Source organism: Aeromonas sp. FDAARGOS 1419, assembly GCF_019047045.1.
Lineage (GTDB): Bacteria > Pseudomonadota > Gammaproteobacteria > Enterobacterales > Aeromonadaceae > Aeromonas > Aeromonas veronii.
The window spans coordinates 576162-633832 of record NZ_CP077209.1 but is presented as its reverse complement, the minus strand read 5'-3'; the positions used below and the strand labels follow the sequence as shown (position 1 = coordinate 633832).

Below are 57671 nucleotides of genomic sequence, written 5' to 3'. Positions count from 1 at the left end.
CAGGATGGTGGACTTGCCACGAAAACGCAGGCGGGCAAAGGCGTAAGCACAGGTGGTGGAGAGCGTCACGATCATCAGGGCAGTGATGCCGGCGATCTTGATGGAGTTCCACAACCAGGTCAGCACCGGGAACGGCGGCGGCGTGATGCTGCCGTCAGCGTTGGTGATGGACATGCCCAGCGCCAGCTTCCAGTGATCCAGCGTTGGATTGGAGGGGATGATCTCCCCTACCGCGAAGTTACCGTTACGGAACGAGATGGCGATAACCATGATCAACGGGAAGATGATCAGCGCCAGGAAGCCCCACATGACCAGGTGGGTTGCCCACACCCGGTATTTGACTGATTTGGGTTGTACGATTGCCATGTTGAAGCCTCCTTACAGCTGCTTGTCGGCTTTGGACAATTTCAGGTTGAGCAGCGCCAGCGCACCCACGATGAGGAAGATAGCGGTGGCGATGGCACTGGCCAGACCGTAGTCCTGACCACCCGATCCCTGGAACGCAATCCGGTAGGTATAACTCACCAGCAAGTCGGTGGTACCGGCCGGGGTGCTGGCGCCGATGATGTCGGGCGCACCATTGGTCAACAACTGGATAAGCACGAAGTTGTTGAAGTTGAAGGCGAACGATGCAATCAACAGCGGTGTCAGCGGCTTCATCAGCAGCGGCACGGTGATCTTGAAGAAGTTCTGCACCGGACCGGCACCGTCCATGGCTGACGCTTCATAGAGATCTTCCGGAATGGCTTTGAGCAGGCCCATGCAGAGGATCATCATGTAGGGGTAGCCGAGCCAGGTGTTGACAATCAGGATCATCACCTTGGCCAGGAAGGGGTTGGTATACCAGTCCGGCTTGATGCCAAGCGCCGCTTCCAGGAACATGTTGATCTCACCGAAGTTCTGGTTGAACAACCCCTTGAACACCAGGATGGAGATAAACGCCGGGATCGCATAGGGCAGGATCAACATGACCCGATAGAAACCGCGCCCCTTGAGCTCTTCCCACTGCACCAGACAGGCCAGCACCATGCCGATAGCCAGGGTGAAAGCGACGGAGCAGGTTGAGAAGATCACGGTCCAGATGAAGATCTGCAGGAAGGGTGACTGGATACCCGGATCGGTGACGATGCGCGCGAAGTTCTTCCAACCGACGCTCACCACAAAGCCCGGAGCAATACCCTTGCCGACAAACTGACCCTGATCGTCGATGTACTGATAGAAGCCGGTCTCGCCATTGGGCAGCATCAGCTCGCCATTCTGGGTATCACGCAGCAGGTTGCTGTCTTTGATCACCACGCCGGACTTGAGCACGGCACCATCCATCAGACGGGTGTAGTGCTGCTTCTGGGCGGCAAACTTGCGCAGGCTGCTCAGGGTCAGGTGGGTACCGCCATCCGGCAGCACCAGGTCAAGGTCACTCAGGTGAGTACGATGCTCAACAATGGCGCGGATCGGTGCGGCCTTGCTGGCCGCTTCGCCAGTGAAGGGCTGCAGCTCGACCACTTGCTGGGTGTTCTGCACACGGCCCTCGCGGGACGCCAGCTCACGGGCCTTGTTGGTCATAAGGGAAACAGGTTGGCTGATAAAGGATTGATCATCCTGTGTCAGCAGCAGCTGGAACTGGCCGTTGTCGCCACCCAGCAGGGTAAAATCGAATTCACCGCCCGCCACCTTGTAGGTTTTCTTCAGGTGGTAGTCCCGCGCCTGCTCCACGGAGAGCAAGTTGGACCCCGAATAGTTGGTGAAGGCAATGCCAATGGTGTAGGCAAGAGGGAAGATGATAAACACAACCATGCCCGCAACACCCGGAAAGATGTAGCGATGGGCATAGGTCTTCTTGTTCATGAAGACATACAGACCGACGGAAACCACCACCAGATCCAGCAGCGCGAATACCCACTCGCCACTGGCGTACATCATCACGGCTGCGTAGCCGTTGAGGATGGCAACCAGGGCCGCTATGGTCCACTTAAGCCAGGTGTGCTTATCCTTCGGACCGGCATAGGACTCAACAGAAGGTACTACTTCCATGCCAATTAACCTTTATAACGCCAAGAGAGATTTGAGAGAGTGGGAGGCCATGACGGCCTCCCGGGTAGTGCGTGCTTACTGAACGATACGCTTGGCAGCGGTATCCAGCGCTTCGTCAACACCCTGACGACCGGAGGTCACGTTCTTGAGGGCAGTTTCGAAGGAAGACCAGAAACGGCTCATCTCGGGAACGGATGGCATCGGCTCGCCAGCCTGGGCGTTCAGCATGGTGGCCTTGATGTGCGGATCGGATTCCAGGGTCTTCTGGAAGGATTTCAGCGCAACGGCACCCAGCGGCTTGTCGGCGTTAACCGGCGCCAGACCGGCATCGGTCAGCAGGTAGTTTTCCAGGAACTCGATAGCCAGATCCTTGTTCGGGCTGGCGGCGTTGATGGTGGCTCCCAGTACGCCAACGAAGGCTTTGGCCGGCTTGCCGTTCAGGGTCGGCAGCGGCGCTACGCCGTACTTGATGCCGCTCTTGTCCAGGTTGCTCCAGGCCCAGGGACCGTTGATCATCATGGCCACTTCGCCCTTGTTGAACTTGGCGTCCATCACACCGTAGTCGATGCCTTTTTCCAGGTGACCGGACTTGATCATCTCGGAGATGTAGCCCACGCCCATCTTGGCACCTGCGTTGTTCACGCCGGTATCTTTGACGTCATAACCGGTAGCGGTTTTTTTGAAGGCGTAACCACCGTTGGCGGCCACCAGCGGATAGCTGAAGTACGGGGTGTCATAAGCCCACATGATGGCGCGCTTGCCATTTTTCTTCAGAGTCTCGTCAATCTTGGCGATCTCTTCGAAGGTTTTCGGCGGCTCGGGCAGCAGGTCCTTGTTATAAATCAGGCTGACCGCTTCCATGGCAACCGGGTAGCCATAGGTTTTGCCATCAACAGTCATGGCATCCCATGCCAGCTGTTCAAATTTGCCTTTGGTGGCAGCGTTCGGCGTTACCGGAACCAGCAAACCGGCTTTGACCCACTCACCGTAACGGTCGTGAGCCCAGAAGAAGATGTCCGGGCCGTTGCCAGTGGCGGCGGCTTGCTGGAATTTCACTTCAACCTGATCCGGGTGGGCCACAGTAACCTTGATGCCGGTTTCTGCTTCAAACTTCTTACCCACTTCAGCCAGACCGTTGTATCCCTTGTCACCGTTGATCCAGATGGTCAGCTGGCCTTCATCGATGGCAGCAGTAGCAGAGCAAGCGACGCCAAGAGTGGCCAGACCGATCAGGGATGACAGCAATTTCTTTTTCATGAGCCTTTCCTTGTATTAGTTCCGCGCTGTAAGAGCATTGTGTGCGAGATGAATATTATCCCAAGCGGCAAACGGCTCACATGACGCAACTCGCATTTTTGAAATGCAATTACGTATTTCCTTCCAGAAAGTTTTGAAAACATTTTCTTATTTCAGGGAATTACGGCCATTTATCGGCTTAATTCCAGACAACCACAGAATAATAATTACCAAAATGAAATAAAATTTCATGAATGAAAGGGTTTTCACCTCAATGAAAACCCTTTCAGATGGTTTATTTTGTTTGATTTGTTAACAAAGTACCGCGCCAGTTTCGAGGTCTGCCCGGGCGCAATAAAAAAAGAGACCCCGCCGGGGCGGAGTCTCTTTTTGCCAGAAATGACGACTTGATCACACTCGGGAGCATGACTACGACTGGCGCAGCAGCTGATCCTTGAGATTGGGCGGCACACCCTTGATGGTCAGGGTGTCGGTCTGGGGATCGTAAAAGATCCGGCTGTTCAACAGCTTCTGCTCAAAGCTCAGAGTCAGACCGCCGCCGGAGCCAACAAACTTGGTCAGCCCGCGCAGGGTAGAGCGATCCGCCGGGAAGCGCTCTTCCAGCTCATACTCCTGACCGATAAAGCTGTAAAAATCGAGGTCACCGTCGCCAGGCAATTCTGCAGACAACTCCTTGATTTCGATCTCTTCACCGGCACTCGCCTGTTCGGTGCAATATTTGAAGACCTGCTTTTTATAGTCATTGCGCTCGGTCGGCTCGAGCTGACGACTGTCGCAATAATCTTCGACCGCCTGCAGCAAGCCTTTATTTTGTACCTTGGCATCCATGCCCTCGCGGGCACCCAGCAGATCCATAAAGAAGTCGCCCAGTTTGCGACCAATGCGCCCCTTGCTGAAGGTGATATAGCGGCGCGAATCAGGTTGGGTTTTCCATTCGGTCAAATCAATGCGGGCCACCAGATTGAGTTTGCCGATATCCAGATACTGGATATGGCGCAATTCCAGCGCTTCGCTGACGGTGACGCTCTCCTTGCCCTCCAGCAGAGCAATCAGCAGATAATCGACCCCGACGTAGTTATATTTGGCAAACAGCAGCACCCCCTGCTCATCGAGGGCGTGCTCCACCAGCTGCTTGACCAGCATCTGGGTCACGGTGACCGAGAAGGGAACGAATTCGGTCTGCTCGTCAAGCAGCTGTTCGAGGGCGATACGAAACGCGGGTGAAGGCTGCTTGGGAGCCTCTTCACCGTCGGCCAGCTCGGCGACGGCGGCCTCGGGGTCGGCAAAGAAGCCAAAGCCCTTGCCGCCCTTGCCGTTGTAGATCCGATGCAGTTCCGCCATCAGTCCCTGTACCGCCTCATCAGGGGGCAGGGTCTGGCTGCGGGTATCGGCGTGGGGTTGACCATCGCCGCCCTGGCGCAAGGAGTGAAGAATGATCTTGTCGATATCGAGACTCATGTCACAAAGCCATAGTGTTAGCCGAAAGGGTGAAGTATTATAAGGCGCTTTGAACCGAGATGAACTGAAGATTATGCCTATCGTATCAAAGTACAATAACGAGCAATTTGACGCCCTGATGAACGACCTGATCACCGCGCTGGAAAAGCATAAAGCGCCGGTAGATCTCAGCCTTATGGTGCTTGGCAATCTGACCACCAATATCATCAACGGTATGGCACCGGCCCAGCGCCAGGCCATCACTGAAAAGTTTGTCCAGGCCCTGACCGCATCGGTCGATAATCGCCACGACGCACACTGAGTCCCCGACTCTGTTGATTTGACGTTTCTCAACGCAGATGGATCACTATGGTCGAAACCGGTAACCCCTATCGTGATAATGTCTCTCGCCTGATCACCTGGGGGCATTGGTTCTCCTTCTTCAACATTATTCTGGCCATGCTCATCGCCACCCGTTATCTGGGTGCCATCAGCTGGCCATCGACCACGCTTGGCGTGATCTATCTCGTTGTAAGCTGGATTGGCCACTTCTCGTTTCTGAGTTTTGTCACCTACCTGTTGACGATCTTCCCGCTCAGCTTCGTGCTGCCCAAGGAGAAGTCGTTGCGGTTCATCTCGGCCATCATCGCTACCCTGGCGCTGGTGCTGCTGCTGATCGACACCCAGGTATTCCGGCTGTTCAAGTTCCACCTCAACAGTCAGGTATGGCAGTTGCTGCTGGATCAGGCGCAGACCGAAGAGGGCTCAATCTGGAGCATCATCTTCGTTGCCGTGCCCACCATCTTCCTGCTGCAACTGCTGCTGTCGGCCTATGTCTGGCGCAAGATCAACAAGCGCAAGCGCCGCCAGTACGGCAATCAGGTGGGGCTGGCCCTGCTGATCTGCTTTATTCTGACCCACGTGGTCAACAGCTGGGCCGATGCGACCCTCTATCAGCCGATCACCATGCAGAGAGCCAACTTCCCCCTCTCCTACCCCATGACGGCCCGCTCCTTCCTGGCCAAACATGGCTGGCTGGATCTGGATCAGTACGAGAAGCAGGCGGCCTCCCAGGGTGATAACAGCGACAGCCGGATGCATTACCCACTGCGCCCGCTCAACGTCAACGCCCCCCTGACTCACAACAATCTGCTGATTGTGGTGGTCGACTCATTGCGTTTTGACATGCTCAACAACATCAACATGCCCAATCTGCAGCGCTATGCGGATCAGCATCTGACGTTCCGCAATCACCTGAGTGGCGGCAACGACGACCTGATGGGCATGTTCAGCCTCTTCTACGGGTTGCCCGGTCACTACTACAAGGACATCAGCAGCGACAAGCGTCCGCCGGTGCTGTTCGACGAGATGCTGCGCCAGGATTACCAGTTCGGGCTGTTCGGCGCGATGGAAGATGCCCAGAAGTATCGCAAGAGCATCCTCGCCGGTCTGCGCAAACAGGTGTTTGTCTCCGAGCAGAGTGACGATGGCAAGCTGCTGACCGACTGGCAACAGTGGTTGGAGAAGCGCTCTCCCGAGCGCCCCTGGTTCTCGCTGGTCTATCTCTCGAGCCCCGGCGACTACCAGTTACCCGCCACCATGAAGGGGCCGTTCCAGCCGGAGCTTGCCAACTTCAATCCGGCGACCGCCTATCGGGCGGAGAACCTGCAAAAACTGGAGAACCGCTACAAGAACTCGGTCTTCTATACCGACCAGTTGCTTGAGCAGATGCTGACCAAATTGCAGTCGCAGGGGATGGACAGCAACACCATCGTCGTCATCACCTCCAACCACGGCCAGGAGTTCAACGACACCCGCAGCAACAGCTGGGGCGCAGGCAGCAACTACTCACCCTATCAGGTGCAGGTACCGCTGGTACTGGCCTGGCCAGGGCGCGGCAGTGACGTTCGGGAACAACCAAGCAGCCATTTCGATCTGGCGCCGACCCTGATGCAGGGGATGCTGGGCGTGCGCAATCCGGCGCGCGATTACAGCATTGGCCGCTCGCTGTTTGATACCAGCCCGCGCAACTGGCTGCTGGCCGGGGATCAGAACGACTTCGCCATCTATGAAGGGGACACCATCACCCACTTCAACAAGCAGGGTGACTTTGAACTGCTGGAGCGCAACAGCTATCGTCCGATCAAGCACGGCACCCCGGATATGGGCGCCATGATCCAGGTGATGAACGAGCTGAACCGCTTCTATCGCAACCAGTGAAGCGCCCGTTGATGGCTTGCTACCATAAAAAACGCCCCGAATTCGGGGCGTTTTTCGTTGTATAGCCGGGCCACGTTCACGACTGTTAGCCACCCCACCCTTGCGGGTACTTGTAGCCGACGAAACGCTTGGCTGCATAGGCTTTGAACGCCGCCGAGTTGTAGGCCGCCGCCACATCTTTGGCAAAAGGCTGATCCGCATCTGCGCTTTTCACCACCACCCAGTTGATAAAATCGTAGCTGCGCTCCAGAAACAGTCCTTCACTAAACGGGATACCGCTGGAGGCGGCAAAATTACCGTTGATCACCGAGAAATCCACATCCTCCCGCGAGCGGGGCAACTGCGCGGCTTCCAGCAGTACCAGCTTGAGATTGTGCGGATTGTTCACCACATCAAACTCGCTCGCTTTTAGCGGGTTTATCCCCTCCTTGAGAGTGAGCCAACCAAGATCCTGCAGCATCAACAGCGCCCGCGCCTGATTGGTGGGATCGTTGGGGATGGCCACCGTGCTCCCCTCTTTCACCTTGTCGAGTGCTGCCAGCTTGCCGGAATAGAGCCCCATCGGACCGGTTGGCACCTGGGTAATGGGCGCCAGCGACAAGCCGCGATCTTTGGCAAAACTCTCCAGATAGGGTTTGTGCTGGAAGCAGTTCACATCCAGTGATCCGTCAGCCAGAGCAATATTGGGAGTCACATAGTCGGTGAACTCCACCAGCTTGACCTTATACCCCTTGGCCTCCAGCTGCGGCTTGATGGAGTCGGTCACCATGTCGGCAAAATCCCCCACCGTAGTACCAATCACAATCTCCTGTTTGGTCGGCAAGGACGCATCGGCGGCAACCGCGGAAAAAGAGAGGCTCCCGACCGCCATCGCGGCAATAAAGGTGCTGGCGCCAGCAGTGGCGCGCAAGGAAGCAGTGCAAGAAGAAGGTAAGAAGGAACGAAACGGCATAGGGACTCCCTGTCAGGTACGCATCAAGCTATGGGCCTGCGGCGGGGCCGCCCTCAGAAGTAACGCCCTTCACACCGCAGCAATCTAGCCATCCAAACGGCTACTTCATTTACCATAACAGAGCCATCCACCGCCGCCAAGCAATAAACCGCTGGTTCCACCTCATCACCCTTGCTGTCACCCCCGAATGCATAGCTGCACTCACGTTGGCACACACAACCATGCCGCTCACGTTCAAGAGCGCACGAGCTCCCCTCGGGATTGCCCCGAATCGAGATGGCTGCGGCGAAGGAGAGTCGCGAGAGGAGTGAATTACAGATAAAAAGATCAGTAGCGAGCGGTGAGAACCATTCTCAATAGAACACATAACCAGTGTCATTGGAATACCTACCACAAACTGAATCGGATTTCTTTGAACCTCATTGCGTTTTTTGAAAATGGCTCTTTTTGAACCCCGGTCACCCGTGTATAGATTTCCGTCGCACTCAGGATGAGTGCGATCCAAGATGGAGTTAAAAAAATAATGAAGCAAACATCGTTAGCACTGGCGATCACAGCACTGCTGTCGACCCTGCCCAGTGCGCTCGTTCAGGCAAATGAAGGTTGTGCGCCGCTCACCGGCAAGGAGAGCGGCATGGATATCGGACGCAGCAGCACCGAGCGCTGCCTGCCAGGTGCCAATCCCCTGCAGGATCAGCAGTGGTATCTGCTCAACAGCGGCCAGGATGGATTCAGCGCCCGTGGCGGTATAGCGGGCAATGATCTCAACCTCTGGTGGGCTCATCGCACCGGCGTGCTGGGCCAGGGAGTCAATGTGGCCGTGGTGGATGATGGCTTGGCTATCGCCCACCCGGATCTGGCGGACAACGTGCGTCCGGGCTCAAAAAACGTGGTGACCGGCAGCGATGACCCGACCCCGACCGCTCCGGATACGGCCCACGGCACCTCGGTCTCCGGCATTATTGCGGCGGTAGACAACGCCATCGGAACCAAGGGAATTGCCCCGCGAGCCCAGCTGCAGGGGTTCAACCTGCTGGATGACAACAGCCAGCAGTTGCAGAAAGATTGGCTCTACGCCCTTGGCGACAGCGATGCCAGCCGCGACAACCGGGTGTTCAACCAGAGCTACGGCATGAGTGTGGTGGATCCCCGCTCTGCCAACTCTCTGGATCAATCCCAGCTTGATCGTCTGTTTGAACAGCAGACCCTCAAGGCGCAGGGTGCGGCCTATATCAAGGCTGCCGGCAACGGCTTCAACAAGATAGCGGCGGGCGGCTATGTGCTTAACCGCACCGGCAATGGCCCCAAATTGCCGTTTGAAAACAGCAACCTCGATCCCTCCAACAGCAACTTCTGGAACCTGGTGGTGAGCGCTCTCAACGCCGATGGCGTCAGATCCTCCTACTCCAGCGTCGGCAGCAACATCTTCCTGAGCGCGACCGGCGGCGAATACGGCACCGACTCTCCGGCGATGGTGACCACGGATCTGCCCGGCTGCGACATGGGTTACAACCGCACCGACGATCCCAGTACCAACAGGCTGCACGGCGACCCGCAACTGGATGCCAGCTGCGACTACAACGGCGTGATGAACGGCACCTCCTCCGCCACCCCCAGCACCTCCGGCGCCATGGCGCTGCTGATGTCTGCCTACCCGGATCTGTCGGTACGTGACCTGCGGGATCTGCTGGCGCGCAGCGCAACCCGGGTCGATGCCACACAGAAACCTGTGATGGTCAGCTACACCAGCAGCACCGGCAAGGTGCGCGATGTGAAAGGGCTGGAAGGGTGGGAGCGCAATGCCGCCGGCATGTGGTTCAGCCCGACTTACGGTTTTGGTCTGATCGACGTCAACAAGGCCCTTGAGCTGGCAGCCAATCACCAGCCCCTGCCCCCGCTGGTACAGCTGCCATGGCAGAAGATCAATGTCAGCGGCAGTGCCGCCGCCATTGCGGATGTGGGCAACAGCCCGACCAGCTCGACAACCCGCATTGCCACACCATTGACGGTAGAAGCGGTTCAGGTGATGGTGAGCCTGGATCACCAGCGCCTGCCCGATCTGCTGATCGAACTGGTCTCCCCCGCCGGCACCCGCAGCATCCTGCTGAGCCCCTTCAACAGCCTGGTCGGCCAATCTCTCGACCAGCAGCAACTGGGCTTTGTGCGAACCAAGGGATTGCGCGACATGCGGATGCTATCCAACAAGTTCTACGGCGAATCGGCCGAAGGCCAGTGGCGACTGGAAGTGACCGACGTTGCCAACGGTACCCGTCAGGTCTCTTTGCTCAATCGCGAGACCCGTGAGCGTACCACCCTGACCGAGCGCAACAATCGCCAACCGGGCAAGCTGATCTCATGGTCCCTGCGGGTCCTGGGTCACGATGCCAACCGCAGCTAACACGCTAGGAGTATTACCATGAACAAACCTGTTACCTTGCTTCTGGCAACCCTGCTGGCCCCCCTCTCGGGACAGCTCTGCGCCGAGGAGTCCGTCACCATGGATGGCAAGCAGTACAGCACCATAGAGGTGAACGGCCAGACCTACCTCATTCCTGACAACGGCAGCAAAAAGCGGGTAGCCCGTAGTCTGGATGACAAAGTGCCGCAGCAAAGCCTGCGTCGCGGCGACGTGTTGATGCAAGGGGCGGCCAGCCCCGCGCTCACCGTCAGCGGTACCCTGCTGGTGGAAGCTGACGATACCAGCGCCAAGGCGCTGGCGACTCGCCACGGCTTGAACTTCAAGCAGAGCAGCGGCGGCATTGCCCTGCTTGAGGCCAAGTCGGGCACCGATCTCAATGCCATCGCCACCAAGCTCAAGAGCGAAGGGGTGAAGGTACAGATCGAGCTGTCGGGGGCCGAACAGCAGCCGAAATAGGTCGCGACACACAGATAACAAAGGGGGCCATCATGGCCCCCTTTCTGCTGCTCATTTTGACAGTGACTTACTTGGCGCCATGCTGCTCCGCCAGATAGAGCCAGGTATCGACCACGGTATCGGGGTTGAGCGACACCGAGTCGATCCCCTGCTCCACCAGCCAGGCGGCGAAGTCCGGGTGATCGGATGGGCCTTGGCCGCAGATCCCCACGTACTTGCCCGCCTTGCGCGCAGCCTGGATCGCCATCGCCAGCAGCGCCTTGACCGCCTCGTTGCGCTCGTCGAACAGATGGGCGATGAGCCCGGAATCCCTATCCAGTCCAAGCGTGAGCTGGGTCATGTCGTTGGAACCGATGGAGAAACCGTCCACGTGCTCGAGGAACTTGTCTGCCAACAGGGCATTGCTCGGGATCTCGCACATCATGATCACCTTGAGCCCCCGCTCGCCGCGGCGCAGACCGTTCTCGGCCAGGATGTCGATCACCTGCTCCGCCTCGCCCACGGTGCGCACGAAGGGGATCATCACCTCGACGTTGGTCAGCCCCATCACATCGCGCACCCGCTTGATCGCCTCGCACTCGAGGGCAAAGCAGGGGCGGAAGCTGTCGGCAATGTAGCGGGACGCACCACGAAAACCGATCATCGGGTTCTCCTCGTGGGGCTCGTAGCCACGACCGCCCACCAGATTGGCGTACTCGTTGGACTTGAAGTCCGACATCCGCACGATCACCCGCTCCGGCCAGAACGCGGCCCCCAGAGTGGCGATCCCCTCGGTCAGCTTGGCCACGTAGAACTCCCGCGGGCTGTCGTAACCGGCGATCATCTTGCCGATGGTGGCCTTGAGCTCTGGGGTTTGCTGGTCAAACTCCAGCAGCGCCTTGGGGTGCACCCCGATCATCCGGTTGATGATGAATTCAAGGCGTGCCAGTCCTACCCCGGCATTGGGCAACTGGGCAAAGTCGAAAGCGCGGTCCGGGTTGCCGACGTTCATCATGATCTTGATGGGCAGGCGCGGCATATTGCCCACCTCGGTCACCGCCACGTCGAAGTCCAGCTCGCCGTCATAGATAAAACCGGTATCCCCTTCCGCGCAGGAGACGGTGATCCGCTGGCCCGGCTGAATATGATCGGTAGCGTTGCCACAGCCCACCACTGCCGGAATGCCCAGCTCGCGGGCGATAATGGCGGCGTGACAGGTGCGCCCCCCCCGGTTGGTTACGATGGCGGAGGCCCGCTTCATGATGGGCTCCCAGTCCGGGTCGGTCATGTCGGTCACCAGCACATCGCCGGGCTGCACTTCATCCATCTGGCTGATGGAGGAGATGACCCGCGCCGGGCCCGCGCCAATCTTGTGACCGATAGCCCGCCCCTCGATCAGCACCTTGCCCGCTTGCTTGAGGGCAAAACGCTCGAGGGTGTTGGCCTCCTGACGGCTGCGTACGGTTTCCGGGCGCGCCTGGACGATGTAGAGCTTGCCATCCTGCCCGTCCTTGGCCCACTCGATATCCATCGGGCGGCCATAGTGCTGCTCGATGATGAGGGCCTGTTTCGCCAGCGCCATCACCTCCTCATCGCTGATGCAGAAGCGGCTGCGCTCGGCCTCATTGGTATCGACAATCTTCACCTGGCGGCCGTGACCGACATCGTCCGAGTAGGTCATCTTGATAAGCTTGGAGCCGAGGGTCTTGCGCACCACCGCCGGGCGTCCTGCCTTGAGGGTCGGCTTGTGCACGTAGAACTCGTCGGGGTTGACCGCACCCTGCACCACCATCTCGCCAAGACCATGGGCGCCGGTGATAAAGACCACGTCGTTGAAACCGGACTCGGTATCCAGGGTGAACATGACGCCGGAGGCGGCGAGATCCGAGCGCACCATGCGCTGCACCCCGGCCGAGAGGGCAACGCCCTTGTGGTCATAGCCCTGATGCACCCGATAGGAGATGGCGCGATCGTTGAACAGGGAAGCAAACACATGCTTGACCGCCGTCATGACGGCATCGATGCCACGTACGTTGAGGAAGGTCTCCTGCTGACCGGCAAAGGAGGCGTCCGGCATATCCTCGGCGGTGGCGGAGGAGCGCACCGCAAACGAGGCACTCATGCCATCACCCAAACCGGCACTCAACTTTTCATAGGCAACCCGGATCGCCTGCTCCAGCTCGGGCTGGAACGGGGCTTCGATCACCCAGTCGCGGATCTGCTGACCGGCCCGGTTGAGGGCGGCGATATCGTCCACGTCCAGATTGTCGAGCAGATGGTGGATCTTGCCGTTGAGGCCGCTTGACTCCAGAAACTCGTTAAACGCAAAGGCGGTGGTGGCAAAGCCCCCCGGCACGGATACGCCGGCGCCAGAGAGGTTGCTGATCATCTCGCCAAGGGATGCGTTCTTGCCGCCAACTCGTTCTACGTCCTGCATTCCGAGTTGTTCGTACCAGAGCACGTACTGTTGCACTTGGATGTCTCCAGGTTGGTGGGCACCGATGCCATAGCACCTCGTGCGCCCGATTTAATCGATGAGGTTATGGGTAAGTCAGGTGCGTTATTGTCTGTTTCTTTTGTTGCCAACGACCATGAAAAGTTTTCCAGTGGTCTTCAAAAAAATCCCCGAGCAAGCGTTGGGGATGGTCGAATGACCGGAACATTCTACAATGGCGACACAAAAAGATAACGATTCAGGTTTGCAAGCCACTTCACAACTTGGGCACAGCAGACCGGTTGACAAAACTGGTATGGTTTCGGGAGATACTTCTCACCCCTTACCCCATGCGACCCCACCCGCGGTATCACAGGAGCCCTACGTGCACACCGTATTTTATGTTTCAGACGGCACCGCCATCACCGCCGAAGTGTTCGGTCACGCGGTACTGAGCCAGTTTCCGCTGGCCTTCGAGCAGATCACTATCCCCTTTGTGGAGACACTGGAGAAAGCCCGTCAGGTACGGATGCGGATCGACGAGCAGTTCCGCCAGACCGGTGTACGCCCCATCCTGTTTCACACCATCGTCGACCCGCTGGTACGGGAAGAGGTACTGAAATCGGAGGCGTGCGGCCACGACTTTCTCAATACCTTCGTCAGCCCGCTGGAGCAGGAGCTGGGGGTAAAAGCCGAGCCCCGCCTCCACCGCACCCACGGTATGGAGAATCGCAAGCTCTATGACGATCGCATCGAGGCGGTCAACTTCGCACTGGCCAACGACGATGGCATCACCACCAAAGAGTACGATGAGGCGGACATCATCCTGATCGGGGTCTCCCGCTGCGGTAAGACCCCCACCAGCCTCTATCTGGCGCTGCAGTTCGGCATTCGCGCCGCCAACTACCCCTTTATCGAGCAGGACATGGGGATGCTGGAGCTGCCCGCCCCCCTCAAGGCCAACCGTCACAAGCTGTTTGGCCTCACCATAGCGCCGCAGCGGCTGCACGAGATCCGTAACCAGCGCCGTGCCAACAGCCGCTACTCCTCCATCGAACAGTGCGAGCAGGAGCTGGCCTGCGTGGAGCGGCTGTTTCGCCAGGAGGCGATCCGCTTCCTCGATACCAGCTCCCACTCGGTGGAGGAGATCAGCGCCAAGGTCCTCGAGGCAACCGGTCTGCGCCGCCAGCTCTGTTAAGCCAGCTTGACAGCTATCGGCATCAACAAAAGATAAAAATTACAGTGTCGCGGCGAAAGTCAGCTGTGGCGAACTGCAATTCACATAGATGACAGTGAAAAGCGTGGATAAAAAAGGGATAAGCACCACAAATGCTTATCCCTCTTCTTGTCGACCTTAGCGTTGTGCCCTTGTCACCTGCAGCCAGTTAGCCGCTATTCGATTCCGTTCTGCTGCGCTCGGCAAACAGCCAGCGTTAACTAACGATTGAGCTCCGGGTTGTTCATCAACCGGGCATAGAAGGCCAGCAAACCGTGGCGCAGGCGAACCCGCTCCGCCAGCCAGCCGCCAACGAGCGCCCCCGTTACCCCACCCGCCAGCAACAGCGACTGCCAGTAGTGCAGCAACTCCTGATCACCGAGTAACAGCCAACCCAGCAACATAATCGCGGCCACCAGCAACAACAGCGGACTGGCGGCAATCCCTAACCAGAGCGCCACCTGTACACCCCGGGCAACCCCCTGTTGCAGCACGCTTTCGCACTTTCTGTACTCCAACTCCCTGCACTCTTCCCTGTACTCTCGCTTGTTTGGCATCATTTGCATCCATTTGTGGCTTGGCACCACAAAAGCACACCAACAAGACAAAATGTCAATCAAACAGAATTCGACTGCACAAACATTAACCAAAAACTACCAAGAAGCCTCTTCAGATCATGAAAAAGCTGCCTTTGGTACAAAACACGGCCATTAGAGATGGAAAACAGGTGCATTCATGGCGGATTATCACTATTCTGCTTCGGTTGCCAGCCAACACTAAAAATTGAAAATGGCATGGTGTAACGAAATAAATACAGCTTTCGTCAGGTTTTGGCTACGCACTGCGGCCTGCTCAGGATGAGCCCAACACCGACCAGAGACAACAGAGACGTAAGGACAGACCCATGGATTTGAAACAAGACGGTGAGGAGCTGAAGCGCGGCCTTAAAAACCGCCACATTCAGTTGATTGCTTTGGGCGGCGCCATCGGCACCGGCCTCTTTCTGGGCATTGCCCAAACCATCAAGATGGCAGGTCCCTCGGTCCTGCTGGGGTATGCCATCGGCGGCTTTATCGCCTTCCTGATCATGCGCCAGCTCGGTGAAATGGTGGTGGAAGAGCCGGTAGCCGGTTCATTCAGCCACTTTGCCTACAAATACTGGGGCGAGTTTGCCGGTTTTGCGTCCGGCTGGAACTACTGGGTGCTCTACGTGCTGGTGAGCATGGCCGAGCTGACCGCGGTGGGCATCTATGTCCAGTACTGGTGGCCCGAGATCCCGACCTGGATGTCGGCAGCCTTCTTCTTCGTGCTGATCAACGCCATCAACCTCTCCAACGTCAAAGCGTTTGGCGAGATGGAGTTCTGGTTCGCCATAATCAAGGTGGTCGCCATCATCGGCATGATTGGCTTTGGCGGCTATCTGCTCATCTCCGGTGCCGGCGGCCCCGAGGCGAGCGTGACCAACCTGTGGGCCCAGGGCGGCTTCTTCCCCAACGGCATCAGCGGTCTGGTGATGGCGATGGCGGTGATCATGTTCTCCTTTGGCGGTCTGGAGCTGGTGGGCATTACCGCCGCCGAAGCGGACAACCCCGAGAAGAGCATTCCCAAGGCCACCAATCAGGTGATCTACCGCATCCTCATCTTCTACATCGGCGCCCTGGCTATCCTGATGTCCCTCTATCCCTGGGGTAAAGTGGTGGAAGGCGGCAGCCCGTTCGTGATGATTTTCCACGCTCTGGACAGCAATCTGGTCGCCACCGTACTCAACATCGTGGTACTGACGGCGGCACTGTCGGTCTACAACAGCTGCGTCTACTGCAACAGCCGGATGCTGTTCGGTCTGGCCAAGCAGGGCAACGGCCCGAAAGCCCTGCTCAAGACCAACAAGAGCGGCGTGCCGCTGGTTGCCCTCTCGGTCTCGGCCATCGCCACCCTGCTCTGCGTGCTGATCAACTACCTGATGCCGGGCAAGGCGTTCGGCCTGCTGATGGCGCTGGTGGTCTCCGCACTGGTGATCAACTGGGCGATGATCAGCCTCGCGCACCTCAAGTTCCGCAAGGCCAAGGTCGCAGAAGGCGTCCAGCCCAAGTTCAAGGCGTTCTGGTACCCCTTCGGCAACTACCTCTGCCTCGCGTTTATGGCCGGTATTCTGGTGATCATGTATATGACCCCCGATTTCCGCATCTCGGTCGAACTTATCCCCGCCTGGCTGGTGGTACTGGGCATTGGCTTTGTCATCAAGCGCAAAGGACAGGCCCAAAGCAAGGTTGCAGCCAATCTGGGTTAATACCCGCAGTTGAGAAAAACAATGCAAAACGCCGATCGCATGATCGGCGTTTTTATTGCGCGCAGCACGACTAGCAGCCATAGCCCTCAGGAAGACAGTTCTTGCCTTTGATCTTGCCGATGCTCCGGGCTGTTGACGCAACACTCATCGCGGAAAAAGGCGATGATCTCCTCCAACACCGCGTATTGAGAGACGCAAAGCAGGGTGCGACTCTCCCGGTTTTGCTTCACCAGCCCCACCGAGACCAGCGCCGCGATATGGTGGCTGAGGGTAGAAGCGGGGATCGCCAGCTGCTTTTGCAGCTCCCCCACCGGCAGCCCCTGCTCTCCCGCCTTGACCAGATGCTTGAAGATAAACAGCCGGGTCGGATGACCCAGCTCTTTCAATGCCTTGGCGACCTCTTCCAGTTGCATCTCTGCGCCCTCCACGAATTTGACATTTCGATAATACCAGAAATATCTTGACCGACCATTAATTTCGATTATTTTGGAAATGTAGAAACAAAGTGAGGATACGACAATGAATGAGTGGTTAACCATGCTGACCGATGCAGCCCAGATGTTCCTGTTTCTGGCTGTCGAGCTGTCGGTGCTGTTTCTGGTCATTAGCGCCGGGGTCAGCCTGATCCGTCAGAAGATCCCCGACGAAAAGATCCAGCGGATGCTGGGGGCGAGACATGGCAAAGGCTATCTGCTCTCGGCCCTGCTCGGTGCCGTCACCCCCTTTTGCAGCTGCTCCACCATCCCCATGCTGAGAGGATTGCTCTCGGCCAAGGCTGGCTTTGGCCCCACCCTCACCTTCCTGTTTATCTCGCCACTGCTGAACCCCATCATCGTCGGCTTGATGTGGGCCACCTTTGGCTGGAAAGTGACCCTGCTCTACGCCGTGATCGCTGCCAGCGTCTCCATCATGGCGAGCATGCTGCTCGACAGATTGGGGTTCGAGCGCCATGTCATCGACCCCAAAGAGGCCACCCCCTCTTGCGGTAGCGGCTGTGGCCCGGCGACCCGCGCCACCACTCAAGCACATTGCAGTGACAACCAACGCAGCGCCATTCGTGCAATCAAACCCCTCAACGGGGCAGCGTGCTGCCCGGCACCGCAACCAGAGATGGCAGAGCCGGCCGCCCTCTCCTGCTGCGGCGATGGCACTGCAACCCTAGCCAGTGCGCCACAGCTCCCCACCGCCTGGGTCAAAGCTCGCATCGATGCCTGGCAGCAGTTCAAAGCGGTATTGCCCTTCCTGCTGCTGGGGGTGCTTATCGGCTCATTTATCTACGGCTTTATTCCGGCCGAGTGGATCGCCGCCCATGCTGGTGCCGACAACCCGCTGGCCATTCCATTCAGCGCCATCGTCGGGATCCCGCTCTACATCCGCGCCGAGGCCGTGATCCCGCTGGCGTCGGTACTGCTGGGCAAAGGGATGGGGATGGGCGCCGTCATGGCGCTGATCATCGGCAGTGCCGGTGCCAGTCTAACCGAGGTGATCCTGCTCAAATCCATGTTCAGAACCCCGATGATTGCGGCCTTCCTTACCGTGATCCTCGGCATGGCGATCCTGATGGGCTACCTGACGCAACTGTTGTTTTAAGTCGCCCATCATTAAACAGACAGGGTGTTAAGCCAGCAGAGTGTGAAACCATCAGGCTTCACATAGACAAAACGCCGATCAACTGATCGGCGTTTTGCATGTTCCGTACGACAATCTGCAACCGGCGTTACAGATATTGCCCGATAATGGGGAGCAGATCCTCGACGTCACGGGCGATATGGTCGGGTTGGTGTTCCCAGCGCTCCGGGGTCGCGCGGCTATAGCCGACAGCCACCGATATCACACGGCTCTGCTCGCCAAGCGCCGCTTGCAAATGACGGGCAAACTGCACATCCGCTTCATGGTCACCGATATAGATCAGCGACTGGCACCTGGCTGGGCCGAAGATAGACTCCAGACATTTGAGGCCACCGAAAGGATGAGGTTTTTGCTGCTGTCCGGGCACGTCATCATAGCCGACCACAGCCTTGAACAGGCTGTTCACGCCATGCAGCTCCAGTACCCGGCGAATGTTTTTTTGGGAGTTCTGCGAACAAATTCCGTGGGGAATGGCAGAGAAATGGTCAATCACCGCCTCCAGCCCCGCAAAAAAACGCACCTCGGTCCGGTTCATCTCCTGATGCTTGGCCCACAGACTGCCAGCCAGCACCATCTCGTCCCGCGACAAACCGTAGTAATCCATATAGAGCGCCTGCCAGTTCTTGGCGGCGTGATTGGCATGGTGATACTCCGCTTCACTACGCAGATAGCGCGGCAGATGCTCTCCGGTCAGATGGGGGGCGACCTCAGCCAGGATCTGCTTGGTGATATCGATATTCTTCGGCACCGAATTGACCAAGGTGCCATCATAATCCCATAAAATCGCATCCAACTTCATTGCGTTACCTGTCTCGCTGCACAGCCATAAGTCACGCCATGTTACTTGGCTTGCCTTTCCTCGCCAAACCGCGCTGTAAAAATGTGAGACTCATCCCGTCCCCACGCAGTAGCACAAGAGTTAATGTGCAACAACACAATAAATGAACATCCTCTGCCATACTCAAACGAAGTATTCCGTTACGCCGAAACCGGAGCCTGATCATGGTAACCAGCTCGCTTCACACCACAGATACCGAGGTTGAATTTGCCGACGATATCCAGTTGGTATCGACGACCGACCTCAAAGGGGACATCACCTACGCTAATCCGGCGTTTTGTCAGGTGGCAGGCTATCGCTTGGAAGAGATGTTGGGGCAGCATCACAATCTGGTGCGCCACCCCGACATGCCCAAGGCAGCGTTTGCCGATCTCTGGGCCCACCTGCAGGCAGGCAAACCATGGCGAGGCATGGTAAAAAACCGCTGCAAGGATGGTCGCTATTATTGGGTTGATGCCTATGTCACCCCGATTTATGAAGATGGCAAGATGGTGGGTTACCAATCCGTCCGCTGCCGTCCCGCCGCAGAGCACAAAGCGCGTGCCAGCAAGATGTACAAAACCCTTAAAGCCCGTGAAACCGGCTCTGCCATTCACATGGGCCTGCGTCAACTCACACCGGCCATGATGACCATCCCTCTGCTGCTCGTCAGCGTGATCAGCGCGCTCTGGCTGCTCTCACCGCTGCAGGCGCTTTGGGTCATCATTCCTCTCTTGGCAGCCATCTGGTTCAATCGCCACCCTCTCTTCCTCACACCGCGATTCTTGCAGCAGCTCGAGCAGGATTACGACAGCATCAGCCGCCTTATCTTCTCGGGGGATGCCCCCCACAGCATCGCCGATTTCCATATCAAGCTCGGGCAAGCGAGGATCCGTACCGTGCTCGGCCGGGTGGATGACACCACGGCTTCGCTCAATGCCATGGCCAATGACCTGCGCGGCTCCGCCTCGCTGGCCAGCCAGGATATCTCTTCGCAAGACACGCAGATCCAGCAGATTGCCACCGCCGTCACCCAGATGGCTTCGGCCGCCGAGGAGATCAACCGCAATATTCAAGACAGCAACAGCCAGATTGAAGAGGCCCGCAGCCACTGCATCACCACCAGCACCCAGCTTTCGGAAGCAGGAGAAGAGATGTCGGCGCTTGCCACCCAGGCGGAGCAAGCCTTTCAGTCAGCTGTCGAGCTGGCGAGCGAATCCGAGCGGATCGGCACCATCATGAGCGAAATTCGCGGCATTGCAGATCAAACCAACCTGCTGGCGCTCAATGCCTCCATCGAAGCCGCACGGGCAGGCGATCAGGGGCGCGGCTTTGCAGTGGTGGCGGACGAGGTTCGCAGCCTGTCGACCAGAACCCACAAGGCGACAGAGCAGATCCAGAACAGCATTGGCCATATCCAGCAAACCCTGGGGGGATGGAAAGAGATGATGCATCTCAATGTGACCAGAACCAACGCCTGCCTCGCCACCACCCGGGCAAGTACCGGCAACCTGAATCAGGTTGTGGTCGAGATAGACAAGGTCTCTGATTTTTCCAACCAGATCACCGCCGCGGCCACCGAGCAACAAGCGGTCATCGAGGAGATCAGTCGCAATATCAACCAGATATCCTCGCTCTCTCACGATAACAGTCTCAAAATCGATCAAGTGAGTGAAACCAGTGCCAACTTGCAGAGCAAAGCGAGCCAGCTCAAGGACTTAAGCCGGACGTTCGGATAGCAGCATGCAGATAAAGTCCATGTAAACGAAGGGCCACCCGTCTGGGTGGCCCTGTTGTTTATACGGCTTAACTGTTGCACCTAAACGCCACTTACTTGGCGTAATCCTCGGTCGGAATGCAGGAGCAGAGCAGGTTGCGATCGCCGTAGACGTCGTCGATGCGGTTGACCGAGGGCCACAGTTTGGCGGCGCGCACGGCGTCGGACGGGAAGACCGCCTCGGCACGGCTGTAGCCACGATTCCACTCTGCATCCATCACATCGTCCTGGGTGTGCGGCGCATGGACCAGCGGGTTGTCGGCGAGGCTCCACTGCCCCTCCTGCACCTTGGCAATCTCGGCGCGGATGGAGGTCATCGCTTCGACGAAGCGATCCAGCTCGCGCTTGGATTCCGACTCGGTCGGCTCGACCATCAGGGTGCCCGCTACCGGGAAGCTCATGGTCGGTGCGTGGAAGCCGTAGTCCATCAGCCGCTTGGCCACGTCCATCTCGCTGATGCCGGAAGCCTCCTTGAGCGGACGGATATCCAGAATGCACTCGTGGGCCACCCGACCGTTGCGGCCAGAGTAGAGCACCGGGAAGGAGTCACCCAGCTTCTTGGCCAGATAGTTGGCGTTGAGGATGGCGACCTGAGTGGATCTCTTCAGCCCCTCGTCACCCAACATGGCGATATACATCCAGCTGATGGGCAGGATGCTGGCCGAGCCGAACGGTGCCGCCGACACGGCGCCATTGTCACGGCTCTCCTTGTCGGTCTTGACCACGGCGTGGCCAGCCACGAACGGTGCCAGATGCTTCTTCACGCCGATGGGGCCCATGCCCGGGCCGCCACCACCGTGAGGAATGGCGAAGGTCTTGTGCAGGTTGAGGTGAGAGACGTCCGCCCCGATAAAGCCCGGCGCCGTCAACCCGACTTGCGCGTTCATATTGGCACCGTCCAGATAGACCTGACCACCGTGCTGGTGAACGATGTCGCACACCTCCTTGATGGTCTCCTCATACACCCCGTGGGTGGAGGGGTAGGTCACCATCAGACAGGAGAGCTGAGCCCCCGCCTCGGCCGCCTTGGCCCGCAGGTCGTCGAGATCCACGTTGCCGGACTTGTCACAGGCGGTGACGATCACCTTGAGCCCCGCCATCTGGGCAGAGGCCGGGTTGGTGCCGTGGGCAGAAGCCGGGATCAGGCAGATGTCGCGATGCCCTTCGCCGCGGGACTCGTGGTACTTCTTGATGGCCAAGAGACCAGCGTACTCGCCCTGCGCACCGGAGTTGGGCTGCATGCAAACCGCATCGTAACCGGTCACCTTCACCAACCAATTTTCGAGGTCGGCCAGCAGCAACTGGTAGCCCTTGGCCTGCGCCAGCGGGGCGAACGGGTGCAACTTGCCAAACTCGGGCCAGGTCACCGGGATCATCTCGGCGGTGGCGTTGAGCTTCATGGTACAGGAGCCGAGCGAAATCATGGCGTAGTTAAGGGCCAGATCTTTCGCTTCGAGACGGTGGATATAACGCAGCATCTCGGTTTCGGAGTGGTACTTGTTGAACACCTCGTGGGTCAGCACGGCATCGCTGCGCAGCAGATCCTGCGGGATGGCGTGATAGGCCTGAGCCGCCTTGTCGAGGGCCTCGATATCCAGTCCATGGCCTTGACCGAGGAAGAGATCAAACAGCTCGACCACATCGCCGCGGGTGGTGGTTTCAGAGAGGGAGATCCCTACCGCACCGTCGAGATCGGCGCGCAGGTTGATGCCATTGGCTTCAGCCTTGGCAATAAGTGCTGCTTTATCTGCCGTCAGCACGGTCAGAGTATCGAACCAGCTGGCATGCTTGAGGGCGACCCCCTTGGCCTTGAGGCCGAGCGCCAGAATGGTGGTGAGACGGTGCACGCGGGAGGCGATGGTTTTCAGCCCTACCGGGCCGTGGTAGACGGCGTAGAAGCTCGCCATGTTAGCCAGCAGCACCTGTGCGGTACAGATATTGGAGTTGGCCTTCTCGCGGCGGATATGCTGCTCGCGGGTCTGCATCGCCATACGCAGCGCAGCCTTGCCACGGGCATCCTTGGAGACACCGATGATACGACCCGGCATGGAACGTTTGTAGGCATCGCGGGTGGCAAAGAAGGCGGCGTGGGGGCCACCGTAACCCATGGGCACGCCAAAGCGCTGGGCGGACCCCAACACCACATCGGCGCCCAGCTCGCCCGGGGATTTGAGTAGCAACAGGGAGAGCAAGTCGGCGCTGACGCAGGCCAGCCCCTTCTGGGCCTGTACGGCGGCGATGAGGGCTCGCAGATCTTTCACCTCACCTGTGGTGGTGGGGTACTGGAACAGGGCACCAAACACCTCTTCGCTCACCGCATCGCTCGCGGCGCCAACCGCCACGTCGAAACCAAAGTGAACCGCGCGCTCCTTGACCACGTCGATCACCTGCGGGTGCACATCATCGGCCACGAAGAAGAGGTTGGATTTGGACTTGGCCATCCGTTTGGCCAGCGCCATCGCCTCGGCGGCGGCGGTCGCTTCATCCAGCAGGGAGGCACTCGCCAAATCCATGCCGGTGAGATCCAGCGTCAGTTGCTGGAAGTTGAGCAGGGCTTCGAGACGGCCCTGTGCCAGCTCGGGCTGGTAGGGGGTGTAGGCGGTATACCAACCCGGATTTTCCAGCACGTTACGCAAAATGACGTGGGGCACATGGGTATCGTGATAACCCATGCCGATATAGCTCTTGGCAATCTTGTTCTGGGCGGCATAGCCCTTGAGCTTTGCCAGCGCCTCCACTTCGGTCATGCCGGCACCGATCCCCAGCGGACCCGGCAGGCGAATGGCGGCGGGCACGGTCTGTTCAATCAAATCGTCCAGGCTTTCGGCCCCAACGGTCGCCAGCAGCTGGCGCAGCTCTTCCTCGCCCGGGCCGATATGGCGGCGGACAAAATCGGTTTTTTGCTCGAGTTCAAACAGTGACTGGGTCATTTCCCTATTTCCTGATAAATAAGTCCTGGCATGACATCCTGATAACCAAGACCTGATGTTCCTGATCGTCGGCTGATACCGACTCCACTCATGTTCTGGGTCCCGCAGACAGGGCGCGGCACCGGATGCTGCGGCAGCATCGAGAGGGGATCGCCTTGTTGCGAACCGGCCTGTTTGCCCCTAGGCTCCCAGGCTGGCAAACGGCAGGCGCGGACGACTTCACCCTTCCACCGGCCGGTGCTTGCCCGGCTGGCGGTCATACAAAGGGGCCCTGCTGTGTTGGCAGGGCCCGGGGGCATTACTCTTCGTCCACCACGTTCTGGTAGCCTTCGGCATCCAGCAGGTTGGCCAGCTCGCTCTCGTCATCGAGCTTGATGCGGAACAGCCAGCCAGCGCTGTAGGGGTCGGAGTTGACCAGCTCGGGGCTCCCTTCCAGCTCTTCGTTAACGGCAATGATCTCGCCGCTCACCGGGCTGTAGATGTCGGAGGCCGCCTTGACCGACTCGGCCACGGCGCAGTCGTCACCGGCACTGACCTGCTTGCCCACTTCCGGCAGCTCGACAAACACCATGTCACCCAGCAGCTCCTGGGCGTGCTCGGTGATGCCGACCACGGCCTCACCGTTGCCTTCGACACGGATCCACTCGTGGGAAGTGGCATATTTCAGTTCGCTCGGGATATGGCTCATCTCTGTTTCCTTTGATCTTTGAGTCGGGTTGAAACGCTCATTGCTAAATCGGGCAGGCGGACGTCTGCCCGCCTGCAAATGTAAGAGGGTTATGCCAGCTTCTGGCCATTACGGACGAAAGCGGGCTTGGTGACCTTCACCGTGACCAGCTTTTTGCGGATCTCCACCTCGGCCTGCTCGCCGATATCGCGAGGCACCCGCGCCAGCGCGATGCTGTAGCCAAGGGTGGGCGAGAAGGAGCCGGAGGTGATCACACCTTCCCGCTTCTCACCGTTTGCCGCAGTGAAGGTGACCGGCATGCCGGCACGCAGCACCCCTTTCTCCTCCATCACCAGCCCCACCAGCTTGGGCTGGTTGCCCGCCGCTTTCTGGGCTTCCAGCGCAGCGCGGCCGATAAAGTTGCGATCGCTCGGCTCCCAGGCGATGGTCCAGGCCATGTTGGCGGCCAGCGGAGAGATTGACTCGTCCATATCCTGACCGTAGAGGTTCATGCCCGCTTCGAGGCGCAGGGTATCGCGGGCACCGAGACCACACGGGGCGACGCCGTTATCCAGCAGTGCCTGCCACAGCTCGCAGGCTTTCTCTTGCGGCACCACGATTTCATAACCATCCTCGCCGGTGTAACCGGTGGTGGCGATAAAGAGATCGCCAGCCTGCACGCCGAAGAAGGGCTTCATCCCCACCACGGCGGTGCGCTGGGCTGAGCTCAGCACGGTAGCCACCTTGAGCTTGGCGTTAGGCCCCTGCACCGCGATCATTGCAAGCTCGGGACGCTCGGTCACGGTGACATCAAAGTCGATGGCGTGATGGCGGATCCAGGCCAGGTCCTTCTCGCGGGTAGCAGAGTTGACTACCAGTCGGTAGAAGGTATCGGTCAGGTAATAAGTGATGAGGTCATCGATCACCCCGCCTTCCGGGTTGAGCATGCCGCTGTAGAGGGCCTTGCCGGAGACGGTGAGTTTGGCCACGTCGTTGGCCAGCAGATGTTGCAGAAAGGCTTTGACCCGTTCGCCGGTCAAATCGACGATGGTCATGTGGGAGACATCGAACATACCGGCATCGCTGCGCACCGCGTGGTGCTCTTCCAGCTGGGAGCCGTAGTTGATGGGCATTTCCCAACCGTGGAAGTCCACCATCTTGGCGCCGGCTTCCAGGTGTTTGGGATGCAGTACAGTAGTCTGGATCATCGCATTCTTTCCTTAGCAAAAAGCCTTTTCGCTTTGGCGACCACCCTTGCGACCCGCGCCACCGCTCTGACTGCAATACGTACAGCAAAAAGCGACCGGATCCAAAAGTGTGTGCTCGCTCCTGCCCTTGCCAGGCAAGAGGGATTCCTTGAACGGAGCGAATTATATGACAAGCAGGCGAGCGTGCCGCTCAAAAAAAACTAATCCCCTCCCGTAAAACTGACTCCAGACACTAAGATAAATGCAGTGATAAAAACAGCCATAAGCCGACTCAGGCGAGATTAAATTTTGATTTTTAACGTTTCGTCACAATTTGCAGAAAAACGTTTCGCTCCAGAGCAAAATTAAAGGCTGACACCCAAAACGGGTCATCAGCCTTGTCGGATTACTTTTGTTGTCAAAAACGGCGAGTAATATTAGTTTTTTTCACCCTTGGCCTGCATGGCACTGCCCTTGGTCGCCGCAACGACCCAGTCAGGACGGGCCAATGCGGGCAACTCTCCCTCCAGCCCCATGGCGGCGCGGATCACCCCCTCCTTGAAGGGCGTCAGCAGATTGGCCGCGCGCAATCCCACGCCCCGCACCAGCTTCTTGAGCGGGTTGGCCCCGCTGAACAGCCGTTTGAGCCCTTCCATCGCAGCCAGCATGCGAGCCGCCTCGCTCTTGCGCCAGCGCTCGTAGCTGCGCAGGTTGGCGAGCAGGCCGATATCCTCGCCCGCGGCATGATTTTGCAAGATCTGCTCCGCCAGCGCGGCAGCATCCAGCAGGCCAAGGTTGACCCCCTGCCCCGCCAGCGGGTGGATGGTGTGGGCGGCATCTCCCACCAGCACCAGCCGCTCGCGGGCAAAGTCGCGGGCATAGCGGGCGGTAAGAGGAATCGCGCTGCGCGGCCCCTCCACCTTACACAGACCTAGCCGGGCGTCGAAGGCGGCAGTCAGCTGGCGGTTGAACTGCTCGTCATCGCAGGTGCAGAGCGCCTCGGCGCGGGCCGCAGGCAGCGACCAGACGATGGAACAGAGGTTCTCCTGCCACAGCGGCAAAAAGGCGAGCGGGCCATCCGGGGTGAAGATCTGGCGAGCAACAGCTTCATGGGGTTCGGCGCAGCGCACCGTCGCCACCAGCGCGTGGTGGCCATAATCCCAGCTAGTGAGCGGGATATCGGCCTGACGGCGCACCCAGGAGTGGGCGCCATCGGCGGCTACCACCAGTTTGGCCGAGATAGCCTGACCATCTTCAAGGAGCAGCAGGGCGCCCGCCGGGCCGCTCTGCAGGCTATTGGCTCTGGCGGGGGTCAGCAACTGGATATTGCTGGCACCTTCAATCGCCTCAAGCAGCGCCAGCTGGATTACCCGATTCTCGACGATATGGCCGAGGTTGGCCTGACGCAGGCTGGCGGCATCGAAGTCGATATAGCCAAAACTGTCCTGCTCCCACACCGCCATCTTGTCGTAGGCCTGCAGGCGGCGCGCTTCAATGCCGTTCCAGGCGCCGACATGGCGCAGGATCTGCTGGCTGGCCAGACTCAGGGCGCTGACCCGATTATCGGCCACCTCCCCCAGCTGCGGGTCAGGCAGTTGCCCCTCCACCACCAGCACCTTGAGGGCGCTATGTTTCAAGGCCGCAGCAAGCCCCAGCCCCACCATGCCGCCACCGACAATCACCACATCCACATTTTGCATCTGCATCATCTCATCCTTTCAGGGCTGACCGGCTGGCCAGCGAGAGGACGCCCGCAGGCATCACCTCTTTATTCAATAGGTTTTGATCAACGAATGGCGGTCACCATCTTCCGGTCAACAGCTTCAGCTCAACAAGTGCTGGCTAGTTGCCGCACACATCAGCGACAAAGCCCAGGGTGCGCGAGGCAAGCGGCGCTTTGAGGCACGGGAATCGCCCCATCAGGGTGAGCGCCAGATTGCGCCCCGCCACCAGCGGATCGTGACCATTGGAGAAGAGCTGGGCCAGCGAAGAGGTGAGCCAGACGGTCTGCGCCTGATCGCGCTGACGCTGCTGCCAGTAACCGTTCAGCACCTTGAAGCTGCCGATATCCTCCCCCTCTGCCAACGCCTTGGCTACGGCGCCGGTAAGCAGGTCCAGATCCCGCATCCCGAGGTTGAAGCCCTGCCCGGCAATCGGGTGCAGGGCGTGGGCGGCATTACCGACCAGCACGGTGCGCTGGGCAAGCGGGTAGTCGCAGGCGGTCAGAATGAGCGGATAGACATTACGCACGCCACATCGCTCGAAGCGACCGAGCCGCCAGCCAAAGGCCTGCTGCAGACGGGCAAGAAACGCCACCTCATCGAGGGCAATCAGCTCATCCACCTCATGCTGCCCGACGCTCCATACCAGCGAGGAGAGCCCATCCTGCATTGGCAGCAGGGCCAGCGGCCCCCCTTCGGTAAAACGCTCGAAGGCGCGTCCCTCTGGGTCTTGCGCCGTTTTGACCGTGGCGATGATGGCGTGCTGCTCAAAGTCGTGGCGGGTCACCGGCAACTTGAAGTGCTGACGCACAAAGGAGTTGCCGCCGTCTGCCGCCACCAGCAGGCGGGTCTCAATCTGTTCACCGTCCTCAAGGGTGAGGGTCACCTTCTCCTCATCGGGCACAATCTCGCTCACCCGTGCCGGACAACAGACCCGGATATTGGGAGAGACCGCCATCGCCCGTTGCAGCTCATGACCGGCAGCTGCAAGCTCGATCACCTGGCCCAGCGCGGGCAGACCGTATTCAGCGGCCGACAGGCGAGCCTGACCGAAGTGGCCCCGATCCGAGACATGAATCTGGGTAATGGGAGCGCAATGGGGGGCAAACAGCGGCCAGAGTCCGCGTCGCAACAGCGCATCACAGGTACCGGCCGAGAGCGCAATGGCGCGGGCGTCGAAGCCTGAATGGGTGTGCTGTTCGGGGACGCTTGCCTCCAGCAGCAGGATCTCGAGGGGGGAGCCATCGGATCGAAGCAGGGCTGCCAGCGAGAGGGCCAGCACGGCGCCGCTCATTCCACCGCCGACCAGGGTGACATCGACCTGTCGCACATCAGATTGAGACATAAGCAGAGAGGAAGAAGTGAAAAAGGTGGCCTCATGCTATCACAAAGCCGCTGGCCGAATGCGAGGTCACCGGCAAAAAACCGGTTGCGCCTCACAGGGTTAGCCACCACAAGGGAATAAAAAAGAGCGCCATCAGGCGCTCTTACAGATTCAGTAAGGGTCGCGTTGACCCGCACCTCAATGAAGGGTCGGCGGCGCGCTCGGGGTATCGGGGCGCTTGCCAAACTCTTCGAAGGCCATCATGACCCCCAGCTTGACGTGTTCGTAGAGCACCAGGAAGGAGGCTTCGTTCTCGTCATCTTCCTGATCGAACTCGGCAGAGACCTGAGTGATGCTGGCGATATCCTGGATCATCTCCTGCAGCTCTTCCGACGCGCGAGAGAGCTCCTGCTGCACCACACCGAAACCGGCCAGAAACGCCTGTGACCAGTCCACCAGCGAATCGATGCGCTCATCAAGGGGAGCATCATCGCTTGGCAACAGCAGCTCGACGCCCTTCTGGGCCATCAGGCTCTCGACCACATTGTGATAAAGATCGGTCATCACCTGGCGCACCGGGGCCGGCAGGCCGAAACCGTCGTTCACCAGATCGTTGAAATGGGGCACCCAACTCTTGTCGTCCAGTGCCACACCGCCGCACACCAGACCGCAGATCACACCATGGGCCTCGACTGCACTGGCCATCAGCTCATGCTGCTCCATGATGTCGGCCACAGCCGCATATTTAAGGGGGTTTGTTTTGCTCATAGAGGATCCGCTCAAAGTTCAGGCAAATTTGCAGAATTAATGGTCAGGATCCTAGCATTCTCCCTCTTGCAGAGCCAGCAAGGCCTTGAAACTTATGCATCTGCGCTATATAGTCCCGCCCAGTTGTCCACGTGGATAAAGGCGGAAATCAGCTCCGCCGTATTGAGGAAGGCATGAGCACAGAGGCCGTAGAAATCGTCATTTTGGGACGTCCCTACAAGGTATCCTGTCCCTTGGGACAGCAGGATGCCCTGCGCCAGGCCGCCGAGCAGCTGACCGACAAGTTGATCGACCTGCGTCAACGTTCCAAAGTCTCCAGCAACGAGCAATTGGCTATCATGGCGGCGCTCAATTTCTGTCATGAGCTCTGCCTTGAAAAAGAGAAGAACCACCAATACTCTGAGACCATGGACAAGCGGATCAAGATGCTGCAGCGCACCATCGAAGCGGCCCTGATCGAGCACGGACAATATGGTGATTCCAGCGAAGAGGGGCAGCAGCCCTAATCGCAAACCGTTTTAAAATTCCCTGGGATGTTTGTCAGCCGGTTCAAGTCCCCGAGCCGATATTCATACCAAACAGGGGATCTGCCTTCTGGCTATTGCGCATGCTCGGCACGACCGAGAAGCCTGCGGTCAGATCCGATCCCCGCCTTGAACCGACGGTTCAAGGGCCCAAACCGGCAACGGCATCTCGGGGTACCAACAGCAAAAGCCCGTCACCAGCGTGACGGGCTTTTTCTTTGCCTGATGATCAACGAACTGTCCCGTCCTGAATATGGTTTACACCTTTCCCCCAATAAATGGAGAACCCGATGGGACAAGGTGTGAAACGGACACAGCCATAACGACAAAGCCCGCCAAAAGGCGGGCTTTGTTTTGCAACTGGCAAGCAAATTTAGATGGCCATCTGCTCGTGGGGGGAGCCATGGTGGCGTAACCAGACAAAGCTCAGCGCCACGATCAGCACCATCAGGGTCATGATGGCCCCCAGGGTCACCTGTCCAGTCATCGGGAAACCGGCGGCCAGCAGGGTCACCACGCCCGCCCCCAGATTCTGCATCCCGCCGAGAATGGCCCCCGCGGTGCCGGCCTGACCCGGGAAGGGCTCGATGGCACAGGAAGTGGCGGTCGGGTAGAGAATACCGCTACCGATGAAGTAGACAGCCGCACCACCAACCAGCGAGGCGGCACTCACCACCCCGAACAGCCCCGGCACCAGAATGATAAGCGACCCCAGAGCCAGAAAGGCGATGCCAAGACGCATCAGCTTGCCCTGAGTCAAACGGAAGCTCAGCTTGGCAGAGAGCCAGGCCCCGAACAAATAGCCGGGCAGCGGCAGCACGAACAGCACGCTCACGGTACGGGCGCTCAGTTTCAGCACATCGCCCAGCAGCACACCGGCCGCAGCCTCGAACACTGCCAAACCGGCAAAGGTCGCCATCAGGCAGAGCAGGTTGCCCTGAAACTTGGGGTTGCCCAGCACATGACGATAGGCAGCACCGACGCGCAGTGGCTGACGGGCAGCAGCAGTCAGGGTCTCGCCAAACCAGGCCATGATCGCCAGGGTTGCTACGGCACCAAAACCGAACAGGAACCAGTAACCGGCGCGCCAGTTGAACAGCTCGGTCAGCCATCCCCCCAGCACCGGTGCCAGCAGCGGGGAGAAGATCACCCCCATGCTCACCAGACTGTTGGCGCGGTTGAGCTCGGCGCCGTTGTAGCGATCGCGCATCACGGTACGGCTCATGGCACCACCGGCACCGGTACCGAGCCCCTGAATAAAGCTACCCACCAGCAGGGCGGCAAAATGGGGGATGACCTGAATAATCAGGGTGCCCACCAGAAACACCATCATGCCGACGATCAGCACCGGGCGACGGCCGATGCGATCCGACAGCGGTCCGTAGACAAACTGGGAGAGGCCATAGGGGATCAGGTAGCAGGCCATCACTGCCTGCAGCTGGCCCGAGGCCACATTGAAGTCCCCCGCAATCATGGGAATGGAGGGGACATAGAGGGTCTGGGTCATCTGGCCCACAGCGACCATCAAAATGGTCAGTAAAAACAACGGATAAAAACTGTGCCGATCCATATCAGTCCCAAAAAATCGAAAAAAAGCTGCCGCCCTCTGGCACAAAATGGCCCAGAGGAATCTGATCACAGAGGCTGTGATGCAATCAAAAACAGTGTTGGAAACAGTATGCGGGGAGCCCGCCAGACCACCGCACAGGACGCTTGGTGGTATTGGGGCATCATAGTGATTCAGCTCACAGAAAACGAACGAATCTTTATAATCGGCTTGCCTTAGTTTTTCTAATATTACGGGGCAATACGCCCCGTCTGCGGTTCAAAATCAACGTGTTACCATCTGTTGTGCCTGCTTGATCAGCTCATCCGGCTGCTCTTTGCGCGGCGGTATGGTGATCCCCTTCTGGCAGGCAGGCTTCTCGGCCATCCGATCCATCCAGGCTTGCAGATGGGGTAACCCTTCGATGGAGATGCCGCTCCAGTCATAAATCCGCACCCAGGGCCAGGTGGCGATATCGGCGATGCTGTACTCGTCCGCCAGATATTCGTGATGAGCCAGATGGCTGTCGAGCACCTCGAACAGGCGGCGCCCCTCCTTCTGGTAGCGTTCGATGGCGGCGGGGATCTTCTCGGGGAAGTAGCGATAGAAGACATTGGCCTGTCCCATCATGGGCCCTACCCCGCCCATCTGGAACATCAACCACTGAATGGCCTGAGAGCGGCGTTTGGGATCCGCCGGCAACAGTTTGCCCGCCTTCTCCGCCAGATAGATAAGGATGGCCCCCGACTCGAATACGGCGAAATCGTCGTTATCCCGATCGACGATAGCCGGAATACGGCCATTTGGGTTGATGGCGAGAAACTCGGGCTTCTTCTGATCCAGTGCCGACAAATCGAGGGGAATGACCCGATAGGGTAATCCCAGCTCTTCCAGTGCAATGGCCACCTTGAAGCCATTGGGGGTTGCGGCGGTGTAAAAGTCGATCATGATTCACTCCTTGTTGGTCATAGCCAGATTGCACGGTTGGAACTGGGTGCAACACCATAGCCGCCTCATCTTGCAACAAGTGACCACCTCCAGACCATTAAAAAGCGGCGCACCGTAGGCCAAACAAGGCCACGGTGCGCCGCTGGTGCGCTCTGGCAATGGTAGATATTAGTTGATCACGGCGACCGGCTTGCGCTGGCGCAGCATGATCAGGCGGGAAAGCAGCGGGAAGTAGGACTCCAGCTTGCGCAATAGCACCCGGCTGCAGGCAGGCTCGGCCAGCTCCGACTCATCCAGCACGATGCCGTTTGAGACAAAATAGAAACGGGGGTCACGCACATCCGGTCCGCAGACCGTCAGCTCCTTGTCTCCCTTGCGGATCAACAGCGGCAAGACCGGCAAACCGATCGTCTCATCCTCTCCCCGGGCAAATCCGGCATCCTGCCAGGGCGCATCGCCGTCGATCAGCAGGATCGCCGCCTCCGTCTTGGCCGGTTGCCACTGGGCCAGGGGGGTCACGGTGATGTGGGCAAAGTGATCACCATACTCGGGTGATGACCGCAAGATGGCCAACAGTCCCTCGCTGGCCGCAGACACGTTCTGACTCACTAATGACAAATTCATGGTTCACATCCCTATGCTCATGACAGCCTGTATCCGGCTGCTGGGATAAGACTAGCGCAGATCTGGTCTATATTGGAGCCGTCAAATCTGGCAGTGGTAATCAATTGGTCGTAGGGGGATAACAGTTGCCATCGCACAAAATACTGGTATCATACCGCGTCCTTTTATCCCCCGTTCTTTAACATCCAGTGGTGAACCTATGCATCCGATGCTGAATATCGCCGTGCGCGCTGCGCGCAACGCCGGTCAAGTTGTAGTAAAAGCCTTCTCCCAGCCCGAGAACATTGAGGCTATCCAAAAAGGCAGCAATGACTTCGTGACCAACGTTGACCGTGAAGCCGAAGCGGCCATCATTCACACCATCAAAAAATCTTACCCTGAGCACAGCATTGTTGCTGAAGAGTCTGGTGAGATTGCCGGTACCAATCCGGACTACCAATGGATCATTGACCCACTGGATGGCACGACCAACCTTGTCAAAGGCATTCCGCACTTTGCCGTTTCCATCGCCCTGCGTGTGAAAGGCAAAACCGAACAAGCCGTTGTTTACGATCCCATCCGCGACGAACTGTTTACTGCTACCCGTGGTAGCGGCGCCCAGCTGAACGGCTACCGTATCCGTGTTGGCAAAGCCAAAGAGCTGGCTGGCACCGTACTGGCTACCGGTTTCCCCTACAAACAAAAGCACCACATCGAGTCCTACCTGAAAATGTTCCAGAGCATGTTCATTGAATGCGCCGACATCCGTCGCTCCGGCTCTGCCGCACTGGATCTGGCCTACGTGGCTGCCGGTCGCGTCGACGGTTTCTGGGAAATCGGCCTGAAACCTTGGGACACCGCTGCCGGTGAACTGCTGGCCAAAGAAGCTGGCGCCATCGTCACCGACTTCGTAGGTGGTCACAACTACGAAAACTCCGGCAACATCGTGGTTGCCAACCCGCGCGTCCTGAAAGAGATGCTCGGCAAGATCCGTGAAGAGTTGCCGGAGTCCCTGGCGAAATAAGCCAGCCTTCGAGCAGACAGATAACAAAACCGGCGCAAGCCGGTTTTGTTATTGCTGCGATATGCCCTGTTCGGGCATTCCAACCAACTGCTTATGCTCTTCTTCCCCGTAGCGCACACCCCAACCGCTCGCCCCGTTCCCCATCCCCAAAACCGTTCGTCGCCCTTCTCTCGTTAGCAAATACGCTTTAACCAACCTTCTTAAATATCACCGCGCACAGGCCGGAATAATCATCTGACCGCCCTGTTCGCCCTGACCTTCATCCTGTGATGAAGAGCCCCGACTATCTGGCCTCGTCCCCATCGCCAGATAAAAAACACCCGGCACATGGCCGGGTGTCCTGAGGGCATGTAAAGCGCCCCGACTTTTATGAATGAAGAGGCCGGCGTACGCCAGCCCCTTTATCAGGCGAGGCGGAAGCGACCGATGGTCTGCTTCAGACCCACCGCCAGCTGGCTCAGCTCCAGACAGGCGCGGGCAGTATGATCGGCGCCCAGAGCCACCTCGTTGGCGGACTCGTTGATCCGCTCGACGTTACGGCCCAGCTCGTCGGAGACCGCATCCTGCTCGCCGCAGGCGCTGGCAATCTGGATCGCCATGTCGGCAATCTGGGCGACCGCCTCTTCAATCTGCTGAATGCCGTTGCTGGTCTGCTCGCTCTGATCCACACACTGGCGGATCATCTCGCAGCTCTGGCCCGTCACCTCTTTCGCCTGATTGGCACGCGCCTGCAGGGTTTCGATGATGGCCACGATCTCGCCGGTCGAGGCCTGGGTACGACCCGCCAGGGTGCGCACCTCGTCGGCCACCACGGCAAAGCCACGGCCTTGCTCGCCAGCGCGGGCTGCTTCGATGGCCGCATTGAGGGCCAGCAGATTGGTCTGCTCGGCGATGCCGCGGATCACATCCACCACCACGTTGATCTGGGCAGATTCGCGCTCCAGCTCGGTCACCAGCGTGCCAGCCTGCTCAATCTCTTCAGCCACCCGGGTGATCGCCACCAGCGAACGCTGCACATCTTGGTTGCCTTTGCGGGCCAAGGTATTAGCTGCACTGGCAGACTCAGATGTATGCTCTGTATTGCCCGCCACATCAGCAACGGTCGCCTTCATCTGGGTCATGGCGGTCGCCACCAGCGAGATCTCCTGCTGCTGGCTCTGAATGCCCTTGGCGGACTGCTCGGAGACGGCGCTCACCTCGTCGATGGCGGTGCCAAGCTGGGTGACCGCAGCCACCACCTCTTCAATCAGACCACGCAGGTTGTCCTGCATCTTGAGAGAGGCTTTGGCCAGCATGCCCAGCTCGTCGCGGCCGATGTGCTGACGCTCCAGCTGATGGGTCAGATCGCCGGCGGCAATGGCGTTGGCCTGAGCCACTACGGCTTGCAGCGGCAGACAGATCTGACGGGTCAGGAACCAGGTCATCACCACCATGAACACCAGCAGGGCACCGATGCTCACCATGGCGAAGGTGGTCACCATGCTGACGCTGCCAAGCAGGCTGCCACGGTTCTCTTTGACGAAACCGAGGTTCACCTGGATCAGCGAGTTGACCGCCTGCTCCAGTGCCCCGAAAAGCGGGTTGGAAGCAAACAGCTGGGTTTTGGCCTGCTCGTGCTGGCCCTGCACCAGCAGCATATCAAACTCGTTTACCGAACGTTGATAAGTGAGCCACTGTTGTTTGGCCTGGTTAAACACCTGTCGCTCGTTGTCGGCACCCACAGTCGCCTCGTAGGCACGAAATGCCTCGTCAACCTTGCGAATATTCTCCTGAATGCGGCCACGACGGGCCTGCAAGTCGGCGGCATCATCCACCATCAGCAGGGCAAACTGGGCCCGACGTACATAAGAGACGTCGTAGAGCAGGGTTTCGACCGAGAGCACGCTCGGCAAAGTGGAGTCGGTAAAATTCAGCACCCGATCGCGCACGCCGCGCAATTCACTGGAGAGAAAAACACCGAAGACAACGTTGACTGCGGCAATAACCGCAAAAACCACGGCAATCTTTTTGCCGATGGAGAGATTCTTGTAAAACATGATTGGCTGTTGATCCTCAACTGCTGACAAGCAGGTAAACAGTAGCGATCACATCCGTATGAGCTGATCCCGGCCATTCCTGACGGGAGATGGAAGGTTGCGAAAGCGGGGGAAGGACGATTTCGCGAGGCGCGCACTCTATCACAATATCGCCTAATCCTTCACCATATTTCACCAAATGAATGCAAGCTGATTTCCTTCACAACCAGACATTTATCACAAAATATTTATAGCGACCAAATCATTTCAAATAGTTAACCGATAAATGCAATCGAGGCAGTGGCATGGACAAGGGGCCATCAACTCGTTGTAATGACCAACATGACCCGATGGCGGAGCACCATCCCCCTTCGTTGTAACAATTTGCTGTAACAAGAGGCCTTGTTTATGGATAACAGCTCGTATCTGCCTGCTTCAACCTGGTCTGCCCAGCTGCGTGAACAACTGCAGGCGCGGCCACTTACCGCCCTCGGTCTCTTTATCGCGCTGGCTGCCGTCTTGTTACTGCTGTTGCAGAGTCTCATCATGCTCGCTACCGGCGAGGTGACCAGCGGCGTGCGCTACGGCCTGATCGGTGGTGCCGCCGGGTTTGCCGCCACCGCCATCGGCGCCCTGCCCGCCCTGTTTCTGCGCTCGGTACCGCAAAAGGTAGAGGACACCATGCTGGGCTTTGCCGCCGGCATGATGCTGGCTGCCAGCGCCTTCTCCCTGCTGCTGCCGGGGCTGGAGGCCGCCGAGGGGATTACCGGCAACGGCTTTAGCGCCGCAGCCGTAGTGGTGGTCGGCATGACCCTCGGGGTGCTGTTGATGCTGGGACTTGATCAGTTCACCCCGCACGAACATGACAAAACCGGCCCCTGCGGCCCCGGCCACGAGAGCTGCTCCCGGGTCTGGCTGTTCGTCTTTGCCATCGCCCTGCACAACCTGCCGGAGGGGATGGCCATCGGGGTCAGCTTCTCGCAGGGGGACATGTCGGTGGGGCTGCCGCTCACCACCGCCATCGCACTGCAGGATATTCCCGAAGGACTGGCGGTGGCGCTGGCCATGTGCGCCGCCGGTTTTCGCCCCTCGGTGGCAGTGCTGGTCGCCATCGCCAGCGGCCTGCTCGAACCGGTTGGCGCCCTGCTCGGGGTGGGGCTCTCCAGCGGCCTTGCCATCGCCTACCCCATCGGACTTGGGCTCGCCGCCGGCGCCATGCTGTTTGTGGTCTCACACGAGGTGATCCCGGAGACCCACCGCAACGGTCACCAGACCTATGCCACCCTCGGTCTGATGGCAGGCTTTGCCCTGATGATGACCCTCGACACCGCGCTCGGCTAAAGGCCCTCTCCCCCCCTCATCAATGCTTTTTGTCACCTGCGGCGCTCCCATATGGAGCGCCGCGCTTCATCTCTCCTTTCGCTTGCGCCTCTCGGCGCCGACGACATCTTTTGTTATGATCTACAGCAACTTAAATTCAGCCACACGGCTATCAAGACGAGGTCAGCAATGAAAGTAGGTATTATCGGCGCCATGGAGCAAGAAGTAGCCCTGCTGCGCAGCCAGATGAGCAACCCCACCACCCTGCAACTGGGCGGCTGCGAGTTCTATCAAGGGATGCTGGCAGGCAAAGAGGTGATCCTGACCCGCTCCGGTATCGGTAAGGTTGCCGCCAGCGTGGCCACCAGCCTGCTGCTGGAAAAATTTGCCCCCGACTGCGTCATCAATACCGGCTCTGCGGGCGGCTTTGCCCAGGACCTGCACATCGGTGATGTGGTGATCGCCAGCGAGATGCGTTTCCACGATGTCGACGTGACCGCCTTTGGTTACGAGATGGGCCAGATGGCGCAGCAACCCGCCGCCTTCCCCTGCGACGAGAAGCTCATCGCGATCGCTCAGGATTGCATCGCCGAGCAGGGCAAACACCAGACCAAGGTCGGTCTTATCTGCACCGGCGATCAGTTCATGTGCAAACCGGACGCCATCGCCAAGGCTCGCGCCGACTTCCCGCAGATGCTGGCGGTCGAGATGGAAGGTGCCGCCATCGGTCAGGTGTGCCACATGTTCAAAGTGCCCTATCTGGTGGTACGCGCCATGTCCGATATCGCCGGCAAGGAACAGGTGGAATCCTTCGATGCCTTCATCGAAGTGGCCGGCAAGCACTCCGCCGAAGTGATCATCAAGATGCTCGGCAAGCTGTGATCGAGACCGACTCGCTTGATTTGATGGCCGACGCCCTCCTCTCGACGACGGCGGCCATTCTGGTGGGGGCTGCCCTGCTGGAGGCGGTGATCCCGTGGCCATCCCATCTGCGTCTTTCGGCCGTCACGCCCCTGCTGACCCGGCTGGGGCACAAGGTGCACAGACCCGATGGTTCACCCGGCCAGCAAATGCAGGCCGGCCTGCTGGCAATGCTGGTAGTCTGGCTCCCCTGCGCCGCCGGGCTCTGGTCGCTGCGCAATCTGGCATTGAGCGAACCGATCTTCGACCTGCTGTTCATGCTGCTGATGCTCGAATCCCGTCCACTGCGCGAACTCGCCCATGCCACTCACTCTCTCACCACGCAGGAGACACTGCCGCTGGCGAGATTGCAGGTGGCTCCCTGGCTCAAGCGGGAGACCAGTAAACTCTCGACCATGGGGCTCGCCAAAGCAGTGACGGAGAGCTGTGCCCTGCGTCTGGTCGGCCAATGGGCTGGCCCGCTGCTGGGATTTGCTCTGGCTGGCGTACAGGGTGCACTGCTCTGGCGGCTGACTCAGCTGATGAGCCAGGGCTGGAGCATGAAGGATCCCGCGTTTGGCTATTTTGGCCGAGCCGCCAGCGCCCTCTACCAGGGGCTCAATGCCCCCACCATCCTGCTGCTGGGGCTGCCACTCCTGTTGCCACGGCTCAAGCAGCCCACTCAACTGCTGCGAAGTGGTGCGATCTGGCCCTATCCCACCATCGGGATGCTGTTGACGCTACTTGCTGACAAGTGCCGGATCCTCCTTGGCGGCCCCCGCTACTATCAGGGAACCTTGCAACGCTGGCCGATACTTGGCAGCGGTGATGACCCCGACGGTGAGTCACCGCGCAAGGTGCTCAATATTCTGCAAGGAATTGGCTGGGGCTGGTTGATGCTGGCGCTGCTTGTCACTGTGGCGGGGTTATTTCATGGTTAGATGGTTGCGATTGCCTATCTGGCTGCCCTGCGTGTTGCTTGCCTGGTTGCCCGCTGCGCTGCAGGCAGCCACTCCGAGCCGGGTGGTGAGCGTGGTACCCCATCTTACCGAACTGCTTTACGACATCGGTGCCGGTGACAAGCTGGTCGCCATCGACGATGCCTCCGACTATCCCGCCGAGGTGAAAAACAAACCCAAGGTGGCCAATTATCGCAGCATCAACGTCGAGGCGCTGCTGGCGCAAAAGCCGGATCTCATTCTCGGCTGGCGCTCGGCTCAATCACGGATGCTGGCCCCGTTGGAGCAGCTGGGTATCCCGGTTTTCTACTCAGAGCCTACCGATTTTGCCTCGCTGGCCACCGAGATGCGGGCTCTCGGCAAATTGCTGGGAGTGGAAACGAGTGCCAACGAAGCCGCCGATCGCTATCTGGCACGCCTGCATTCCCTGCAACAGCGCTATGGCAGGCCAACCGGCGTCAAGGTGTTCTACCAGCTCTGGTACCCGCCGCTCACCAGCGTGAGCGGCAACGCCTGGCCTGCGCAGGCCATCGAACTCTGCGGCGGGATCAACATCATGGCGAATGCCAAGACCCCCTATCCTCAAGTTGACATGGAACAGGTGATCAGGGCCAACCCCACGCTGATCCTGGCCGGGAGTCAAGATCCTGACGCCCTGCGTCACTGGCGAAAGTGGCCAAATCTCGACGCGGTGCAGCATCAGCGACTCGATTTGATCAACTCGGATGAGCTGCACCGCTTCACCCCGAGAGCCCTCAATGCGGTGGAGCAGATTTGCCAAGCTATCCAGCTAAGCTCGCAAAGCATCAGCACATCTTGATACATCACTAATGATGAGGATCGACCTGAAGTGTTCTGGGTAGCAACCAAATCTTTAGAACTGTTTTTGTGTGAATGGATCACACTCTTTGCCAAAAAAACTGGTACTTTATTTGCTAGCATATGATTCATCTACTGTTTTTATGACGAGATGCCCACAATGTTCAACGATAAAACGCTACTGATCACAGGTGGCACCGGCTCGTTTGGCCAACGATTGGTCAAAACAGTACTGGAACGTTATAAACCCAAACGCCTTATCATTTATTCTCGCGACGAGCTGAAGCAGTTCGAGATGCAGCAAGAGTTCAACGACCCCTGCATGCGTTATTTCATTGGGGATGTCAGAGACGCCAACCGCCTTACCATGGCAATGCGCGGCGTGGATTACGTAGTTCATGCAGCCGCACTCAAGCAGGTTCCTGCCGCTGAATACAACCCCATGGAGTGCATTAAAACCAATATCCATGGTGCAGAGAACGTTATCCAGGCCGCTTTGCTCAATCAAGTCAAAAAAGTTATTGCCCTCTCCACTGACAAAGCCGCCAATCCAATCAATCTCTACGGCGCCACCAAACTGGCATCAGACAAGCTCTTCGTGGCAGCAAACAACATCGCGGGGCAGGACCCCACCCGTTTTGCCGTAGTTCGCTACGGTAACGTGGTCGGTTCTCGCGGCTCTGTCGTCCCCTTCTTCCAAAAGCTGATTGACCAGGGAGCAGATGCGTTACCCATCACCCATGAGGAGATGACGCGTTTCTGGATCACTTTGCAGCAAGGGGTGGATTTCGTGCTGGAAAATTTTGGGCGGATGAAGGGGGGGGAAATATTTGTTCCCAAGTTGCCATCCGTCCGAATTACGGAGCTCGCCAGTGCTATGGCCCCTCACCTGCCACACAAGATCATCGGCATTCGCCCGGGAGAGAAGCTCCATGAAGTGATGTGCCCTGCCGATGACTCTTATCACACCTTCGAGTTTGATGACTTCTTCGTGATTGGCCCAACCATCAACTTCAATAATCGCAACAACGACTTCTCCAAAACAGCTGCGGGCGAAAAAGGAAAAATGGTAGAGCAGGGCTTTGAATATAACTCTCGCAGCAACCCTCACTTTTTTACCATTGAACAGCTTTTGAAAATGAACCAAAAAGGGAGTGCAGAATGATCCCATATGGCCGCCAATCCATCAGCCAGGCAGATATCGATGCTGTCGTGGAAGTTCTCAAGTCCGACTTCCTGACTCAGGGGCCAGTCGTCCCCCGTTTCGAGCAAACAGTAGCTGATTACTGCGGAGCTAAATTTGGGGTGGCGGTCAATTCAGGTACTGCAGCACTCCATATCGCCTGTCTGGCGCTGGGCGTCGGCCACGGGGATTGGGTCTGGACATCGCCCATCAGCTTCGTTGCATCCGCCAACTGTGCTCTCTATTGCGGTGCACAAGTCGACTTCGTCGACATTGAGCCCGATACAGGGAACATGTGCGCAGTGGAGCTGGAGAGGAAACTGATTGCCGCCCAGGCGGAAGGAAAACTACCCAAAGTAGTAATACCGGTACACTTCGCCGGCCTCCCCTGCGACATGCAGGAGATCCACCGCCTGGGGCAAGAGTACGGTTTCCGGATCATCGAGGATGCCTGCCACGCCCTCGGTGCCCGTTATCATGGTGAGCCTACCGGCAATGGCCGCTATAGCGACATCACCATCTTCAGCTTCCACCCGGTGAAGATCATCACCACCGGCGAGGGTGGCATGGCGATGACCAACGACCCTGCGCTCGCCAAAACCATGCGCATGCTACGCAGCCACGGCATCACCCGCGAACCGGAAGACTTCATCAATGAACCGGACGGCCCCTGGTACTACGAGCAGCAGATGCTGGGCTTCAACTACCGCATGACGGATATTCAGGCAGCACTGGGATTGAGCCAGATGCAGAATCTGGAAAGCTGGATCGCCAAGCGAGGCGAGATTGCCCGTCGTTACTTTGAAACTTTGTCTCCTGAGCGTCTGCGCCGTTACTTCGGCGAAGAACGACGCAGCGCATTTCACCTGTATGTACATCATGTGGCACCCAAACAACGCTTTAACCTATTCCAGCTACTACGCGATCATGGGATTGGGGCCAACGTGCACTATATGCCAATCTACAAGCAGTCTTGGTATCAGCACAAACAGCAAACATCATTGCCGCAGGCTGAACAGTTCTATGCCAGTGCCATCACCTTGCCGCTTTTTCCAAGCTTGAGCTCTGCCCAGCAAGACCTCATTCACGCCCATTTGTTGTCAATGATCTGATCTCGATCCGCGGAGCGCCTTATGCAAATTCTGATCTACGGGACTTCGACCCAAGCACTTCATTTCTTACCGGCATTGGCATTGAACCATACGCTGCAGGGCTTTGTTGACAGTGATCCGGCCAAACAGGGCTCGCACTGGATGAACAAGCCGGTATATCACCCCAGTCAGCTTTCAGGCGTCCAATTCGACAAAATCTTGATCGCCAGCTCTTTTGTCAGCGAGATCAACCAGACGCTGGTAAGTTATGGAATCGAGCCGGGCACCCCCGTCGTAGAGTGTGACGAGATACTGCAGACCAGTCGCGAATATGAGAATGCCCTGCAAGCAGAGCGTTCCAAACGCGAGGATATGCTGCCGAAGATCCCCCTGCTGCAGCAGCATATCGAGGGCACAACCTTGTTGACCAATCGATTGGCTCTGCTCGAGAAGTTACCCACCCAGGGCGTCGTAGCCGAACTGGGCGTGGCGGCGGGTGATTTTAGTCGCCAGATCATGGATATCTGTGCTCCGGCGCAGCTACATCTGGTGGACATATGGGGTTCGGATCGCTACGGCGAAGAGTTGTACCTGAGTGTGAACAACCATTTTCAGCAGCAACGACAGCGCGGAGAGGTAACCATTCACCGCAAACCTTCGCTGGAGGCACTGGAGAGTTTCCCGGATCAGACCTTCGATTGGGTATATATCGATACCACCCACAGTTATGAATTAACCCGAGATGAGCTCCGAGCCTGTGCCAGAAAAGTAAAATCAACCGGCATTATTGCTGGACATGACTATATGCAGGGCAATTGGCGCACTCAATATCGCTATGGCGTCATCGAAGCGGTGCATGAGTTTTGTGTGGAATATAACTACCGAGTGCTTTATTTGACGATGGATATCGCTGAGTGTCTGAGTTTTGCATTGATTAAGAATAACGATGACGGATTAGCACAATAATACCTGTCCGGGCGGTCGTATTCTGCCTGACGTGTCGTTTAGTGATTGTTGAACGCATCAGGCTCGATAACCTCACAGGATCGTGCGAGCCTACGAACCACAGCCAAGGGTATTTCAGGGATGCTTTTAAAAAAGCAGACGTAACGGAATCAGGCGGAAATCATATGTGTGGAATTTACTGCAAACTCTATAAATCAGAAGATGTTCAGCCAAATACGCGTTATGAAGATAAAACGACGTTATTAAAGCACCGAGGCCCGGATTGCCAGCAAGTCGTCTATCGAAAAAATGTCGTAATGGGACACACCAGACTCGCCATCCTCGATACACGTAACGCCGCGGCACAACCCTATAAAAATGACCGCGCCATGCTGGTTTTTAATGGCGAAATTTATAATTACAGGGAATTAGCCACACAATATCTTACAGATATCGAATTGCAAACCACCTCTGATACCGAGGTGTTGTTTGAGCTGCTAAATAGAATGGGAACCAGCGCGATTGCCAAACTGGATGGTATGTTTGCGTTTGCATATATGAATTTTGTAACGCAAGAACTGATTGTCGCTCGCGATATCAGTGGAATTAAACCGCTGTATTATATCGAAACCGACGATGCCATCGAAATTGCTTCCGAAATCAAAAGCCTTGATTATGTAATCTCGCGGGAAAAATTAAAAGATCAAATCCGGGTAGGAGCGTTTCAAGATAGCAACCTGCCGTATCAGAATGTCACGCACCTCGAGGGCGGTACCCAGCTCACTTATTCATGCCACCAAGCCAAGTCTCAATTAAGTACCTTTGCTAATCCATTATTTTTTATCGATAACAGTGTCTTTCAACGGCGCAAAACGCAATCCCTTTCCAGCCTTGTGGATGAGCTGGAAATGCTGGTGGTCAACAATGTGAAGTCCCATCTGGTCAGCGATGCGCCGCTGGCTACCCTCTGTAGCGGCGGAGTGGACTCTAGCCTGATCTCCGCCATTGCATCCCAAGCGGTGCCACTCGACCTCTATCATGCCGGCGTGGATGGCGGCGGCGGGGAAGAAGAATATGCCGACATGGTATCCAAACATCTGGGCAAGAATATTATTTACGAAAAAATGACGGCCGAAAAATATTGGTCTGCTTTTCCATACCTAACCTATATTTCTGATTTACCCATTTATCATCCCAACGATGTCAGCCTGCACTGCATCGCCAGCAAAGCTCACTGCAATGGCATAAAGGTCATGTTATCGGGTGAAGGCGCAGATGAATTATTTGGCGGTTATTCGTGGCATCAACGCCAGATGAAGCAATATCGACTGGCCAGAATATTTGCTAGCAAAAAATCGCTGCTAACGCGGCTTTCAGGTGATTACGCGAAAACATTGCGCAATGGTTTCGAACAGTTCACGGTAGAGGACATAGCTAATTACATGCCGCTTGGCTTGGGATATTTTGATATGTCGAATGATCTGATGATGCGATCATTCTTATTCGAGAGCCAGGACTTTGCTAATTGGAAGCGGCTATCAGCAATACAGGAACAGTTCGACACATTGGCAACCACTGCGTTCGAAAAGCATATGTTGAGTGCGATCCATTTTAATTTTTATGGCCATCTCGGCAGTATATTACACCGCACAGATAGAATATTGATGGCTAACTCGATTGAAGGCCGAGTGCCATTTTTAACGAAAGAGATCATCGATTTTTCAATGAATTTACCACTCAACTTGAAAATTTATCGTCGTTTTCGTAAGGACGGCAAATACCTGCTAAAGAAACTGGCTGAGCGCTATTTACCCGAGAAGGTAATTTACCGCCCTAAGGCTGGCTTCCCGGTACCGATGCAAGAATATGTGCAGCCAATCGAGCGAATTTTTGAAAATGGCTATGTCATAGAGTTCACCGGCATGTCACTGCGCATGCTCAAAGAATTTTATAGCGCCAATCCCTATTTGAAATTCAGAATGCTGGCACTTGAGGTCTATGGGCGGATCTTTGTCCGGCATGAAGACTATCGCAATATTCATATAGAGTAGGCATATGACGTAATTATCACGGTTAAACCGATTGTGTTTAACCGTGATAATCAGCCTGAGCGTAGCAATATGCTAGCCATGGCTCGACAGGAAATTCACAATGCGTTCGCAGATAAAATCAACCTCATCATTCGATAAGTCAAAATACATGGGTAGTCGCACGATTGAGTCAGTAAACTTATCAGCATGCGGTAACGACCGGCCGTCGTGTTTATCCTGAAAATAGGGACTGCGATGCAAAGATTGATAATGGAAAACCGCTTTAATGTCCGCAAGGTCTAAATATTTAATTAACTGGCTGCGCTGTTGCAGACTGGCACAATCCAGATAAAACATATGGGCATTATTGGTGGCATAATCAGGAATCAATGGCAATCTGATACCGTATGCCGAGACCACAGGTGCCAGTGCTTGCCAATAGCGCTGCCATACTTCCAAGCGGCGTTTTTGAATCGCATCCAACTGCTCTAATTGTGCATACAAGTAAGCCGCAATGATATCGGACGGCAGGAACGAAGAGCCAATATCAACCCAGCCATACTTATCAACTTCGCCACGAAAGAATGAACTGCGGTTTGTGCCTTTCTCGCGAATTATTTCAGCACGATGTGCATATTGTTTATCGTTGATAACCAACAAACCACCTTCGCCGGAAATAATGTTCTTGGTCTCGTGGAACGAGAATGTTGATAAACAGCCGACACTGCCTAATGGCCGTGATTTATAAAATGAGTTGATGGCCTGTGCCGCATCCTCAACGACGGGGATATGATATTTTTCGGCGATCTGCATGATGGCATCCATATCACATGCCACCCCGGCATAATGCACGACTATGATGGCTCGTGTGCGCGGCGTAATCAGGGCTTCAATTTGCGCCGGATCAATATTTGGGTGATCGGCATAAGAATCAGCAAACACGATATTGGCGCCGCGCAGGACAAATGAATTCACAGTAGAAACAAAGGTATAGCTGGGCGCTATCACCTCATCGCCAGACTGGATGTTAAGCAGAATGGCTGCCATTTCCAAGGCATCGGTACAGGATGTCGTCAGCAACACCTTATCAAAGTGATAGCGGGACTCCAGATAATGGTGACATTTGTACGTAAACACACCATCGCCGGAAATTTTACCACTGGCCACCGACTCGGCAATATATACCAGCTCCCGACCATGTAGATAAGGCTTATTAAAAGGAATCATAGTGACCTGCCTTTGATGATGCATTTCTGCCGCTATCACAAGCCTAGCAAGCAAACGCCAAAATAACCTCGATAGACATCAATAATAATATCTAACCCGTGATCATTAAGTGATAACCGCACAATGCCCTATCAATATGAAATGGAAATGAGTTGTATAAATTTAAAACACCAACATTCGCAGCCGAGATCAGGGTGGTTATTTTCTGGATATCTCTGTGCTGGGCCAATTTAAAGGCCGCCTGCCACAGTGGAACCGATAGCATCGAATATTCAGCACAGGTGCCCGTCAATATCCAATCGAGATCATGACCATTCAGCGATGGCCGCTGAGCATGAAAGCCCACCGCTTTATCGCCATGTTTAGCCAAGAAAAGTTCGAATGGCGAGCAGGCTAATGCATCGATCCAGTTCGCCGTCCGCTGCTGAGCAGCCGTATAATCAACGCGCAAGTCTTCAAGCATTCTGCCGTGTTTGAAATCATCGCGCGCCATGGTTTTGATAAGTGCAATATCTTGCTGTGATTGCACTGGCACAAGGAGCAAACGGCTGCTTAGATCACGTGCAAATAAATGACGCTTTGGATTACGAAAAGACAATTCGTAGCTTAGCTCTGCATAATAAAAACCGGCGAGCTCAAGCAGGTGGCGCTTTTCTCGTACATGCTCCACTCTGGCCTGCACATATTCAAAACCTGCTTGCTTTATGAAGTCGATAGCTGAAGGTAGCAAAACATTAAAGCCAGAACAGTCCGGGCAACCGTCCACTATTTCACATGTTTTTTTAGCCAACACGGCATCATTCCAGGGAGTAGGTCTCACTTCAATAAAGTGCGACGGCTGACCCGGCATAATAAAGCACTGCGACCCCATCGCTGGTGACTTATTCCCCATAGACGGCCCAAGCACAATGGGATTGCAGAGGCGTTCTATACAAGCGCAAATTATTGAGTCCTAATACTTCGTCCAATGCGCGTGTTTCGCCAGGGAAAAACTCGCAATTCAATTCATCAAAGACCAGTAATGAACCACGTGTGAGACGGGGAATAATTTTTTCCAATACATCTCTAGTCGGCTTATAAAGATCCATATCGAAAATGGCCATGGAAATAATGGCATGCGGGTTATCTGCCAACCATTTATCAATGGTCACCGAGGCATCACCCTTAATCAGCCGATGTTTTACCAGATCATTCATCGGTGCAAAGCTTTCATGCAGTTTTAACAGCTGTGCTAGTTTATCTTCATATTCATCAGTCGACTTATAATCGCCAGCATTCGCATAGGCACCATCTTTTACATCTACCGATGGAAACCCTTCGAACGTATCGAACCCATGAATGACACGGCTTTGATTAAACGGCTCAAAGATGCTGCGCATATTAATCAGCAATGACATACCGGCGCCCCAGTGCACGCCAAATTCACAAATAACGCCTGGAACATCGACTATTTTTTTATACAACTCGGCATAATAAAGAACGCGTGCCACAGAATCGACTCGTAACGAAACCAGATTATGGCGATGCCACGCCTCACCAAATAATGGGGATAGTTCATGGACCAAGGTTTTCAATTGCTGAGTGTTGTTTGATTTTTCATTGGATGTATAAACCAATTCACCATCACGTGATTGCAGCGATAATTTATCATCATTGCGCATAGACACCTCTACTAACGATTAAAAATAGTGCGCCAGTCATTAATCAGCTGGGTATGGCTAAAATAGCGTTGAATGATTTTAGCATTCTGCGCGTTATAGCCTATATTTGCCAGCGCCACATCTATTTGAACGGTTGAAAAAAGTTCAACACCCAGCGCTTGCAAGAATTTTCTTGATGTTGTTTCGGAATGCATCGCCACCGGAATGCCGCGCCCCAATAGCGAAATCAAATTGCCCATACCATGCTGACGCCATGAAGGCATAATCGCCAAATCAATATTGTTCAAAAATAACTCGTAATGCTCTCGTGCCGAAAACTCAAGCAGTGGATTAAAGCGTTCCTTTAATTTAGCATGCCCGACGGCAACGACTTTTTTGATATAATCCGGGTTGGGAGGGTAAGCTAGCGGCGAAAAAATTGCGGCATTGTGAATGTTTGAAAAATATTCAATCCAGTAAATATGATTATTCTCTACCGCGCTGGAATGGCCAAGCAAGATATTTACAGTTTGAGGACTCTCCGCACGCTCACCACGCGGATCACACTCCGGTCCGCCGTAAATATTACTTGGATAACAGAAACAAAAAAAAGACTGCCCCCTTGCCTCATACTTCTGCCTGACCCATTCAATATCACCAGGAATAAAAGAAATTAAACCTGCGACCTCAGTAATCACCTTTTTATGATTATATGAATATTGATCATAATAGTAAAAATCCCCCCCCCACATGGTCCAGAAAGATTTGTCTAGCCAATCTTTATTTTGCACTAACAGATCATTCACTTTATCACGCCACAGGCCATGTAATATTATTTTGTCCGCGACATCAAAATAGGAAACCAGGGTTAAAAAGTCTTCATCTCGGTATAAAAATTCCACAGGATGGTACGGTTGCAGACCAAACTGATACTTGGGGCTGGTAATAAACACAAAGCGATGCTGACTCACATCAAAGTTCGCCATCATAAAATCAAGAAATGATGGCATAAATTTTTCCATGACCATGACATGTAAAATCATATTTACCTCTTTGTGCCATGACAACCATAGTCACACGGATTAAAATGAATAAAATATAAACCAGATGCAATCTTCATACAGTGCAAGTGACACCACAATGAGCGCTGCAACTGATTATATATGCATCTCTAAACATATTTATTCCTTAACGACTTATCGTTATGTTTGTGTAAAACAATACTGCAAAAACAGTTCTATGGTTGCGGCTCTAAGCAATTTATTGCTGCGATTTAAATTTTGCACCAGATGGGGCACATAGTACATTGCATGCCAATTCTCATCGGTAAACTGTCGATAGAGTGCGGTCAGCGGATTCAATATTTTGTTCAACTTTTGCGCAATGTCTGGCTGCCGGATCCAGCTTGAATAATCGGCGTAATGATCGGTTTTACATTCCGGCATGGGAATGGTGGGATTATTGTCAATTGTCTTGCCCGTTTTTTGCCAGGGAATTGATTTGTAAAATTCGGGAAACTGCTTCAGCAGCACGGTGGAATACAGTCGATTACCGAGTCGATATTCATCATTAATCGAGAAGACAAACTCTAGTAATTCATTGTCAAGGAATGGTTTTTTATGCTCCAACCACGCGGAGGACGCCAGGGTTCCCATATTGGTAAAGCGGCGAACCCGGTTCATAAACAGATTGGGTTCAACGTGCGGGGTATCATAGAAAGACGAATCGATATTAGCCAGATAGGTATGCTGGCCATAATACAACTCGGCAATCTCCGCGTTGATTCTCTTGTTTGCCGTTTCCGCGCGCAAAAAACTCGGCCCCAGAATCGCATCACCACAATAACCACTGAGGGCATATCGCCCTTGCTGGATAATTTGGTCAACAAACTCACAGCCATGCATGTGCTGCATATCCAGCAACCCATCAGTTAGCCAGATAGTCGGTATTCTTTTTTCAAACCAGTTATCCGGCGTCAACTCATGAATCACATGGGGCCAGCCAACCATTTCGGTTACCTTCTGCGCCAACACAATGTCGGCACATTGATCGGTGCCAAAGGTATAACAGGCCCCCTTATACCCCGGGTGCATCTGGTGTGTGGCCGCCAATAACATTCTTGAATCCAGCCCACCACTGATTGGAAATACCAGCGATTCCGCCATATCCAGCCGCCGCTGCACGGCGTGCATAACAATTTCGCTCAACGCATCGACCGCATCATTGAACGATACGTTCTGTTGTTTGATATTTGCCCACGACCAGTAATGTTGGCTGTGTAGCCGATCGCTATCCAGGTCATAACTCAGCACTGTGGCTGGCGGTAACAGCGTCACGCCGTCGAAATAGGTAATATCGCCGACCAGATATCCCAAGTCCAGAAAACAGGAGAGTGCCTGTTGGCTAATTTTTTTTTCAAAAAAATCCAGCGATAAAAAAGCCTTTATTTCACTTCCCCAGGCGAAATGACCGTTGCGATGATAATAGAACAGTACTCGCATACCATTTCGATCTGAGACCAGGGTGATTTTTTTACGCTGCCGATCGAAAAGCACCGCACAAAATATGCCATCCAGCCTTGCCAGCAAATCAGCTAACAGATTTTGTTGATAGCTCCAAATAATGGCGCCATTCAGGTCGTGAAATATTTGCTGATAATGCTGTGCTATCTCTTGCAAATTATAGGCACATCCCTCCACCCAAATCTGTAACAACCCAGATTCATCTTGATGTGTCTTTTTTGCATAAAATGAAAAGCATCGTACAGCAGCTACGTTGTCATCCTGATACTCGTGTTCGATTGCTACCGGGTAAAGCGCGGTTTGCGTACGAACGATCTGAGTTATCTGATCCGAATATTGCGGATTATTTTTTACATAACCAAATAGTCCAGGCATCTTGATTCGCCGTTGCAGGTTAATTTATTAAAATGTTATTTGTTTTAATCGTTCTTGCGCTATTTGCATGATGTTGGCGGTTTGCACCCCCCACGAGAAATGTGATTCGGCATAAAGGTGCAGGTTGCGGGCGGTCTCTGCTATCGGCAGTGAAAGATAGTGTTCATAGATGGCGACCAGATCAACAGGCTGATCATCGGCAGCCAGTTGCCATGTACCAGATAATTGCTCGGGGCTAAAACTGTCCTCCAGGCTGTAGATAAACGGCAAACCGTAATACATAAATTCACGGTGTTTTAATGGTTCTGCGTAGCTGACGCCGGTGCGATGGAAACCCAACGACCCGAGACCAAGATGCACCCTGGCATAACGATTGGCCAACGCATCAGGATCCAGCGCACCTGTGAAAGTCACATACTCGGCAACCCCCAATTCCTGGGCCTGTTGTGCCAACTGGGCCGAAGCGGGCCCCTGGCCGACCAGGAACAGCCGCAACTCGACCTCTGGGTAGGCTTTTACAAATTCGGGTATTGCCGGGAACAGCCGATCATAGCCGTGCCAACGCGCCAGATAGCCAACCCCTAGCAAGTGGAAAGCGTGGTGAATATCAGGCCTCGGCTGCGGCGCAGTCGGTGCGATCCAGGTTGCCCCGTTGCCCATCTTGTACAGCGGCCGCTGATGCAAGGTCGCACCCGGCAGCACTTGGCTGGGGGTGAAAAATCCGGCCACCAGGGGTGCCAACTGCAGGAAATAGCCCAGATCGGTCTTGGCGGCTTGAACTGGCAATTCATTTCGATATTCCAGCGTGTACATCTCGACGAACATAGGCACTGCTGCGGCGTGCAGCTGCCGCGCCAGTTGCAGTAACTCATCGTTATGCATCGGGTTGTAACGCACATACGCCCACTCGAATGCGCGAGCCTGGGCTTGGTGCGTGGCAACCCAGGTGGCTACATGCACGAAGAAATCCCCAGGAGCCACCGCAGTAGTGATGATCTCGCGCTGGACTTCACTTCCCGCCTCGAACACCAGGCGCACTATGTTCGGACCATCGCCGCAGATCATATGCACTTGCGTGTGGTGGCGACTAAAGCCCTGAGCCTGAGCCAGCACCTTTCGCATAACGCCCAGGTGCCCACGTGTTTTAAGATTCACGTTATAGATAGCTAAAATTGATCCATACCCCGCCATTATGCCTCCGAAGCATAAAATGCATCTACTGACTGACGTGCCGACTCCAATTCAGTGGCGATCTGCAATGCCGTTACCCCGTCGATAGTCTGTGGTAGCAGATTCCAGAATAGATCGGTTAACAGCTCGTCATGTGCCACCTCAGTTGAGGTAACATCAAACAGGTGAGGAACCACGATCAGACGAATTGCAGTGGTCGACTCAGACAGAGGCACAGTGTTAACGCACTCGGGCCAGTCCCGGATACTCTTCGACAAGGTCTCATACAATGCAGGAGCCAGCACAAAACGGTGACTCTTTACATTAAATTGACCACAACTGACAATGAAACGGCACAGGCTATTGTGTTGTCTTGCTGCGGACATATCAGACTTTGTCACTGCACTCACATCTAGCAAGTAAACTCCGGGTGGAACCATAACCTGCAGCAGCTTTTGCTTGCCACTACCGCGCTCAGGAAAGGCTCCCCCCCGATAACGCCCACCGATACCGGTGGCAGCATCTTGTAAACCACGTTGCATGGCAACAAGCAACTCGTCCATGGCATTCAAATGCTGGAAGGTGATATTACGTGCCAAGCTGCGCTGTACATAATGTTTGACCTGATGGGGAGGATAGCGAACAGGATGCTTTGCGAAGAAACTCAGCTTGTTACGCCAGTAGTAGTAACGAGGTAATGTATTAGTCGCATTAGCACCACCTCCCTTGTGCAAAGCCTGTAGTCTTGGCTGTGCGACTACACGCCAACCAGCATCCTTGACTCGTACACACCAATCAATGTCATCCCAATAAAGGAAAAAGTCCTCATCAAATACACCCACCCGTTCGATGATTTCAGCTTTTGTCATCAGACAACAAGCGGGCACATAATCACAATCCACCGGTTCCATCGCTATCGAGGAATAGGATTCACCCGCAAAATTAAGGTGAAAACTAAAGGTAGCATCCTTTAAAGATACGTTGGAGCCGACCTCCTGTACCACCTCCGGATTATCCATTTTACATATTGCTGGTCCGATAACACCTATATCGTTGTGGTTAGCCAGTAAATCCATCATCCCAACTAGGGTGTTTGGTAGTACGACAGCATCATTATCCAGTAGCGCAATATAACGATACCCCATTTTTTGGGCTTGGCGCATACCATGAGCAAATCCCCCAGAGCCACCAACGTTTTCTTTTAATACTTCAAGTCTAATATTAGGATAGTATTGACGGATCAATGTTGCAGAGTCATCTGTTGATGCGTTATCTACAACAAAAATATCCGCCAGTTCACCCGCTGTATTTTGTACTGATTCGATCGCCCCGAGCACATAATTTTGCTTATTAAAATTACAGATAACCACACAGATTGGTTTCATTTTATTTTCTCACCGGCTAACACTTATCTATCAAATACCAAAAGCTAGTATGCCGTGCATATTTTATAGAAAAAATTTAATGCATTGCTCACCGCATCATCCATATCGAAATAGCGATACTCGGCAAGGCGCCCCAAAGCAATCAGTTGCGGGAACTGGGCCAATTCATCGCGGCAAGCCTGATAGTTCTGTTTGGCCTCATCGGTAAACAGCGGGTAGTAAGGCTCCAACTCCTGCTCCGGCTGATAGTCACAGGGATATTCGTACACTATGCTGGTGCCGGGATGCACCTGCCCACTGAAATGCTTGAACTCGGTGATCCGGGTGAAGGCTTCTTCATTCGGATAATTGACGGTGGTGACAGGCTGAAATTGCTCTTGCGCCAGATGGCGATGTTCAAAACGCAGTGAGCGGTATGGCAAACAATTCCCTTCTGCCGACATCAACTGATCCAGCATACCGGTATAGATCAGTGGACCATCGAAAGGTGCGCCATCCAACCACACCAGCTTCTGATGCCAATCCAACCTGACACGCTGCACCATGGGGGTAGACAGCCGCACGTCAATCAGCGGGTGTGCGAGCATGCGCTCAAACATGGCGGTATAGCCTGCAGCTGGTACCGCCTGCCAGGGATCGGTGAAGTAGCGATCATCCCGACTCACCACCACGGGCACCCGCGCCGTCACCTCGGGGGAGATCTGGTCGGGCGCAACCCCCCACTGTTTGCTGGTGTAGTTGACAAAGGCTTTCTGATAGATAAAGTCTGCCAATTCACCCAGCAGGGGATGCGCCTCTTTGCGTAGCTTTAGGATCGGTACTCTGGCACCATCACCAAACCGGGTGCGCAGGGCCTCAATCATGGCGGCGGCCTTGTCGGCGGGGAAACAGCGCTCGATGCTGGTCAGGTTGAACGGGATCGGCACCAACTGCCCGTCAATGCGTGACAACACACGATGCTCGTAAGGCAACCACTCGGTAAACTGCGACAGGTAATCCCAGACTTCCTTGTTGTCGGTATGGAAGAGGTGCGGTCCATAGCGATGGATCAACACCCCATGCTCATCATACTCGTCAAAGCAGTTGCCACCGATATGATCGCGCTGCTCCAGCACAAGTACCTTCCAACCGAGCTGGCTGGCCATTCGCTCAGCCATGACGGCACCGGAAAGCCCGGCGCCAATGATTATCGCCTGATAACTCATGCCGCCTCTCCAAACAATTGTTGCATGACCCGAGCAGGATGAGCTCGCTGCACCCACGCCAGTTGATGTCGCTCATCGAAGAACCAGCCTGGCGCCAGCTCCGCGACCTCGGCAACTGACTGTTCGATAAGTTGCGTGAAGCGCACGACGTCATCCTGCCGCAGAAAGTAGAGTGCGGCAGAGTAATAGTGATGGGCACGCCCCTGGGCAATGGCCACGGGATCCGCCCCAAACGCAGCGGCGTTATCACAGGCGCGCAGCAGATCGCGCAGCGACTGCTCACGACGTTCTGCCGATTTGCGGGTCTGTCCACCAAAGCTCTGGGTATGGAAGCGATAGCGGCCCAATAATTCGGGGATAAAATCCAGCGTCCCCGGATTGTGGGAGAGGTTCAAGATGTGCCAGGGATAATCGAGGATGATCTTGCACCCCTCATCGATGGCATTTTCCATCCCTTCATAACGGCGAAACATTATGGAACTTGCGTTGACGAACACCCCGAAGCGGATCAAAGCCTCCCGTGTCATCACGGATTCAAGATAGCGGGCATTGTAATAATCGCGGGTGAATAGCTTGATCCGTGCGCCAGTTTCATCATCAAACATCTCCGCTTCGTGGTAGCAAAGCGTGCAGTCAGTGTGCAAATCAAGATAATCGGCCTGGCTCTGCAGCTTGCCCGGCAGAGCAAGATCATCCCCGTCGACATAGGCGATGTATTCACCGGTAGCCTCTCTCAGCAAGCGTTTCTGGGTCTTGGCCAACCCCATATTCTGCGCATTCTGTAGTGCCTTGAGTTGCGGCCACTGCTGTGCCAGCCGATGCATAATGGCCCAGGAGTCATCGCTCGAGCCGTCATCAATGGCAATGACCTCAAAATCGAAATTGGTTTGCTGTTCCAGCAGACTAAGCAGACAGGGCTCGATAAAGCGCCCTAGGTTATACACCGGCACCAGTACGCTGACTTTCATAGAGAATCCAGAAGTAGAGTAAAAAAGAAGCGAATTAGAGAATTCGGACAAGGCTACCGCACGGTCTCTGTCAACCCTTCCTGCCCTTCATGGCAATATTTACTGCAAGAGCCGTGCCTGACCAAGCTAATTCATTGATATGACTTGATTTATGTGACCTGGAATCCACTATTCAATACGGTCAAGCTGACGGCTGCAGGCCACCAGCATGTCGATGCCATCCCAGAGCCATTCGAATGCCAGCGCTTGTCCCGGACTTGCCACCCTATCGATACGGCAGCAAGGCGACAGCAGTAGCGCATACTCAAGCCGCATTTTATCTGGCCCAACCCAGACACAGGTCTGCATATCCCAAGGTTGTAACAGCAACTCATCAAGAGTATCGGCAACGAATTCTGCAACTGTACCTCCTCCGATGTGTTCAAGCCGCAAAGAGGCGGTGGGAGTCAATAAGGTGACGCCAGCAAAGGTCTCCTGCTGCATCTGACCATCGAGAGCGGCATTTTGTTGACAATTGATGAGGCGTTCCATCATCAGGGCAGGGCTGCCTGCAAAGGGGGCAAAGACGGCTTCGAGCAAACGACGTCGCAACACACTATCGGGAGTGCCCAACCAGCAAATCGTGGTGGGCGAGGCGCAGGCTTGCTGATTGAAGCGAGTAAAGTCTTGTTGCAAAGCCGCAACCAATTGCCGCCATGCGGCAGCATCCAGGTTGGCGAGCCATTGGCTATCCAACACCGCCATGGAGCGGCGATCCGGAAACACGATTTCCTGAGCGCGGGGTGAAAGCGGAATAGCCCGTACCCGACCGATGGTTTCATCACCGCCCCAAATGATGCGAAGGCGGCACCGGGCCGACAGCCAGGCGGTGACCCGTTCGTCATGGTCATACCGGATAAAACGGGTACGCGAGGCAATCTCTTGCCACTCGGGCAGAGAGAAAAGCTCGTTCAGGATGGTCAGCATGGCCTCTTGCACCGGGTCGATGCGCGATGAGAGGCGAACCACGGACCCATTGCCCATCAGTAGCGCCATGATCCAGGAGTAGAACGCGACGGTCGGCACGTTGGAGGGGACCAGATGAAAAACCATCCCCAGCGGAGCGCGTCCTGCCATGCGTTTGCGCTGTACCTCAATCTGGCGAGGCCGCAACCAAAAACCAAAGGCGGCTAAATCCGGATTCGCTCGTCCCTCCTGCTGCAGACGTGCAGAGAGCGCAGCCACAAAGTCACCTATTACGGGCGCAAAGCTTGGCTGCGGGCGAGTAACAAAACCTTGCCAGCCAATGACGGGAGCCACGAAAGCGACCTCGGGCCCAGCTTGCCATATGGCATCTTCTGCATCTGACCGGATCACTGGAAAGTGTCGCTGCATCCCCTCACCTCGGCGCCTTGCTGACGCCCTGATACATGAAAATAACGGCCGAGACGTCCGCAGGGGCAATCATCCTCACCCAGCAGCACACCGAGATCCTCGCTGAGCAAACTGTGGCCTGGATAACTTTGGGGAATGGCAGAGATCACCTGCAACAAGCCTGGCTTGCCGATCCCGAGCGGTCGATGGGTCAGCGGATCCCGCACCAGCAGATCGGCAAAGAGGGGAGCATGAAGATGGCCCTGCTCGCACTCAACAAATACCGACCCCACCTGCTCCACCATGCCATAGAAGTTGTACACCCGACTCAGCCCCAGCTGTTCATGGCAGCGCTGCTTGAAGGCAGGATTATCCACCGCGAGGTGTTGCAGCTTCTTCCAGCCACCGCTG

49 protein-coding genes and 1 other RNA gene (2 of these 50 cut by a window edge) are annotated in these 57671 nt (G+C 55.9%); 20 read left to right on the top strand and 30 right to left on the bottom strand.

All coding sequences use genetic code 11. From position 1 onward, the window contains the following. The 4 genes from malG to yejK form a co-directional block, all read right to left on the bottom strand. Positions 1-366 carry the 5' end (the start) of a maltose ABC transporter permease MalG gene (malG, locus tag I6L49_RS02740; protein ID WP_005333868.1) on the bottom strand. 525 nt of this gene lie to the left of the window's left edge, so only the first 366 of its 891 coding nucleotides appear in the window; its start codon is at positions 364-366; its stop codon lies beyond the left edge, outside the window. Between the two features lie 12 nt (positions 367-378). Then, entirely contained in the window at positions 379-2031 is a 1653-nt protein-coding gene (gene malF / locus I6L49_RS02735) for a maltose ABC transporter permease MalF (RefSeq protein ID WP_216950557.1), read from the bottom strand. A 75-nt stretch (positions 2032-2106) separates the two neighbouring features. Next, positions 2107-3288, bottom strand: coding sequence for a maltose/maltodextrin ABC transporter substrate-binding protein MalE (gene malE / locus I6L49_RS02730; RefSeq protein WP_005333871.1), 1182 nt, complete (start codon positions 3286-3288; stop codon positions 2107-2109). 408 nt (positions 3289-3696) lie between these two features. Continuing rightward, positions 3697-4746, bottom strand: coding sequence for a nucleoid-associated protein YejK (gene yejK, locus I6L49_RS02725; RefSeq protein WP_005333872.1), 1050 nt, complete (start codon positions 4744-4746; stop codon positions 3697-3699). Positions 4747-4819: 73 nt separating this feature from the next. Here yejK and I6L49_RS02720 point away from each other — a divergent pair, with 73 nt between their 5' ends. Next, positions 4820-5047 (top strand): YejL family protein, encoded by a 228-nt coding sequence (locus tag I6L49_RS02720; protein ID WP_005333874.1) that lies wholly within the window; start codon positions 4820-4822, stop codon positions 5045-5047. A 47-nt stretch (positions 5048-5094) separates the two neighbouring features. Beyond that, complete coding sequence (locus I6L49_RS02715; RefSeq protein ID WP_021229063.1) at positions 5095-6945, top strand: DUF3413 domain-containing protein; 1851 nt, start codon at positions 5095-5097, stop codon at positions 6943-6945. 85 nt (positions 6946-7030) lie between these two features. On the opposite strand, the gene I6L49_RS02710 is transcribed toward I6L49_RS02715, so the two are convergent. Continuing rightward, positions 7031-7816: a MetQ/NlpA family ABC transporter substrate-binding protein gene (locus tag I6L49_RS02710; protein WP_050552791.1), complete on the bottom strand. Its 786-nt coding sequence runs from the start codon at positions 7814-7816 to the stop codon at positions 7031-7033. 604 nt (positions 7817-8420) lie between these two features. On the opposite strand from I6L49_RS02710, the gene I6L49_RS02705 reads away from it, so the two are divergent. Next, positions 8421-10295 carry a S8 family serine peptidase gene (locus I6L49_RS02705; protein WP_216950556.1) on the top strand — a complete coding sequence of 625 codons (1875 nt, stop codon included), beginning with the start codon at positions 8421-8423 and terminating at the stop codon, positions 10293-10295. Between the two features lie 18 nt (positions 10296-10313). Continuing rightward, positions 10314-10772 (top strand): hypothetical protein, encoded by a 459-nt coding sequence (locus I6L49_RS02700; RefSeq protein ID WP_216950555.1) that lies wholly within the window; start codon positions 10314-10316, stop codon positions 10770-10772. 67 nt (positions 10773-10839) lie between these two features. Here the strand turns inward: I6L49_RS02700 and ppsA are convergent, their stop codons facing one another. Then, complete coding sequence (ppsA, locus tag I6L49_RS02695) at positions 10840-13224, bottom strand: phosphoenolpyruvate synthase (protein WP_216950554.1); 2385 nt, start codon at positions 13222-13224, stop codon at positions 10840-10842. 346 nt (positions 13225-13570) lie between these two features. Between ppsA and I6L49_RS02690 the strand changes: the two genes are divergently transcribed. Further along, positions 13571-14383 (top strand): pyruvate, water dikinase regulatory protein, encoded by an 813-nt coding sequence (locus I6L49_RS02690; protein WP_005344832.1) that lies wholly within the window; start codon positions 13571-13573, stop codon positions 14381-14383. Between the two features lie 239 nt (positions 14384-14622). Here the strand turns inward: I6L49_RS02690 and I6L49_RS02685 are convergent, their stop codons facing one another. Beyond that, on the bottom strand, positions 14623-14958 hold the full coding sequence (locus I6L49_RS02685) for a hypothetical protein (protein WP_080771376.1): 336 nt from the start codon (positions 14956-14958) through the stop codon (positions 14623-14625). A 347-nt stretch (positions 14959-15305) separates the two neighbouring features. Here I6L49_RS02685 and I6L49_RS02680 point away from each other — a divergent pair, with 347 nt between their 5' ends. Next, a complete protein-coding gene (locus I6L49_RS02680) occupies positions 15306-16688 on the top strand; it encodes an amino acid permease (RefSeq protein WP_005333893.1) in 1383 nt (460 codons plus the stop codon). Positions 16689-16774: 86 nt separating this feature from the next. Here I6L49_RS02680 and I6L49_RS02675 read toward each other — a convergent pair whose 3' ends face one another. Beyond that, on the bottom strand, positions 16775-17101 hold the full coding sequence (locus tag I6L49_RS02675; RefSeq protein WP_042053131.1) for a helix-turn-helix transcriptional regulator: 327 nt from the start codon (positions 17099-17101) through the stop codon (positions 16775-16777). 106 nt (positions 17102-17207) lie between these two features. Here I6L49_RS02675 and I6L49_RS02670 point away from each other — a divergent pair, with 106 nt between their 5' ends. Beyond that, a complete protein-coding gene (locus tag I6L49_RS02670) occupies positions 17208-18278 on the top strand; it encodes a permease (protein ID WP_042053132.1) in 1071 nt (356 codons plus the stop codon). A gap of 127 nt (positions 18279-18405) precedes the next feature. Here the strand turns inward: I6L49_RS02670 and I6L49_RS02665 are convergent, their stop codons facing one another. Continuing rightward, positions 18406-19116, bottom strand: a complete 711-nt coding sequence (locus tag I6L49_RS02665) for an HAD family hydrolase (RefSeq protein ID WP_042053133.1) — start codon at positions 19114-19116, stop codon at positions 18406-18408. Positions 19117-19319: 203 nt separating this feature from the next. Between I6L49_RS02665 and I6L49_RS02660 the strand changes: the two genes are divergently transcribed. After that, positions 19320-20873 (top strand): PAS domain-containing methyl-accepting chemotaxis protein, encoded by a 1554-nt coding sequence (locus tag I6L49_RS02660; RefSeq protein WP_216950553.1) that lies wholly within the window; start codon positions 19320-19322, stop codon positions 20871-20873. A gap of 91 nt (positions 20874-20964) precedes the next feature. On the opposite strand, the gene gcvP is transcribed toward I6L49_RS02660, so the two are convergent. The 3 genes from gcvP to gcvT form a co-directional block, all read right to left on the bottom strand. Then, positions 20965-23841 carry an aminomethyl-transferring glycine dehydrogenase gene (gene gcvP, locus I6L49_RS02655; protein ID WP_216950552.1) on the bottom strand — a complete coding sequence of 959 codons (2877 nt, stop codon included), beginning with the start codon at positions 23839-23841 and terminating at the stop codon, positions 20965-20967. A 298-nt stretch (positions 23842-24139) separates the two neighbouring features. Beyond that, positions 24140-24529, bottom strand: a complete 390-nt coding sequence (gcvH, locus tag I6L49_RS02650) for a glycine cleavage system protein GcvH (protein WP_216950551.1) — start codon at positions 24527-24529, stop codon at positions 24140-24142. Positions 24530-24618: 89 nt separating this feature from the next. Continuing rightward, entirely contained in the window at positions 24619-25716 is a 1098-nt protein-coding gene (gcvT, locus tag I6L49_RS02645) for a glycine cleavage system aminomethyltransferase GcvT (protein WP_216950550.1), read from the bottom strand. Between gcvT and I6L49_RS02640 the strand changes: the two genes are divergently transcribed. Beyond that, positions 25693-25920 carry a hypothetical protein gene (locus I6L49_RS02640; protein WP_216950549.1) on the top strand — a complete coding sequence of 76 codons (228 nt, stop codon included), beginning with the start codon at positions 25693-25695 and terminating at the stop codon, positions 25918-25920. The genes gcvT and I6L49_RS02640 overlap by 24 nt on opposite strands. 212 nt (positions 25921-26132) lie before the next feature. Here the strand turns inward: I6L49_RS02640 and I6L49_RS02635 are convergent, their stop codons facing one another. The 3 genes from I6L49_RS02635 to I6L49_RS02625 form a co-directional block, all read right to left on the bottom strand. Further along, positions 26133-27401: an FAD-dependent 2-octaprenylphenol hydroxylase gene (locus I6L49_RS02635; protein WP_216951575.1), complete on the bottom strand. Its 1269-nt coding sequence runs from the start codon at positions 27399-27401 to the stop codon at positions 26133-26135. A 136-nt stretch (positions 27402-27537) separates the two neighbouring features. Further along, on the bottom strand, positions 27538-28761 hold the full coding sequence (gene ubiH, locus I6L49_RS02630) for a 2-octaprenyl-6-methoxyphenyl hydroxylase (protein WP_216950548.1): 1224 nt from the start codon (positions 28759-28761) through the stop codon (positions 27538-27540). Positions 28762-28938: 177 nt separating this feature from the next. Continuing rightward, entirely contained in the window at positions 28939-29508 is a 570-nt protein-coding gene (locus I6L49_RS02625) for a UPF0149 family protein (protein WP_005346580.1), read from the bottom strand. A 173-nt stretch (positions 29509-29681) separates the two neighbouring features. Between I6L49_RS02625 and zapA the strand changes: the two genes are divergently transcribed. Both zapA and ssrS read left to right on the top strand, forming a co-directional pair. After that, positions 29682-30014, top strand: a complete 333-nt coding sequence (gene zapA / locus I6L49_RS02620) for a cell division protein ZapA (RefSeq protein ID WP_005333910.1) — start codon at positions 29682-29684, stop codon at positions 30012-30014. A 16-nt stretch (positions 30015-30030) separates the two neighbouring features. Continuing rightward, positions 30031-30212, top strand: a non-coding RNA gene (gene ssrS, locus I6L49_RS02615) — 6S RNA. A 193-nt stretch (positions 30213-30405) separates the two neighbouring features. Here ssrS and emrD read toward each other — a convergent pair. The 3 genes from emrD to I6L49_RS02600 all read right to left on the bottom strand — a co-directional run bounded on the left by emrD (position 30406) and on the right by I6L49_RS02600 (position 33150). Continuing rightward, entirely contained in the window at positions 30406-31602 is a 1197-nt protein-coding gene (gene emrD / locus I6L49_RS02610; RefSeq protein ID WP_216950547.1) for a multidrug efflux MFS transporter EmrD, read from the bottom strand. A gap of 261 nt (positions 31603-31863) precedes the next feature. Further along, on the bottom strand, positions 31864-32526 hold the full coding sequence (locus I6L49_RS02605; protein ID WP_005333923.1) for a glutathione S-transferase family protein: 663 nt from the start codon (positions 32524-32526) through the stop codon (positions 31864-31866). Positions 32527-32694: 168 nt separating this feature from the next. Next, entirely contained in the window at positions 32695-33150 is a 456-nt protein-coding gene (locus I6L49_RS02600) for a hypothetical protein (RefSeq protein ID WP_005352991.1), read from the bottom strand. Between the two features lie 199 nt (positions 33151-33349). Here I6L49_RS02600 and suhB point away from each other — a divergent pair, with 199 nt between their 5' ends. Beyond that, positions 33350-34153, top strand: a complete 804-nt coding sequence (gene suhB, locus I6L49_RS02595) for an inositol-1-monophosphatase (protein ID WP_005352992.1) — start codon at positions 33350-33352, stop codon at positions 34151-34153. 404 nt (positions 34154-34557) lie between these two features. On the opposite strand, the gene I6L49_RS02590 is transcribed toward suhB, so the two are convergent. Then, positions 34558-36189 (bottom strand): methyl-accepting chemotaxis protein, encoded by a 1632-nt coding sequence (locus I6L49_RS02590; RefSeq protein WP_216950546.1) that lies wholly within the window; start codon positions 36187-36189, stop codon positions 34558-34560. 387 nt (positions 36190-36576) lie between these two features. Between I6L49_RS02590 and I6L49_RS02585 the strand changes: the two genes are divergently transcribed. The 8 genes from I6L49_RS02585 (at position 36577) to asnB (ending at position 45436) form a co-directional block, all read left to right on the top strand. Next, positions 36577-37509, top strand: coding sequence for a ZIP family metal transporter (locus tag I6L49_RS02585; protein ID WP_019446013.1), 933 nt, complete (start codon positions 36577-36579; stop codon positions 37507-37509). 168 nt (positions 37510-37677) lie between these two features. Next, positions 37678-38370: a 5'-methylthioadenosine/S-adenosylhomocysteine nucleosidase gene (mtnN, locus tag I6L49_RS02580; protein ID WP_216950545.1), complete on the top strand. Its 693-nt coding sequence runs from the start codon at positions 37678-37680 to the stop codon at positions 38368-38370. Beyond that, positions 38367-39329, top strand: coding sequence for a cobalamin biosynthesis protein (locus I6L49_RS02575; RefSeq protein WP_216950544.1), 963 nt, complete (start codon positions 38367-38369; stop codon positions 39327-39329). Before mtnN ends, I6L49_RS02575 begins: the two co-directional genes overlap by 4 nt. Then, the gene (locus I6L49_RS02570; protein WP_216950543.1) at positions 39322-40167 is read left to right on the top strand and encodes a cobalamin-binding protein; all 846 of its coding nucleotides are present in this window, start codon (positions 39322-39324) and stop codon (positions 40165-40167) included. Before I6L49_RS02575 ends, I6L49_RS02570 begins: the two co-directional genes overlap by 8 nt. 159 nt (positions 40168-40326) lie before the next feature. Then, entirely contained in the window at positions 40327-41331 is a 1005-nt protein-coding gene (gene pseB, locus I6L49_RS02565; protein ID WP_216950542.1) for a UDP-N-acetylglucosamine 4,6-dehydratase (inverting), read from the top strand. Continuing rightward, the gene (gene pseC, locus I6L49_RS02560) at positions 41328-42461 is read left to right on the top strand and encodes a UDP-4-amino-4,6-dideoxy-N-acetyl-beta-L-altrosamine transaminase (protein WP_216950541.1); all 1134 of its coding nucleotides are present in this window, start codon (positions 41328-41330) and stop codon (positions 42459-42461) included. The genes pseB and pseC overlap by 4 nt, the downstream gene beginning before the upstream one ends. 21 nt (positions 42462-42482) lie before the next feature. Continuing rightward, complete coding sequence (locus I6L49_RS02555) at positions 42483-43406, top strand: class I SAM-dependent methyltransferase (protein WP_216950540.1); 924 nt, start codon at positions 42483-42485, stop codon at positions 43404-43406. A gap of 41 nt (positions 43407-43447) precedes the next feature. Further along, positions 43448-45436 carry an asparagine synthase (glutamine-hydrolyzing) gene (asnB, locus tag I6L49_RS02550; protein ID WP_216950539.1) on the top strand — a complete coding sequence of 663 codons (1989 nt, stop codon included), beginning with the start codon at positions 43448-43450 and terminating at the stop codon, positions 45434-45436. Between the two features lie 72 nt (positions 45437-45508). Here the strand turns inward: asnB and rffA are convergent, their stop codons facing one another. The 11 genes from rffA to I6L49_RS02495 form a co-directional block, all read right to left on the bottom strand. Then, positions 45509-46642: a dTDP-4-amino-4,6-dideoxygalactose transaminase gene (gene rffA / locus I6L49_RS02545; protein ID WP_216950538.1), complete on the bottom strand. Its 1134-nt coding sequence runs from the start codon at positions 46640-46642 to the stop codon at positions 45509-45511. A 91-nt stretch (positions 46643-46733) separates the two neighbouring features. Beyond that, complete coding sequence (locus I6L49_RS02540) at positions 46734-47435, bottom strand: hypothetical protein (RefSeq protein ID WP_216950537.1); 702 nt, start codon at positions 47433-47435, stop codon at positions 46734-46736. Between the two features lie 88 nt (positions 47436-47523). Next, entirely contained in the window at positions 47524-48303 is a 780-nt protein-coding gene (locus tag I6L49_RS02535; protein ID WP_080630533.1) for a TylF/MycF/NovP-related O-methyltransferase, read from the bottom strand. A gap of 11 nt (positions 48304-48314) precedes the next feature. Beyond that, complete coding sequence (locus I6L49_RS02530; protein ID WP_216950536.1) at positions 48315-49325, bottom strand: TDP-N-acetylfucosamine:lipid II N-acetylfucosaminyltransferase; 1011 nt, start codon at positions 49323-49325, stop codon at positions 48315-48317. Between the two features lie 159 nt (positions 49326-49484). Further along, positions 49485-51179 (bottom strand): asparagine synthase, encoded by a 1695-nt coding sequence (locus I6L49_RS02525; protein WP_216950535.1) that lies wholly within the window; start codon positions 51177-51179, stop codon positions 49485-49487. A 27-nt stretch (positions 51180-51206) separates the two neighbouring features. After that, positions 51207-52370, bottom strand: a complete 1164-nt coding sequence (locus I6L49_RS02520) for a glycosyltransferase (protein WP_216950534.1) — start codon at positions 52368-52370, stop codon at positions 51207-51209. Then, a complete protein-coding gene (locus I6L49_RS02515) occupies positions 52370-53734 on the bottom strand; it encodes a glycosyltransferase family 2 protein (RefSeq protein ID WP_216950533.1) in 1365 nt (454 codons plus the stop codon). Before I6L49_RS02515 ends, I6L49_RS02520 begins: the two co-directional genes overlap by 1 nt. Positions 53735-53778: 44 nt before the next feature. Then, the gene (gene glf, locus I6L49_RS02510) at positions 53779-54939 is read right to left on the bottom strand and encodes a UDP-galactopyranose mutase (RefSeq protein WP_216950532.1); all 1161 of its coding nucleotides are present in this window, start codon (positions 54937-54939) and stop codon (positions 53779-53781) included. Beyond that, entirely contained in the window at positions 54936-55907 is a 972-nt protein-coding gene (locus tag I6L49_RS02505) for a glycosyltransferase (RefSeq protein WP_216950531.1), read from the bottom strand. Before I6L49_RS02505 ends, glf begins: the two co-directional genes overlap by 4 nt. Before the next feature lie 168 nt (positions 55908-56075). Beyond that, a complete protein-coding gene (locus I6L49_RS02500; RefSeq protein WP_216950530.1) occupies positions 56076-57281 on the bottom strand; it encodes an acyl-CoA reductase in 1206 nt (401 codons plus the stop codon). Next, positions 57260-57671, bottom strand: partial view of an acyl-protein synthetase gene (locus I6L49_RS02495; protein WP_204383485.1) — the end only. Its footprint extends 644 nt past the window's final position; only the last 412 of its 1056 coding nucleotides appear in the window; the start codon falls outside the window, past its right edge — the gene reads right to left on this strand; the stop codon is at positions 57260-57262. Before I6L49_RS02495 ends, I6L49_RS02500 begins: the two co-directional genes overlap by 22 nt.

Bases quoted from the DNA above. Each gene is read 5' to 3' on its own strand.
- malF (WP_216950557.1), bottom strand. From the start codon at position 2,031: ATGGAAGTAGTACCTTCTGTTGAGTCCTATGCCGGTCCGAAGGATAAG.
- malE (WP_005333871.1), bottom strand. From the start codon at position 3,288: ATGAAAAAGAAATTGCTGTCATCCCTGATCGGTCTGGCCACTCTTGGC.
- yejK (WP_005333872.1), bottom strand. From the start codon at position 4,746: ATGAGTCTCGATATCGACAAGATCATTCTTCACTCCTTGCGCCAGGGC.
- I6L49_RS02720 (WP_005333874.1), top strand. From the start codon at position 4,820: ATGCCTATCGTATCAAAGTACAATAACGAGCAATTTGACGCCCTGATG.
- I6L49_RS02715 (WP_021229063.1), top strand. From the start codon at position 5,095: ATGGTCGAAACCGGTAACCCCTATCGTGATAATGTCTCTCGCCTGATC.
- I6L49_RS02710 (WP_050552791.1), bottom strand. From the start codon at position 7,816: ATGGCGGTCGGGAGCCTCTCTTTTTCCGCGGTTGCCGCCGATGCGTCC.
- I6L49_RS02705 (WP_216950556.1), top strand. From the start codon at position 8,421: ATGAAGCAAACATCGTTAGCACTGGCGATCACAGCACTGCTGTCGACC.
- I6L49_RS02700 (WP_216950555.1), top strand. From the start codon at position 10,314: ATGAACAAACCTGTTACCTTGCTTCTGGCAACCCTGCTGGCCCCCCTC.
- I6L49_RS02685 (WP_080771376.1), bottom strand. From the start codon at position 14,958: ATGCCAAACAAGCGAGAGTACAGGGAAGAGTGCAGGGAGTTGGAGTAC.
- I6L49_RS02680 (WP_005333893.1), top strand. From the start codon at position 15,306: ATGGATTTGAAACAAGACGGTGAGGAGCTGAAGCGCGGCCTTAAAAAC.
- I6L49_RS02675 (WP_042053131.1), bottom strand. From the start codon at position 17,101: ATGCAACTGGAAGAGGTCGCCAAGGCATTGAAAGAGCTGGGTCATCCG.
- I6L49_RS02670 (WP_042053132.1), top strand. From the start codon at position 17,208: ATGAATGAGTGGTTAACCATGCTGACCGATGCAGCCCAGATGTTCCTG.
- I6L49_RS02665 (WP_042053133.1), bottom strand. From the start codon at position 19,116: ATGAAGTTGGATGCGATTTTATGGGATTATGATGGCACCTTGGTCAAT.
- I6L49_RS02660 (WP_216950553.1), top strand. From the start codon at position 19,320: ATGGTAACCAGCTCGCTTCACACCACAGATACCGAGGTTGAATTTGCC.
- gcvP (WP_216950552.1), bottom strand. From the start codon at position 23,841: ATGACCCAGTCACTGTTTGAACTCGAGCAAAAAACCGATTTTGTCCGC.
- gcvH (WP_216950551.1), bottom strand. From the start codon at position 24,529: ATGAGCCATATCCCGAGCGAACTGAAATATGCCACTTCCCACGAGTGG.
- I6L49_RS02640 (WP_216950549.1), top strand. From the start codon at position 25,693: ATGCAGTACAGTAGTCTGGATCATCGCATTCTTTCCTTAGCAAAAAGC.
- gcvT (WP_216950550.1), bottom strand. From the start codon at position 25,716: ATGATCCAGACTACTGTACTGCATCCCAAACACCTGGAAGCCGGCGCC.
- I6L49_RS02635 (WP_216951575.1), bottom strand. From the start codon at position 27,401: ATGCAGATGCAAAATGTGGATGTGGTGATTGTCGGTGGCGGCATGGTG.
- ubiH (WP_216950548.1), bottom strand. From the start codon at position 28,761: ATGTCTCAATCTGATGTGCGACAGGTCGATGTCACCCTGGTCGGCGGT.
- I6L49_RS02625 (WP_005346580.1), bottom strand. From the start codon at position 29,508: ATGAGCAAAACAAACCCCCTTAAATATGCGGCTGTGGCCGACATCATG.
- zapA (WP_005333910.1), top strand. From the start codon at position 29,682: ATGAGCACAGAGGCCGTAGAAATCGTCATTTTGGGACGTCCCTACAAG.
- emrD (WP_216950547.1), bottom strand. From the start codon at position 31,602: ATGGATCGGCACAGTTTTTATCCGTTGTTTTTACTGACCATTTTGATG.
- I6L49_RS02605 (WP_005333923.1), bottom strand. From the start codon at position 32,526: ATGATCGACTTTTACACCGCCGCAACCCCCAATGGCTTCAAGGTGGCC.
- I6L49_RS02600 (WP_005352991.1), bottom strand. From the start codon at position 33,150: ATGAATTTGTCATTAGTGAGTCAGAACGTGTCTGCGGCCAGCGAGGGA.
- suhB (WP_005352992.1), top strand. From the start codon at position 33,350: ATGCATCCGATGCTGAATATCGCCGTGCGCGCTGCGCGCAACGCCGGT.
- I6L49_RS02590 (WP_216950546.1), bottom strand. From the start codon at position 36,189: ATGTTTTACAAGAATCTCTCCATCGGCAAAAAGATTGCCGTGGTTTTT.
- I6L49_RS02585 (WP_019446013.1), top strand. From the start codon at position 36,577: ATGGATAACAGCTCGTATCTGCCTGCTTCAACCTGGTCTGCCCAGCTG.
- mtnN (WP_216950545.1), top strand. From the start codon at position 37,678: ATGAAAGTAGGTATTATCGGCGCCATGGAGCAAGAAGTAGCCCTGCTG.
- I6L49_RS02570 (WP_216950543.1), top strand. From the start codon at position 39,322: ATGGTTAGATGGTTGCGATTGCCTATCTGGCTGCCCTGCGTGTTGCTT.
- pseB (WP_216950542.1), top strand. From the start codon at position 40,327: ATGTTCAACGATAAAACGCTACTGATCACAGGTGGCACCGGCTCGTTT.
- pseC (WP_216950541.1), top strand. From the start codon at position 41,328: ATGATCCCATATGGCCGCCAATCCATCAGCCAGGCAGATATCGATGCT.
- I6L49_RS02555 (WP_216950540.1), top strand. From the start codon at position 42,483: ATGCAAATTCTGATCTACGGGACTTCGACCCAAGCACTTCATTTCTTA.
- rffA (WP_216950538.1), bottom strand. From the start codon at position 46,642: ATGATTCCTTTTAATAAGCCTTATCTACATGGTCGGGAGCTGGTATAT.
- I6L49_RS02535 (WP_080630533.1), bottom strand. From the start codon at position 48,303: ATGCGCAATGATGATAAATTATCGCTGCAATCACGTGATGGTGAATTG.
- I6L49_RS02530 (WP_216950536.1), bottom strand. From the start codon at position 49,325: ATGATTTTACATGTCATGGTCATGGAAAAATTTATGCCATCATTTCTT.
- I6L49_RS02525 (WP_216950535.1), bottom strand. From the start codon at position 51,179: ATGCCTGGACTATTTGGTTATGTAAAAAATAATCCGCAATATTCGGAT.
- I6L49_RS02520 (WP_216950534.1), bottom strand. From the start codon at position 52,370: ATGGCGGGGTATGGATCAATTTTAGCTATCTATAACGTGAATCTTAAA.
- I6L49_RS02515 (WP_216950533.1), bottom strand. From the start codon at position 53,734: ATGAAACCAATCTGTGTGGTTATCTGTAATTTTAATAAGCAAAATTAT.
- glf (WP_216950532.1), bottom strand. From the start codon at position 54,939: ATGAGTTATCAGGCGATAATCATTGGCGCCGGGCTTTCCGGTGCCGTC.
- I6L49_RS02505 (WP_216950531.1), bottom strand. From the start codon at position 55,907: ATGAAAGTCAGCGTACTGGTGCCGGTGTATAACCTAGGGCGCTTTATC.
- I6L49_RS02500 (WP_216950530.1), bottom strand. From the start codon at position 57,281: ATGCAGCGACACTTTCCAGTGATCCGGTCAGATGCAGAAGATGCCATA.